The following is a 56,717-nucleotide window of genomic DNA, read 5'->3' as shown; positions in this document are numbered from 1 at the left end:
CTTGAGTGGATAAATAAATTTACTCGCATTCTATAATTCAGGTTTTTGAATTTTATTGGGTTTTTTCTCTTTGTACGTTTTTAATTACACACAACGTCTCGCACTCCAGCTGTGCTGATATTCAGCATCCTGCTCTGGCTCGCCGATTTTTGAATCTGAAGAAAGTTGCGTCCGGTTTAACGCTTAATAATCTGCGAAAAAAATGAAAGAAAAACGACGTGAGATTGTTAATGACAGCCTGCGGGCGTTGCATGCGCTGGCAGATCTGATGCCCCAGCTTCACGCCCATTGTTCGCTGAGTGAGATGCTTGAGACGATCAACCGGGCCTTCGGGGCAAGCCTGGCCTGGATTAGCGTTGATACTGACGGGCTACAGCGCGTGGTCTGTGCCGGTGAAGTGACCTGTCACTCATTTGAGGTGGCCGATTTTCTTGCCGGTACCCTGCTGGAGAAGCATCACCGTGCGTGGCGGGTCGTCTACTGGAAAGAGAATATCGGCCGCGCATTATTCTCCGCTCATCATCCTGGCTATTCGCAATTGCAAAGCGGGGTGTTATGTAAGCTTTCAACCCATAACGGACAAGGCAGCGGCTATTTCTTTCTGGCGTTTGCTGAGCCGTTATATTCTCTGGCCATCCTGAAAAGTATTGTTGCGGTGCTGGTCGAAAAATTAAAAGACTATTTTTCAGAAATTATCGTTCGTGAAAAAACAGCGCAGGAAATGCAGCGTGTGGTGACCCAATATAAAACCCTGTTTGAACGAGCGCCTGTTTTAATGAACTCATTCGATAAATTTAACCGCTGCGTGCTGTGGAATGCTGAGTGTGAAAAAGTGTTTGGCTGGACAATGGCGGAGATCAGCGCCCATGCCGATCCGCTCTCACTGTTTTACCCCGACCCGGAAGAGCGGCGACGGGTCAGGGAGTCGGTAAATGTCTCGCCGCTAAAGGATATGTACGAGTGGCATCCACTGCGTAAAGACGGTACGCCGTTGACGGTTTTGTGGTCAAACATTCTGCTGCCGGACAGCTCAGTCCTGAATATCGGGCTTGATATTACCGAGCGTAAAAAAGCCGAACAGCAACTGGAAGTGAAAGCCACCACGGACGATCTTACCGGGTGTTTTAACCGTTCAACCATTTTACAGCAGCTGGAATCCGCGCTGGCGGCAAATGCCAGGCAGGATGCTGACAGCCATTTTTGCGTGCTCATGTTTGACCTTGATTTTTTCAAACAGATCAACGATCGGTGGGGGCATCAGGTGGGCGATCGGGCGCTTATCCACTTTTGCCAGGCTATCCGTGAGTTAAGCCCCGAGAACGCTGCGCTTGGCCGTGTGGGCGGCGAGGAGTTTTTACTCCTGCTGGCACGAACCGACGGCAACGCGGGCGCCCTTTTTTCGGCGAGGCTACGTACTGCCCTCAAAACCAACCCGCTCGTGGTGGGAGAGAAAAAGCTGGTGCTGTCATTCAGCGCCGGGGCGGTGGAGGTCTGCCAGGGCCAACGCGATACTTCAGGATTACTGATGCGTGCCGATAAAGCATTATATGACGCCAAGCGTACGGGTCGGGGGAAAACGGTGGTGGCTGCTGATTATTTATAAATCAAAAAACAAAATACGCGCGAGTAAATAGCATAAAATGTCATGTTGCCGTTGTTGTTTTTTCACACTGCCAGAAGTTTGGCTTAATCAACGATCCTCTGTTGTGTTATCTTAAAACCTCCCGTACCCGCTGGATAATTATTTTCCTTAATTGAAACGGAACGAATACTTACAGTTTAGCTTACGGGAAAATATTATCGTCATAACGAAAATTAAGATTTTTAATACTAAAAGTCAGTTGCTAACTTCGCATGATTCATGCAACGTAATCACCTGTTAAACAAAGCATCCGGCCTTCATTACTACAGGCGTACAACATGCAGGGATATAGGGCGGGAAATGAATCGTAGCGCGCGGCGCAAGATGCTCAGGGTGGTAGGGATCATCATGGTAGTTATGCTGCCGGTGATGCTTGCGCTATGGTTTGCCCAGATAAGAGCCGTGTCGGAAACAAGCGCCCAGCTACGTACCTTTGCTGAACTGGCGTTAGACAAAACAGAACTGGTAATTCAACAGGTTGATCTGGCCCGCGACGAGGCTGAAAAATATCAGGGTGAACGTTGTACACCAGAACATCGCCAATATATGTTGAACGTTGTTCGCGGTCGTCTGTTTGTTGCGGATTTAATTTATGCAGAAGGTCAGAATTTTCTTTGTTCGACCGTTTTTACACCCGCCAATCCTTATCTGATATCCACTGCTAATTACACACGTAAACCTGACGTTGCTATCTATTATTATCGCGATACGCCATTTTTTACTGGCTATAAAATGACATATATGCAGCGCGGAAATTATGTTGTGGTGGTTAATCCGCTTTCCTACAGCGAAGTAATGTCGACAGATCATTCCCTTTCGTGGGGGGTATACGACACGGTAACGAATGCATTCTTTTCCGTCAGTCAGCGCGCGAATGTTTCTTTATTAAGTTCGATGATTCGGGATAAGGAATCGGTATTTCAAAAAGATAACCGTTTTTATACGGTCGTCAAATCCCCAAAACGGCCTATTGCCGCTATCGTGTCGACGTCGAATAAACGTTTTTATGAAATGCTTTATCACCAGGCGACGTTGACGCTACCGCTCGGGATGATCTGCAGCATAATTATTTTGCTGGTGTGGTCTCGCACCCATCGTGAACTCAATTCTCCCGGGCGGTTACTGCAGCGAGCGCTCAATAAACGCCAGCTTTGTGTCCACTATCAGCCGATTATTGATATCAAGAACAACCAGTGCGTGGGAGCCGAGGCGTTATTACGCTGGCCTGGCTTTAACGGGCCGGTCATGAGCCCGGCTGAATTTATTCCGCTGGCAGAAAAAGAGGGCATGAGCGAGCGAATTACGGATTATGTTGTCGAAGAGGTATTCAGCGATCTGGGCACATTCCTGGCAACACATCCGCATCTCTATATTTCGATTAACCTGTCGGCCACGGATTTCCACTCTTCACGGCTGATCGCCATGATTTCGGACAAGGCCCGACACTACGCCGTGCGTGCGCAGCAAATTAAAATCGAAGTCACGGAGCGCGGTTTTATTGATGTCCCTAAAACCACTCCGGTTATTCAGGCGTTCCGTCAGGCGGGTTACGAAGTGGCGATTGATGATTTTGGAACGGGTTACTCTAACCTGCACAACCTTTATTCGCTGAATGTCGATATTCTGAAAATCGACAAATCCTTTATCGACACCCTAACAACCAACAGCACCAGCCACCTTATCGCCGAGCATATTATTGAGATGGCACAAAGCCTGCGGCTTAAAACCATTGCGGAAGGGGTGGAAACGGCAGAACAGGTGAGCTGGTTGTTGAAACGTGGCGTTCAGTTCTGTCAGGGATGGCACTTCGCGAAAGCGATGCCGCCCCAGGAGTTTATGACCTGGCAGCAGCAACCTTTGCATTGAGAGTCATTAATTCAACTGGTGGCGATAGTCGCTCGGTGTACGGTCAAACTCGCGGCGAAACACGCGGGAAAAGGTTTGTTGCGACACATAACCCAGATCCATCGCGATATCAAAAATGGGCCGCTGCGTTGAGCGTAAGGCCTGCGCCGCCAGCAGCAGTCTGCGCTGACGAATGTACTCACCCAGCGTCTGGTGCATAACGGTACGGAACATTCTCTGTAAATACCATTTCGAATAGCCGGATTTTTTAGCGACCACATCAATGTTCAACGGTTGGTCGATATGTTCATCAATCCATTCAATAAGTGTCTGAATAATTTGCTGATGCGACATAAGGTTGCCCCTCTGTAGATACAACTGCCCTGGTTGATTCGTCGTTTTCTCTGCGGGCGAGTATAATTCCTCAAGTTAACTTGAGGTAAAGAGGTTTTATGGAAAAGAGATTGCCGCGAATTAAAGCGTTGTTAACCCCCGGCGAAGTGGCGAAGCGAAGCGGTGTTGCGGTGTCGGCGCTCCACTTCTATGAAAGCAAAGGGTTAATTAAAAGCATCCGAAACGCCGGAAACCAGCGACGCTACACGCGTGACGTGCTCCGTTATGTCGCGATTATCAAAATTGCCCAACGAATCGGAATCCCCCTGGCCACCATCGGCGATGCGTTCGGCGTGCTGCCGGAAGGGCACTCTCTCAGCCCGAAAGAGTGGAAAGAGCTTTCCTCTCAGTGGCGTGAAGAGCTGGATCGCCGCATTCACACGCTGGTAGCGCTGCGTGATGAACTGGACGGATGTATTGGCTGCGGCTGTTTGTCGCGCAGTGATTGTCCGTTGCGTAACCCGGGCGACAGGCTGGGTGAGCAGGGGACAGGGGCGCGGTTGCTGGAGGAAGACTGAGATCCGGCAGAAAACCGCACCTCATAAAGAACTAAAGCGCCACAAAAGGGCGCTTTAGTTTTTCCCGGTCTTTGTCTTTCACTCTATCCCGCTGGTTCACGGGAGGGTTTCCCCCGACATCAGCACCCCTCATGTCGAGCGTGTTGGGGAGGTTCCGGATTGTGCTGACACTTTAATTCTATGCAAGACCCGTCTTTTCGCCAGTCGGTCAGGCCATTTTTTAGGCGAATTTTTTTCGCGGTGTTGTTCGATTTTCTATAGTTAAAAAGTATGAATAAAAGGAGAACACAATGCTCACGGTACACCACCTGAACCAGTCCCGCTCACACCGTGTGATCTGGGCGCTGGAAGAACTTTCCCTGCCCTATGAGATTGTTCGTTACCAGCGCGAAAAGAGCATGCTGGCGCCTGAGTCGCTCAAAAAAGTGCACCCGTTGGGCAAATCGCCGGTTATTGAAGATAACGGCCTGATCCTCGCCGAGTCGGGGGCCATCCTCGAATATCTTCAGGAAACCTACGATCCTGAGTCGCGGCTTAAGCCTCTGGATCCTGCGCATAAGGTGCAGTACCGCTTCTGGTTGCACTATGCCGAAGGTTCGCTAATGCCGCTGCTGTTGATGAAGCTGGTTTTCAGTAGCCTCGGTAAGCCGCCCGTGCCGTTTGGCATCCGCACGTTGGGTAAAGCGCTGGGGCAGGGAGTGCAAAAAGCGTATCTCAACCGCCAGCTTGAAACCCATGCACGCTTTATTGAGTCGCATCTTGCCGAAAACAGCTGGTTTGCCGGCGACGCGCTCAGCATGGCGGATATGCAGATGAGCTTCCCGATTTTTGCCCTGCTGGCGCGCGGTGGTATTGATAACCTCCCGCATACCCAGGCCTGGAAGAAAAAAGTGGAGAGCAGCCCTGGCTGGCAAAAAACGCTGGAGCAAGGTGGCCCGTTATCGATTCCGGGTGGGGAGTGAAATGTAAACAAATTGCGCACAGACGATAACGTTTGCGCATCCTCTGTTTATTTCTTCAGCGTCATAAGGGAATTTTAGCGAAAAACGATAAAGTTCAGTTGAAAAGGGCGGGGATTAGGCTAGATAATCGTTTGCCTTAATTTGACCACCCGTTTGTAAGCGCGGAGCTAAACGTTTGCTTTTTCTGTGACGCCCCTTTCGTCGCAAATGCAAAACACGGATTTGACGTTTAGCTGGCAGTGGCGTCTCCACCATGCTTACGGACTTTCTATAAAAACTCTCAGGGGATGTTTTCTATGTCTACGCCATCTGCGCGTACTGGCGGTTCGCTTGACGCCATCTTTAAAATTTCGGCTCGCGGCAGCACCGTGCGTCAGGAAATCGTTGCCGGTCTGACCACGTTTCTGGCGATGGTTTACTCCGTCATTGTCGTTCCGGGTATGCTGGGTAAAGCGGGCTTCCCACCGGCGGCCGTCTTTGTTGCTACCTGTCTCGTGGCGGGCGTTGGCTCCATCGTGATGGGCCTGTGGGCGAACCTGCCGCTGGCGATCGGTTGTGCAATCTCGTTGACCGCCTTTACCGCTTTCAGCCTGGTTCTGGGTCAGCACATCAGCGTACCGGTTGCGCTCGGTGCCGTGTTCCTGATGGGTGTACTGTTTACCGTTATCTCCGCCACCGGCATCCGTAGCTGGATTTTGCGCAACCTGCCTCACGGCGTGGCGCATGGCACCGGCATTGGTATCGGGCTGTTCCTGCTGCTGATTGCCGCAAACGGCGTCGGCCTGGTGATCAAGAACCCGCTGGACGGTCTGCCGGTGGCGTTGGGGCACTTCGCGAGCTTCCCGGTCATTATGTCCCTGATCGGTCTGGCGGTAATTATTGGTCTGGAAAAACTGAAAGTCCCGGGCGGCATTTTGCTGACCATTATCGGGGTGTCCATTGTTGGCCTGATTTTCGATCCTAACGTTCACTTCTCCGGGATTTTCGCCATGCCGTCGCTGAGCGATGACAAAGGAAACTCTTTGATTGGCAGTCTGGATATCATGGGGGCGTTGAACCCGGTGATCCTGCCAAGCGTGCTGGCGCTGGTGATGACCGCGGTGTTTGATGCAACGGGTACCATCCGTGCTGTCGCGGGTCAGGCGAACCTGCTGGATAAAGACGGTCAGATTATCGATGGCGGCAAAGCGCTGACCACCGACTCCCTGAGCAGCGTCTTCTCGGGTCTGGTGGGCGCGGCTCCGGCTGCGGTGTATATCGAGTCCGCTGCGGGTACGGCGGCAGGCGGTAAAACCGGCCTGACGGCCATTACCGTTGGCGTGCTGTTCCTGCTGATCCTGTTCCTCTCTCCACTCTCCTACCTGGTGCCGGCCTACGCGACCGCACCTGCGCTGATGTACGTTGGTCTGCTGATGCTGAGCAACGTGGCGAAAATCGATTTTGCTGATTTTGTGGATGCGATGTCAGGCCTTATCACGGCGGTCTTTATCGTGCTGACCTGTAATATCGTGACCGGCATCATGATCGGTTTCGCGTCGCTGGTGATTGGGCGTCTGGTCTCCGGCGAGTGGCGCAAGCTGAACATCGGCACCGTTGTGATTGCCGTCGCGCTGGTGGCGTTCTACGCGGGCGGCTGGGCAATCTAAGTTGTCCATTGATGCGAAAACGGGTAGCTCAGGCCGCCCGTTTTTATTTTCAGGACTCATCCCGTTGTCTTTTGCGTTACTCTGGGGAAGATAGAATAACAGGCACGACGCCTTAGGTTTGGCTTTTAAGAAACACAGCAAACAGGGAACGCATGGAAATCTTCTTCACAATACTCATCATGACTCTTGTGGTCTCGCTATCCGGGGTAGTCACACGCGTACTGCCCTTTCAGGTCCCCCTGCCATTAATGCAAATTGCCATCGGCGCGCTGCTGGCGTGGCCGACGTTTGGCCTGCACGTGGAGTTCGACCCCGAACTGTTCCTCGTGCTGTTTATTCCGCCGCTGCTGTTTGCCGATGGCTGGAAAACGCCCACGCGTGAATTCCTTGAGCACGGGCGAGAGATATTAGGTCTGGCGCTGGCGCTCGTGGTGGTCACGGTGGTCGGGATTGGCTTCCTGATCTACTGGGCGGTACCGGGCATTCCGTTAATTCCGGCCTTTGCGCTGGCCGCGGTGCTGTCACCAACCGATGCCGTGGCGTTGTCCGGCATTGTCGGTGAAGGCCGTATTCCGAAGAAAATCATGGGGATTTTACAGGGTGAGGCGCTGATGAATGACGCCTCTGGCCTGGTTGCCCTGAAATTTGCCGTGGCCGTCGCGATGGGCACGATGATCTTTACCGTAGGCGGCGCGACCCTGGAATTCTTCAAGGTGGCGATTGGCGGTATCCTGGCCGGGTTTGTGGTGAGCTGGCTGTATGGTCGTTCGCTGCGCTTCCTCAGCCGCTGGGGCGGCGATGAACCGGCGACACAGATTGTGCTGCTGTTCCTTCTGCCGTTTGCCTCTTACCTGATTGCCGAACATATCGGCGTGTCGGGCATTCTGGCGGCGGTGGCGGCAGGGATGACCATCACCCGCTCCGGCGTAATGCGCCGTGCGCCGCTGGCCATGCGCCTGCGTGCAAACAGCACCTGGGCGATGCTGGAATTTGTCTTTAACGGGATGGTGTTCCTGCTCCTGGGCCTGCAGTTGCCGGGCATCATGGAATCCTCGCTGGTGGCGGCCGAGGCCGACCCGAACGTCGAAACGTGGATGTTGTTCACCGATATCGTGCTGATCTACATGGCGCTGATGCTGGTGCGTTTCGGCTGGCTGTGGACGATGAAAAAATTCAGCATGCGCTTCCTGACGAAAAAACCGATGGAGTTCGGCTCGTGGACCACGCGGGAGCTGCTGATTGCTTCTTTTGCTGGCGTTCGCGGGGCGATTACGCTTGCCGGTGTGCTGTCCATTCCGCTGCTGCTGCCCACGGGCGATGTCTTCCCGGCGCGCTATGAACTGGTGTTCCTGGCGGCAGGGGTGATTCTGTTCTCGCTGTTTGTCGGCGTGATAATGCTGCCTCTTCTGCTGCAGCATATTGAGACGGGTGACTCGACTCAGCAGCATAAAGAGGAGCGTATTGCCCGCGCGGCGACCGCCGAAGTGGCGATTGTGGCCATTCAGAAGATGGAAGAACGTCTTGCGGCGGACACGGAAGAGAACATCGACAACCAGCTGCTGACCGAAGTGAGCTCGCGCGTGATTGGTAACCTGCGTCGTCGTGCCGATGGCCGCAACGATGTGGAAAGTTCGCTGCAGGAGGAGAACCTGGAGCGCCGGTTCCGTCTGGCGGCGCTGCGCTCAGAGCGTGCGGAGCTGTACCACCTGCGCGCCACGCGGCAAATCAGCAATGAGACGCTGCAAAAACTGCTGCACGATCTGGATTTGCTGGAAGCCTTGCTGATAGAGAATCAGTAGTCCGTGCGGGCTGATGCCCTCACCCTGACCCTCTCCGCCCGGAGAGGGTCAGGGGACCCAAAATCCTTCACAGCATTTCAGCCACGCCTGCGCGCTGTGCGATAAATAAACCCCTTCGCGCCAAATCATCCCTAACTGCCAGTGCAAATCGCTTTCCAGCGGGATCCAGCGCAGGGTGTTTTTATCGAGCCGTTCGCAAATCGGCTGCGGCAATATCGCAATGCCGACGCCAGCCTGCACCATCGCGGCCAGGAAATCCCACTGCCCGCTGCGCACCGCAATGCGCGGCTTCACGTTGTGTTGATTAAACAGCGCCATTAGCTGGCGGCTGAGGGCGAAATCTTCGTTGTAAATCAGCAGCGGGTGTTCGCCGAGCCGTTCGGGTTTCACCGTGTCGACCTTCAGCCAGTCACCAGAGCGGGGTACCAGCACGCACAGCGGGTGGCTAAAGAGCGGCAGCGTCGCCAGACCGCTCTCTTCCTCCACAGGGAGGGCGGTCATGGCGACATCCAGCTCGCCGTTGGTGACCGCCTGTTGAACCGTTAAGCCGCCAAACTCGGAAATTTTCAATTCAACGCCGGGATAACGCTGGCGAAACAGGCTGATGGGGCCAGCCATCATCATCCCAACCATCGGCGGGATGCCGAGGCGCAGCAGCCCTTTTGTCAGGTGATTGATATCGCCAAGCTCCGCTTCCAGCTGGCGGAACTCCGCCAGGATCGCCAGCCCGCGTTCAAAGACGACCCGCCCGGTATCGGTCAGCAGCAGCTTGCGTCCGTCGCGGATAAGCAGGGTGCAGTTCAGTTCATCTTCGAGGTTTTTCAGCATCTTGCTGATGGTGGGTTGGGTGACAAACAACTTCTCCGCTGCGCGGGTAAAACTTTGCTGACGAACCACTTCGACAAAATAGCGCAGCGTTCTTATGTCCATGATTATTCCTCGGAACTATACCTTTGATGATTTTAATTCATTTCAGTCCATTACGTGCGCTCACTATACTGGCGCCTCGTCTCATTTTTGAGGAAAACCCCCATGGCCGTGGCGTTAAGCCGTGTTACGCCTGCCGTTGTGCAACGACTTCAGGTACCGGTTCAGGTACTGCTTTATGCGGGACTGTTTGTTTTCGCTGAATATCTTGTCAACTGGTTGCATCTGCCGCTGCCTGCCAACCTGGTCGGAATGGTACTGATGCTGACGCTTATCCTCTGCCGCGTTATCCCCCTCAACTTGGTACGCGCCGGCGCGCGCTGGCTGCTGGCGGAGATGCTGCTGTTCTTTGTGCCTGCCGTGGTCGCGGTGGTGAACTATGCGCAACTGCTGAGGGTAGATGGCTGGCGCATCTTCGCGGTCATTGCGCTGAGCACGCTGATGGTGCTGGGGGCCACCGCCTGGGTGGTTGATAAAGTGTATCGGTTTGAAATCAGCAGGCAAAAGCATGACTAACTTCCCGATAAGCGTGTTGTGCCTGATTGCCACCCTGGCGATCTACTTTGCCAATAAACGCCTGTATCGCCGTTTTCACGCGCTGCCGCTGATGCCGCTGGTCTTTACGCCGATCATGCTGGTCCTGATGCTGGTCTTCGGGCATATCTCCTGGCAGAACTACATTGGGGAATCCCACTGGCTGCTGTGGCTACTGGGGCCTGCGACCATTGCCTTTGCGGTACCGGTGTATGACAACCTGGCGATCATCAAACGCCACTGGATGTCGCTCAGCGCTGGCGTGATCACGGCCACGGTGGTGGCGGTCTGCAGTTCCGTCTGGCTGGCCCGGCTGTTTACGCTGCCCGATGAAATTCAGCGCAGCCTGGCCGTCCGTTCGGTCACCACCCCGTTTGCGCTGGCCGCGGCCAAGCCGCTCGGCGGACAGCCGGATCTGGTCGCGTTATTTGTGGTCGTGACGGGTGTCTTCGGGATGGCGGTTGGCGACATGCTTTTTTTGCGGCTGTCGATCCGTGAAGGAATGGCGAAAGGGGCGGGATTTGGCGCGGCATCGCACGGTGCGGGAACGGCACGTTCGTATGAACTCGGGCAGCAGGAAGGGGTGGTGGCAAGCCTGGTGATGATGCTCTCGGGCGTGGTGATGGTATTGATTGCACCGCTGGTGGCGTGGGTGATGTTCTGATTTCCCCGGCCAGTAAGGCCGGGGAGACGAGGTTAGTGCGCGCGGCCTTGCTCGACGCCCAGACCCGTTTGTGAGCGGATAAACTGGGCGCGGAATTTCTCACGCTCCAGGTTACCTTCCGGCGAGTTATCGGTCGCGGAGAAGACCCAGATACCAATAAACGCCACGGCAATGGAGAACAGCGCCGGGTATTCATACGGGAAGATAGCGCTTTCGTGACCGAGGATCTGTACCCAAATCGTCGGGCCAAGGACCATCAGAATCACTGCCGTCAAAAGCCCCAGCCAGCCGCCAATCATCGCCCCACGGGTGGTCAGTTTTGACCAGTACATGGAGAGCAGGATGATAGGGAAGTTACAGCTTGCCGCAATGGAGAAGGCCAGCCCCACCATAAAGGCGATGTTCTGCTTCTCGAACAAAATCCCCAGCAGAATAGCGACCACGCCCAGCACCAGCACGGTGATTTTCGAGACTTTCAGCTCATCACGTTCGCTTGCACCTTTGCGGATAACGTTGGCATAGAGGTCGTGCGATACCGCAGACGCGCCCGCCAGCGTCAGCCCGGCAACCACCGCGAGGATGGTGGCGAAGGCCACGGCCGAGATAAAGCCAAGGAACAGGTTACCGCCTACCGCGTCGGCCAGATGCACTGCCGCCATGTTGTTACCGCCAATCAGCCCGCCCGCCGCGTCTTTAAACGCCGGATTCGCCCCCACCAGCATGATGGCGCCAAAACCAATGATAAAGGTCAGGATGTAGAAGTAACCCATAAAGCCCGTGGCGTAGAAGACGCTTTTGCGCGCTTCACGCGCATCGCTCACGGTGAAGAAACGCATCAGGATGTGTGGCAAGCCGGCCGTACCAAACATCAGACCCAGACCGAGCGAAAGCGCAGAAATAGGGTCTTTCACCAGCCCGCCAGGGCTCATGATCGCTTCCCCTTTCGGGTGTACCGCCATCGCTTCAGTGAACAGATTATTGAAGCTGAACCCGACGTGTTTCATGACCATAAAGGCCATAAAGCTGGCGCCGAACAGCAGCAGGACCGCTTTGATGATTTGCACCCAGGTCGTGGCCAGCATGCCGCCGAACAGGACGTACATCACCATCAGCACACCCACCAGCACCACCGCGATGTGGTAGTTCAGGCCGAACAACAGTTCGATCAATTTACCCGCGCCGACCATCTGCGCAATCAGATACAGCGCGACCACCACCAGCGAGCCGCAGGCGGAGAGGGTACGAATCGGCCCCTGCTTCAGCCGGTAGGAGGCCACGTCTGCGAAGGTATAGCGGCCCAGGTTGCGCAAGCGTTCTGCGATCAGGAACAAAATAATCGGCCAGCCCACAAGGAAGCCGAGGGAGTAAATCAGACCATCGTAGCCGGAGGTGTATACCAGCGCGGAGATACCGAGGAAGGAGGCGGCGGACATAAAATCGCCTGCAATTGCCAGCCCGTTCTGAAAACCGGTAATGTTGCCGCCTGCGGTGTAGTAATCATTACGGGAGCGCACGCGTTTCGAGGCCCAGTACGTGATGTACAGCGTCAGCAGCACGAAAATCAGGAACATGATAATCGCCTGCCAGTTGGTTGGCTGGCGCTGTACCTCGCCGGTGATGGCATCAGCGGCGTTGGCGGCAAAGGGAAGTGTGGCGGCAAGCGCCGTCAGGACTCTCTTCATGATGCTTTTACCTCTGCCAGGACTGCTCTGTTAAGACGATCGAATTCGCCATTGGCGCGCCAGACGTACACGCCGGTCAGCACAAACGAAATGATTATCACGCCAATCCCAATCGGAATTCCGCGCGTGACGCTGGTGCCCGCGTGCAGCGGCGTACCGAGCCAGTGTGGGGCAAAGGCAATCAGCAGAATAAAGCCGACGTAAATAATCAGCATGATGATGGAAAGTAAGAAGGCAAACCGTTGCCGTTTATCCACGAGCTCCCTGTAGTGCGCACTATTCTCTATCTGCTGACAAATATCGTTATTCATCAGAGGTCTCCAGAAGTATTTATAGGGGAGGTTTTTTTATTCCCTCTCCCGGGGGGAGAGGGGAGATCGCGTTACGATGGCATTGCGATGGACTGCTTCTCTTCGAGCAGTTTTTCCACCACGCCAGGATCGGCAAGCGTTGAGGTATCACCGAGGTTGCTGGTGTCACCGGCTGCGATTTTGCGCAATATGCGGCGCATAATTTTGCCTGAGCGGGTTTTCGGCAGAGAGTCGGTCCAGTGCAGCACGTCCGGCGTGGCAAGCGGGCCAATCTCTTTACGTACCCAGTTGCGCACCTCGGCATACAGCTCTGGGGACGGCTCTTCGCCATGATTCAGCGTGACGTAGGCGTAAATCGCCTGGCCTTTAATGTTGTGTGGGATCCCGACGACGGCGGCTTCGGCGATCTTCGGATGAGATACCAGCGCGGATTCAATCTCCGCGGTACCCAGACGGTGGCCGGAGACGTTCAGCACGTCGTCCACGCGCCCGGTTATCCAGTAATAACCGTCCTCGTCACGCCGGGCGCCGTCACCGCTAAAGTACATATTTTTAAAGGTCGAGAAGTAGGTCTGCTCAAAGCGCTCGTGGTCGCCGAACAGGGTACGCGCCTGGCCCGGCCAGGAATCGGTGATCACCAGATTGCCTTCGGTGGCCCCGTCCAGCGGATTACCTTCGTTATCCACCAGCGCAGGTTGTACGCCGAAGAACGGTTGAGTTGCTGAACCGGCTTTTAACTGCGTCGCACCCGGCATAGGGGTGATCATAAAGCCGCCGGTTTCGGTCTGCCACCAGGTGTCCATCACCGGGCATTTTTCGTTGCCGATTTTCTTCCAGTACCACTCCCAGGCTTCCGGGTTGATGGGCTCGCCAACGGAACCGAGGATGCGCAGCGAAGAGCGGTCAGTGCCTTCAATGGCCTTATCGCCTTCCGCCATTAATGCGCGGATCGCCGTTGGGGCGGTATAGAGAATATTGACCTTGTGTTTGTCGACCACCTGACACATGCGTGCCGGCGTTGGCCAGTTCGGTACGCCTTCAAACATCAGCGTAGTGGCACCACAGGCCAGCGGGCCGTAAAGCAGGTAGCTGTGACCGGTGACCCAGCCTACGTCGGCAGTACACCAATAAATGTCGCCCGGATGGTAGTCGAATACGTACTTGAAGGTGGTAGCGGCATAGACCAGATAGCCGCCGGTGGTGTGCAGCACGCCTTTCGGTTTGCCGGTTGAGCCGGAGGTGTAAAGAATAAACAGCGGATCTTCCGCGTTCATCTCTTCCGGCTGATGCTGGTCGCTGGCTTTTTCAATCAGATCGCTCCACCACAGGTCGCGTCCTTCGTTCCAGTCGATCTTGCCGCCGGTACGCTTGAGGACGATGACGTTGCTGACGGTTTTCACGTTCGGATTTTTCAGCGCTTCATCGACGTTTTTCTTCAGGGGAATGCCACGGCCAGCGCGCACGCCTTCATCGGCCGTGATCACCAGTTTCGAGCTGGAATCGACAATACGTCCGGCTACCGCTTCCGGTGAGAAGCCGCCAAAAATCACCGAGTGAATCGCACCGATGCGCGCGCAGGCCAGCATGGCTACCGCCGCTTCAGGCACCATTGGCATATAGATAGCCACCACGTCGCCTTTTTTAATGCCCCTTTCCAGCAGAACGTTGGCAAAGCGGCACACGTCGCGGTGCAGTTCTTTATAAGTAATGTGTTTGCTTTGAGAGGCGTCGTCACCCTCCCAGATAATGGCCGTTTCATTACCGCGTTCGGCAAGGTGGCGGTCAAGACAGTTTGCTGCCAGGTTCAGCGTGCCGTCTTCGTACCATTTTATGGAGACGTTGCCGGGCGCAAAGGAGGTGTTCTTCACCTTCTGATAAGGTTTAATCCAGTCAAGAATATGGCCCTGCTCACCCCAGAAGACGTCCGGGCTGGAGACGGATTGCTGATACTTCTCGTGGTACTGCTCCGGGTTTATCAGGCAACGGTCCGCAATGTTTGCGGGAATGTCGTGTTTATGTACTTGGCTCATGGCTTTTTTTCTCCTTGTAAGATGTTAATAATATGTCGCAAAAACGTTAATAGTAGGGGCTTTACAAGCTTTGTTTATTATTTGGGCTACAGATCACGCATTGTTTGAAGAGTATGAAAAATGAGCGAATGAAACTTTGAAGGAAAATAATTCACCGTGCCGATTATTCACAAATTCCATTAAAAAAGCCTTTTTATAACAAAAAGTTATTGATGGGAATTGTGACAAATTCACGTCATGACTGCTTTTTGCAGCGAAATGTGCCGTTCTTTAAGGCTTGCGCAACATGCCGCGCAAATGATACTCATACGCCGCGTTAAAAAATCCCATAAACCAACGCAACACAATTCATACCCTTTCAGTATGTATCCATATTCATGCAGTTTATGTGAATAGGGCGCTTCATTGAGGAAGTCAGTTTCTATGAAAAACGTTAAAGTCAGCCTGGCCTGGCAAATCTTGCTAGCCCTTGTGCTGGGTATCCTGCTGGGTAGCTACCTGCATTATCACAGCGACAGCCGCGAGTGGCTGATTGCGAACCTGCTCTCCCCGGCAGGGGATATCTTTATTCATCTGATCAAGATGATTGTCGTACCGATTGTTATCTCAACGCTGGTCGTCGGCATTGCCGGTGTGGGGGATGCAAAACAGTTAGGCCGTATCGGCGCGAAGACAATTCTTTATTTCGAAGTGATCACGACGATTGCCATCATTCTGGGCATCACACTGGCGAACGTGTTCCAGCCAGGATCCGGGATCGATATGTCGCAGCTGGCGACGGTGGATATTTCGAAATATCAAAGCACTACCGCTGAAGTACAGAGCCACGCGCATGGCCTGATGGGAACCATCCTTTCGCTGGTGCCGACCAACATCGTGGCTTCCATGGCGAAGGGCGAGATGCTGCCGATCATCTTCTTTTCGGTGTTGTTTGGTCTGGGTCTTTCCTCCCTGCCTGCCACGCACCGTGAACCGCTGGTCACCGTGTTCCGCTCAATTTCTGAAACCATGTTCAAAGTGACTCACATGGTGATGCGCTACGCGCCGGTTGGGGTGTTTGCGCTTATCGCGGTAACCGTGGCGAACTTCGGTTTCGCCTCCCTGTGGCCGCTGGCGAAGCTGGTGATTCTGGTTCACTTCGCCATCCTGTTCTTCGCGCTGGTGGTGCTGGGAATTGTGGCGCGCCTGTGTGGGCTGAGCATCTGGATCCTGATCCGTATTCTCAAAGATGAGTTGATTCTCGCGTACTCCACGGCAAGCTCTGAAAGCGTACTGCCGCGTATTATCGAGAAGATGGAGGCCTACGGCGCGCCGGCATCGATTACCAGCTTTGTGGTGCCAACCGGCTACTCCTTTAACCTGGACGGCTCAACGCTGTACCAGAGTATTGCGGCTATCTTTATTGCTCAGCTGTACGGCATTGACCTGTCTCTGTGGCAGGAGATCGTGCTGGTGCTGACCCTCATGGTGACCTCAAAAGGCATCGCAGGCGTACCTGGCGTCTCCTTTGTCGTGCTGCTGGCAACCCTGGGCAGCGTAGGGATCCCGCTGGAAGGTCTGGCGTTTATCGCCGGTGTCGACCGTATCCTCGACATGGCGCGTACGGCGCTGAACGTGGTGGGTAACGCCCTGGCGGTGCTGGTTATCGCTAAGTGGGAGCACAAATTCGACCGTAAAAAAGCGCTGGCGTATGAACGCGAAGTGCTGGGTCGTTTTGATAAGACCGCAGACCAGTAAAATAAAAAGGCCGGGGTTAACCCGGCCTTTTCGCATTCCCTCTCTGTCCAAAAGAGAGGGCCGTGTAAGAGGCTTTACTCCCCACTCAACGCGTCAAATTCTTCACATCCCGTATCAAACCCTTCGGTACAGCTCAGGTTCAGCCAGTAGAGCGCTTTCTGCTTATTCGGCGTTATAAAGCCTTTCTCGCCCTGCTGGAACAGCATTCCGGCCCAGTACTCCGCGTAACCCGTACGCGAAAGGGAGGAGCTGCGTTTGAACCACGACGCGGCTTTGACGTCGTCCTGCGCCACCTCAACGCCGTTAGCATAAATCATCCCCAGCAGCATTTGCGCATCCACCGCGGAGTCGTTGTCGATATCTTCGGTTGCCGTTTGCAGCAGTGCGATGGCCTGTGGGTAGTCAGTTTTCCCTGCCTGGGTGTTGACCAGCACGCGCGCCAGCATAATTGCGCCGCGTTTACTGCCGGCGATAGTGGCCTGCTGCGCCAGCGCTTTGGCCTGCGCGTAATCGCCCTGTGTAAACTGGATTTGCGATAACAACGCCATGGCGTCGACATCGCCCCCTTTTGCTGCTTTCTCTGCCCACTGCGCGGCCTGCTTGCTGTCGCCGGAACTGAAGTAGGTATCGGCAAGGTAATACTGGGCGCGGGCGTCACCCGCTTCCGCCTGTTGCTTGTACTGGCTGCCAATCTCATCCGCGTGGACGAGTGACGTAAAAAATAACAACATCAGAAAAATTGATTTCATGGATTCTTATCATCTGGGTACACGCCGCGCAGTATAATCGTCGTCGCAGAAGAAAAAAACGGGCGCGGTAAAGGTGAATGAACATTTCCCGGTGCCCGCCGCGTTTCGTCTCAGAATAATGCTTGTGAAAGAGAGCATTAGACGCTCGCGGGGGAGATTCTCTCACTGAATTAAAATACAAAGCCGGGTATTTATTTCGGTGCTAATGACATTATTGCTGCGGGGCAGCGTGCACAATATATATTGATAATATAAATAGCTTATTAAGAAATAAAAAAGGGGTGAATAAGTCACCCCCTTTTATTCATCGATTAATTAACGGCATTAACCCAACGCGCTTTCACGCAGTCTGGCTTTCAGCTTGCTATATTCGTCAATCACATACTGTTCCGCGGCGTGCTGGTCAGCAATCGGCTCCACGCGTACGGCGCAGTACTTATACTCCGGCGTTTTGGTTATCGGGCTTAAGTTCTCCGTCACCAGTTCGTTGCAGGCACCAATCCACCACTGGTAGGTCATATAGACCGCCCCTTTGTTAGGTCGGTCGCTGACCTGCGCACGGGTAATGATGCGTCCTTTACGCGAGTGCACCCAGATCAGGGCTTCATCTTCAATGCCCAGACGCTCTGCGTCAGCGGTGTTGATCTGCGCATAGCCCGGTTCATCCGCCAGTGCCGCCAGCGCAGCGCAGTTACCGGTCATTGAGCGACAGGAGTAGTGGCCCACTTCACGCACGGTAGAGAGCACCATCGGATACTCATCGGTGAGTTTATCGATTGGCGCGACCCAGTCGCAGGTGAAGAACTGCGCCAGTCCGTTCGGGGTGTCGAACTTCTCTTTAAAGAGATACGACGTGCCCTGATCGGCCTCTGACTCATCGCGGCACGGCCACTGGATATACCCCAGTTCACCCATTTTCTCATAGGTGGCACCGGTGAAGTCCGGACACAGTTTGCGCAACTCGTCCCAGATTTCCTGGGTGTTGTTGTAGTGCATCGGATAACCCATGCGGGTGGCGATTTCGCTGATGATCTGCCAGTCGGTTTTCAGATCCCACTTCGGCTCCACCGCTTTGAAGAAGCGCTGGAAGCCGCGGTCTGCCGCCGTGTAAACACCTTCATGCTCGCCCCATGACGTTGACGGTAAAATCACATCCGCCGCCGCCGCGGTTTTGGTCATAAAGATGTCCTGGACAATCACCAGTTCGAGATCCTCAAAGCCTTTACGCACCGCTGACAGCTCGGCGTCGGTCTGCAGCGGATCTTCACCCATAATGTAGGCAGCCCGCACTTCACCGTGCGCCGCACGGTGCGGCAGCTCGCTGATGCGATACCCGGTATGTTCCGGCAGGCTCTCCACGCCCCAGGCCTTCGCGAATTTCTCACGATTTTCCGGGAACTTAACGTACTGATAGCCCGGATAGGTATCCGGCAGTGCGCCCATGTCACACGCACCCTGCACGTTATTCTGACCACGTACCGGGTTCACGCCCACATGCGGTTTGCCCAGATTTCCGGTCAGCATCGCGAGGCTTGTCAGGGAGCGTACGGTTTCCACGCCCTGATAGAACTGGGTTACGCCCATGCCCCACAAAATGGCCGCGGTTTTCGCCCCGGCGTACATCCGCGCTGCCTGGCGGATCTCTTGCGCGCTTACGCCGGTTATCGCTTCGACGGACTCCGGCGTGTAGCCTTCGACAATTTTCCGATACTCGTCAAACCCTTCCGTACGGGTCGCGACGAACGCCTGGTCGTAGAGATTCTCCTCAATAATGACGTGGCCCATCGCATTCAACAGCGCGATATTCGAGCCGTTTTTCAGTGCAATGTGCATATCCGCAATACGTGCCGTTTCAATTTTGCGCGGATCGCAGACGATGATTTTCGCCCCATTCTGTTTGGCGCGAATAACGTGGTTCGCGACGATAGGGTGAGAATCCGCCGGGTTATAGCCAAAAATAAACACGAGATCGGTGTTATCTATCTCGTTGATCGCGTTACTCATAGCGCCGTTACCGACCGACTGGTGCAGACCTGCAACCGATGGGCCGTGTCAGACGCGAGCGCAGCAGTCGACGTTATTGGTACCAATAACGGCGCGCGCGAATTTTTGCATTACATAGTTGGTTTCATTACCAGTACCGCGTGAAGAGCCGGTAGTCTGGATCGCATCCGGGCCATACTTGGCTTTGATGGCGCTCAGGCGCGTGGCGACATAATCCAGCGCCTCGCTCCAGGAGACGGCTTCCAGCTTGCCACCGCGCTCGCGGCGGATCATAGGGGTTTTCAGGCGTGGGGTAAGGATTTGGGTATCGTTAATAAAATCCCAGCCGTAGTAGCCTTTCAGGCACAGCGTGCCCTGGTTGGTTTTCCCCTGGGCGGCCTCCGCCCGGACGATTTTGCCGTTATCGACCACCAGGTTGATCTTGCAACCCGAGGCACAATAAGGGCAAACCGTGACGACTTTTTTCATCAGTCTGCTCCAGTTAATCAATGCTTACGCCCCACTATGCAGCTTCTATGCCATGTTTTTATTGTGGGTATCAGCAGACTTTACGGCCAACAGAGGGGCAAAACCCTGACGAAAAACAGCCAATCGTCAAAATTGACGTGTCGAATGGGCAGTGGATGTGACATGGGTTGTAATTCCGTCATGTAAAAGTCAAATTGGCTGGAGCCGACGGCAGAATAGTTCAGACTTAACATAATCCCCTGATGGAAGCATGCGATGAAACCGGCGATTCTGGTGGTTGATGACGATACCGCAGTTTGCGAGCTGCTGCAGGATGTGCTGAGTGAGCACGTCTTTAGCGTGCTCGTCTGCCATAACGGCCAGGACGCGCTGAGTCTGGTTCAGCATGAGCCACACATCGCCCTTGTCCTGCTGGATATGATGCTGCCGGATATCAACGGCCTGCAGGTATTACTGCACCTGCAAAAGCAACGTCCGGAGCTGCCGGTGGTGATGCTGACCGGGCTGGGCAGTGAGTCAGACGTGGTGGTGGGGCTGGAGATGGGGGCCGACGATTATATTGGCAAACCGTTTAACCCGCGCGTGGTGGTTGCCCGGGTTAAAGCCGTGCTTCGCCGGACCGGGGCGCTGGCCGCAGACACCCCGGTGCCACGCGTGGCGGGCGTGACGTTCAATGGCTGGACGCTGGATACCTCCCGCTGTGAACTCAGCGATCCGCAACGTAATCCCGTACCGTTGACCCAGGGAGAATATGGTCTGCTGCTGGCGCTCACCCAGAACGCCCGGCGGGTGCTCAGCCGGGAACAACTACTCGAGCTGACGCACAGCGAAAGTGCCGAGGTGTTCGACCGCACAATCGATGTGTTGATCATGCGCCTGCGCCGTAAAATCGAAGCCAACCCGCATCAGCCCGCACTCATTAAAACCGTCCGTGGGCTGGGCTACGTCTTTGCTGCCGATGTGTCTCACAGCGAGAAAGCGGCTTAAATATTCTCTTTAATAAACAGCTGCAACTCGGCCAGCGTTTTTGCCCCATCAATGGCGTTCGCAGCCAGCAGGCTTGCCCGCGCGCAGGCATGGGCCAGATAAATACTCTCGACCAGCGGCAACGCTTCATGGCAGCCGTATAAGAAGCCTGCGCAGAAGGCATCACCCGCCCCGACGCTGCCGATAATCTCTTCCCGCTCCAGCAACCAGGAGGGGATCCAGCGCCCTTCATCGTCCGGTGTTAACCCCCACGCCCCTTCCGGACAGTGGATCACCACCCGCTGACGCACGCCAGCCGCCAGAAGCTGTGAGGCGGCTTCCGCGATATGGGCAATGTGCGGAGCATCGTTCTCGTCGCGCATCTCCAGCCCGCTAAACTCGCCGGCTTCCAGTTCGTTGATGACCAGATAATCAAGATGGCGCAGGGCAGGGAGGACCAGCGGCTGATAGCGCGGGTCACCCTTTCGCGAGACCAGGTCGAGCGAGGTTTCATACCCCTGATCGCGCATCTGGGCCAGCAGCCGTGCGCTGCGGGTGCCGTACTCGTCATCGGGCATATCCAGGCTGTCGAGCAGTAACAGGTAGCCGAGATGGAAAATCTTCATCGCGCCGTCGAGGCGGTTGAAGGCGGGCAGATCCAGAAGACGGTTGGCGCCCGGGGAGTGGAAAAAAGTGCGCTGCCCGCTGGGGTCGGTCATAACCTGCGACATAGAGGTTGGCGCAAAGGTCGTGCGCTGCACCCGCTGGCGGTTGACGTGATACTGGTCGAGCATCGCCAGGATGTAATCGCCGTCGCTATCTTCGCCAATCAGGCCGACGGCCTGCAGCGGCAGGCCAACGTGCATTTTGGCCAGCGTCAGCAGGACGTTCAGCGGCGCACCGCCGGTTGAACGTTCGCTGTGGGTAATCTCCGCCAGCCAGCCGCGCTCCGGCCATTGCACAATCTGGTGGACGTGATCCACCAGCATATTGCCGGCGGCGATAATCCCTTTACGTTCCATTATGCCTGCCCCGCGCTGCCAAAGATGCGCATTTGCGCGGCGACCGTATCGGTAATCGCCTCCTCTATGCCCAGCAACAGTTCTGCAAATTCATCGTACAGAGGCTGACGTTTTGCCATCCGTTGCTCAACGGCGGAGAGCGCGGCCTGTGACATGCCGGTATAAAAGTTGATTTTATGGATCCCCAGTTCGATGGCGCGACGAAAATCGGCATCGCTGATGCCGGAGCCGCCGTGTAAGACCAACGGCAGGCCGGTCTGCTGGCGAATGGCGTCCAGACGAGGGAAATCGAGTTTCGGCTCGCCTTTGTATTTACCGTGCGCGTTGCCAATGGCGACCGCCAGCGCATCAATGCCGGTGGCATCGACAAACTCGCGCGCCCGCAGCGGGTCCGTAAACAACGCTTCATCCGCATGGCCATACAACGCGCCACCTTCGTCACCGCCTACCGCACCCAACTCCGCTTCTACCGATACGCCAACCGCGTGGCACATCTTCACCACCTCCCGCGTCTGGCGAATGTTTTCTTCGTAGCTCAGGGTGGAGCCATCAAACATCACGGAGCTGAAGCCTACGCGCAGCGCACGTACCACCGCCTCGAAATGCAGGCCGTGATCGAGGTTGAGCACCACCGGAATATCATGACGGGCGGCTTCAAACCTGACCGCTTCGACCAGCGACTCCAGGGAGACATACTTAAAGTGGACTTCCGCAATATTAATGATAAACGGCGAGCGTTCCTGTTTCGCGGCAGCAAACAGCGCGCGCAAAAAATGGGAGTCGAGAACGTTAAACGCGCCGAGCGCGTAGCGGTGTTTCCTGGCGTGCTCAAGACCGTCGGCAAGAGAAATCAATGGCATTATTTACTCCTTATTTCCGAAACAGGTTGTACTCGTTGCACAACACCAGCACCGCCGGTTCGTCTTCTTCGATATTGTTATAGCGGGCAATGGGCTGTAAAAAATGGTTATCGTGTTCATCGTCATTCACCGATGACACTTCCCCCACCAGTACGTCGCCAAAACCGCGTTCACCCCAGAAACTGTGGTACAGACCGGGGGTGAGGCAGATGCTGTCCCCGGGTTGCAGGCGTAACTGACTGCCGGGTGCGTGGGTCTGCAGACAGCCGTCGAGGGTAACGGTCACGTCGGTATTTTCAGGTTCTTGATGTGCATCGGCATTCCATAACTCGACGATCAGGTTTCCGCCGCCACGGTTGATGATGTCTTCCCGTTTACGCCAGTGAAAATGCATGGGCGTCACCTGACCATCCCGGACGTGCATGATTTTTTCGGCATAGCACTTTTCATAGGGCACGCCGTTCGGTGAGCCATTGCGCAGGGTAAAGAGCGTTAGCCCCTGTGCGGCAAAATGGTCGCCGCCGAATGCCGTTACGTCCCAGCCAAGCCTGAGATCAAACACTTCCTGCCAGGCGGCCGGATCAAGCTGCTGCCATTTCGTCGGCGGAAAACTGGCAAAGGGAGGGAGATGCACGTCGTGCATGGAGAAGAACTGCCGCGTGTGGCCAAGGATTTCATTGATTTCGGAGCGTTTCATGGGGCCCCCTGGACGCTATGTCAGGCCTCACCCCAACTCTCCCGCGAAGAGAAGATCAGGGTGAGGGCATCAAACCGCACTACATCACTTCACTGTCCACCCTTTATAGGATCCGACGTTCTTTTTATCGATCATCGTCACCGGGATCAGCACAGGCTCTTTAGGCGCAGGTTTGCCCTGCAGAATGTCATAGCCGATCTCAACCGCTTTTGCCGCCATTACCTGCGGATCCTGAGCCGGCGTCGCGACAAACAGGGAGTTCTCACGCTTAAGCGCTTCCTCGCCGTCCGGGCTACCGTCTACGCCAACGATAAAGAATTCATTGCGTTGGGCCTGTTTTGCCGCCAGATCGGCACCGATCGCCGTCGGATCGTTAATCGCGAACACGCCGTCGATCTTCGGATTGGCCGCCAGCAGTGAGGTCATCACTTCCAGACCGCCTTCACGGCTACCTTTGGCGTTCTGGTTATCAGAGAGCACCTTGATATCCGGATGTTTTTTGAACTCGGTCTGGCAGCCTTCGACGCGGTTTTGCACCGCGGACACTGGCGGCCCGTTGATGATGACCACGTTGCCTTTGCCTTTCAGGCGATCAGTAATGTATTTACAGGCCATTTCCCCCGCCTGGGTGTTATCGGAGGTGATGGTGGCATCCGCCCCCTCCGCCGCGACGTCAACCGCGACAACCACGATCCCGGCCTCTTTCGCGCGTTTAACCGCCGGGCCGATCCCTTTGGAATCCGCAGCGTTAAGGATGATCATGTCCACTTTGGCCGCAATAAAGTTGTCTATCTGCGCCACCTGCTGGCCGAGATCGTAACCGCTGGAGACCAGCGTCACTTTGACGTTATCCCCCGCCAGTTTGCGCGCTTCCAGCTCGGCACCTTTGGTGATCTGCACGAAGAATGGGTTGGCCAGATCGCCCACCGTCACGCCGATGGACTTCAGATCTTTCGCCTGCGCAAACGGCGTTGCGGCAAGCAGCGCGCCAGCACAGAGCGCGGTCACTAACGGTTTCAAACGCATCTTCTCTTCCTCGCTTGTAGGGTATTGTTGTTATGCACTTTGATGGTGTCGGGTACGGTATTTGTCGATCAGCACCGCTATGATGATCACCGCCCCTTTGATCACCAGTTGCCAGAAGTAGGAGACGCCCATCAGCGTCATGCCGTTGTTAAGCGTGGCGATGATCAGCGCCCCCACCAGCGTGCCGGTGATCGTGCCGATCCCGCCAACAAAGCTGGTACCGCCGAGGATCACCGCCGCAATCGCATCCAGCTCGTAGCCCATGCCCAGGTTGCCGTTGGCGCTGTAGAGACGCGAGGCACTCATCACGCCGCCCAGGCCCGAGAGCAGCCCGCTCATGCCGTACACAAACAACAGCACCAGCCAGACCTTAATGCCTGTCAGACGCGCCGCCTGCATGTTGCCGCCAACCGCATAAATGTGAACGCCAAGCGTGGTGCGACGCAGAATAAACCAGCACAGCACAATGACCGCCAGCGCGATCACCACCAGCCACGGAATGGGTCCAAGGTAGTTATTGCCGATCCACTCAAAGTTAATGTTGGAGTTAATGACGGTCGTACCGTCCGCCAGCAGATAAGCCGCACCGCGCAGTGCCGTATAGGTACCGAGCGTCACGATAAACGGCGGCAGCCCGGCAAAAGCCACCAGCGCGCCGTTGAACAAACCCAGCACCAGGCCGAGCATGAGCGCTGCCGGAATAGAAAGCATGGCGAACTCAGGTATTAACGACACCACCATCGCCGCCACGGCCGTGGTGCCCAGAATGGAGCCGACGGAGAGGTCGATCCCGCCGGTCAGAATGATGAAGGTCATCCCTGCGGCCAGTACGATGTTGATCGACGCCTGGCGGGTGATATTGAGCAGATTACTTTCGGTAAAGAAGTTAGGCGCGATAAAACCAAATACCGCCACAATCAGGATCAAGATGGGCAAAATGCCGACCGTCTGCATCAGATCGCTCATCAGCATTTTTTTGGCAGAGGCGGACTTCGCCACCTGCTGCGGATGGGTTGAATTTGTCATAGTTGCACCGCCTGATGATGAGAGTCGTTCACGCCGGTCGCCAGCGTCATGATGTTTTCCTGAGAAATTTCTGCTCCGTGAAGTTCACCTGCAATGCTGCCTTCACGCATGACATAGACGCGGTCGCTCATGCCGACGATTTCCGGCAGCTCGCTGGAGATCATCAGGATCGCCACGCCTTTGCGCGCCATCTGGTTCATGATGCGGTAGATTTCACTTTTCGCCCCGACGTCGACGCCGCGCGTCGGTTCGTCCAGAATCAGAATGCGTGGGCCGATGGCCACCCAGCGGGAGATAAGCAGCTTTTGCTGATTGCCCCCGGACAGGCCACCCGCGCGGACCTGTGAATGCGGCACGCGGATGTTAAGCAGGGCGATCGCATCGTCAGAAATGGTCTGTGCTTTTTTGCGGTTCAGCATGCCGAAGGTGGCGTCGCGCTCCAGCGTCGCCATGGTGATGTTCTCCTGTGCGGCCAGCTCGAGGAACAGCCCTTGTTCTTTGCGGTTCTCGGTGAGAAAACCGATCCCGTTGTCGATGGCGGCACGCGGGGAGTGGATCACCACCGGTTCGCCGTCGACCTCAATCATGCCGCCCGTGGCTTTGCGCGCGCCGAAGATCAGCTGCGCCAGTTCGGAACGTCCGGCGCCCACCAGACCTGCCAGCCCGACAATTTCTCCGGAACGCACCTGCAGACTGCAGGGGAGCACTTTCTTGCCGTCGGTAAGGTGATGCACATTAAGACGCGGGCTGCCGAGCGGGATATCGCGCTCTTTGTTAAACAGATCGCTTAGCGGACGGCCGACCATCATCTTCACCAGCTCAGAGGCGTTCAGTTTGTCGCGCGTCAGGCTACCGACGTACTGCCCGTCACGCAGCACGCTGACGCGATCGGAGAGTTCATACACTTCCGCCATGCGGTGGCTGATATAGATAATCGCCATTCCTTCCTCTCGCAGGCGCAGTATCAGCTCGAACAGGCGATGGGTTTCACGTGAGGAGAGGGCGGCGGTGGGTTCATCCATCACCAGAATGCGGCTGTTGCGGTGCAGCGCGCGGGCAATTTCAACCTGCTGCTGCTCGGCGATGGTTAGCCTCATTACCAGGTCGGTCGCCTTGAAGTGCGCGCCCAGACGGTCAATCACCGCCTGCGCCTGTGCGGCCATCTCTTTGCGCTGTACCAGCCCGGCGCGCGACAGCTCGCTGCCCAGGAAAATGTTTTCAGCGACGGTCAGATTGGGGGCAAGCTGCATCTCCTGATAAATGAGGGTGATACCCGCGGCCAGCGCATCCTTTGGCCCTTTGATGTGAAACGGCTGTCCGTCAATCAGGATCTCGCCGCTGGTGGCGGTATAGGCCCCCGCGAGGATCTTCATCAGGGTACTCTTTCCTGCGCCGTTTTCCCCCATCAGCGCGTGGATCTCACCGGGGTACACCGTCAAATCCACACCCTTGAGCGCGTGGAAATGGCCAAACGTTTTGGCAATGTTGCGCATCTCCAGTACCGGGGTTCTGCTCATGGCGGATCTCCTTGAATGTCGATATCCGCACTTCATCACAGGTTGGTAAATGCAAAATGTCAGAAGCCGTTCATATTTGTCATAGTTATGAATAGTTAACTTACATCACAATTCCCCGCTTTTTCCCTCTCAGCAGGAGAGGGCCAGGGTGAGGGCATCACATTGCACTGGAGCTTACCGTATGCCATCACACCGTCCGCCCTTCTTTGCCAGCGCCCGTGGTCGCCTGCTGATTTTTAATCTGCTGGTGGTGGCGGTGACGCTGATGGTCAGCGGCGTGGCGGTGCTCGGCTTTCGTCATGCCAGCCAGATCCAGGAACAGGTGCAGCAGCAGACGCTGGATGACATGACCGGCAGCATGAACCTCGCCCGCGATACCGCCAATGTGGCAACGGCGGCGGTGCGGCTCTCGCAAGTTGTAGGCGCGCTGGAATACAAGGGCGAAGCCGAGCGCCTGAAGCAGACGCAGAGGGCGCTGCGTCACTCGCTGGAACAGCTTGCCGATGCGCCACTGGCGCAACAGGAGCCCGCGCTGGTGGCGCGAATTATTCAGAGAAGTAATGAGTTACAGCAGAGCGTGACGGGCATGCTGGAGCGCGGGCAGCGGCGTCATCTGGAGCGTAATGCGCTTCTCAGCGCGCTCTATCAAAGCCAGAGCTATTTGCGCCATCTGCAGGACATCAACCGCCGTTACGCCAGCAACGTCCCGGATGCGCAACAGCTTATGGAAATGGACAGGCTAATCATCGCCGCTATTGAAACGCCCTCGCCGCGCGCCACGGTTCAGCAGCTGGATGCCGTGACGGCAACGCTGCCCCGGAGCGTGACGCAGCCCGTGGTGAACGCTATCCTGCCCGATTTTAATGCCGAGCTTCACAAGCTTGTTCCGCTCTCGACGCAGCTGGAGGAGAGCGATCTGGCGATCAGCTGGTATATGTTCCACATCAAGGCGCTGGTGGCGATATTAAACAGCGACATCAATCAGTACGTTGAACAGGTGGCGCAGGCCTCCCGGCTGCGCACTGCCCAGAGTCACCAGGAGCTGCGCTCCATCAGCGTATTTATCAGCGTGTTCGCCGTGCTGGCGCTGATCATCACCGGGTGCGCCTGTTGGTATATCTACCGTAATCTGGCCTCCAACCTGACGGCCATCTCCCGGGCGATGTCGCGCCTTGCCCACGGCGAGCAGGATGTTTCCGTCCCCGGGCTGCAGCGTCGTGATGAGCTGGGTGAGCTGGCGCGAGCGTTTAACGTTTTTGCCCGCAACACCGCCTCGCTTGTCCACACCACCCGCCTGCTGAAAGAAAAAACCACGCAGATGGAGATCGACCGCATCGAGCGTCAGGGGCTGGAAGAGGCGTTGGTGCACAGCCAGAAGATGAAGGCCGTCGGGCAGCTGACGGGCGGTCTGGCGCATGACTTTAACAACCTGCTGGCGGTGATCATTGGCAGTCTGGAACTCACCGATCCTGACTCACATGACGCCCCGCGTATCACCCGGGCACTCAAGGCCGCCGAGCGTGGTGCGGTGCTGACCCAGCGCCTGCTGGCGTTTTCCCGCAAGCAATCCCTGACCCCGCACGCGGTAGAGATGAAACCGCTGCTCGAGAACCTGCGGGAGTTGATGTACCACTCGCTGCCGGCCACCCTGACGCTGGAAATTGAAGCGCAATCACCGGCGTGGCCGGCGTGGATAGACGTCAGCCAGCTGGAAAACGCCATTATTAACATGGTGATGAACGCCCGTGATGCGATGGAGGGACAGACGGGGGTTATTAAGATCCGCACGTGGAATCAGCGTGTGACCCGCAGTGACGGACGCAGGCAGGATATGGTGGCGCTGGAGGTTATTGACCGGGGAAGTGGAATGTCGCAGGAGGTCAAATCCCGGGTCTTCGAACCGTTCTTCACGACCAAGCAAACCGGGAGCGGTAGCGGATTAGGCCTGTCGATGGTCTACGGTTTTGTACGCCAGTCCGGTGGGCGCGTGGAGATTGAAAGCGCGCCGGGGCAGGGGACCACCGTGCGGCTGCATCTGCCACGCTCGACGCTGCCTGTTCGTTCTGCTGATGAGACCCAGGCCGCCGCGGCTGCCGTTGAAAATGAACGCCTGGTACTGGTGCTGGAAGATGAAGCCGATGTCCGCCAGACCCTGTGCGAGCAGCTGCATAAGCTGGGCTATCTGACGATTGAAGCGGACAACGGCGAACAGGCCCTGAAGATGCTGGACGCGTCACCGGATATTGGCATGTTTATTAGCGATTTAATGCTGCCCGGCAACCTCAGCGGTGCCGAGGTGATCAACCATGTGCGCAGCCATTATCCGCAGCTTCCGGTGTTGCTGATCAGCGGCCAGGATCTGCGTCCGACGCATAACCCGCAACTGCCGGACGTGGCGTTACTGCGTAAGCCTTTTACCCGTGTACAGCTGGCGCAGGCGTTGCGCAAGGTGATGACAGGAACTGGCTGAGAGCCAGGGTCGCCGCCCCCTGAGCACCGTTAAAGGATGACGATGATGCTGTAATGAAACGGACTGCCTCATACGGCAGCGGACGGCGCAGATGCTGTTTAATTCTGGCAATCAGCGCGTCGCGTGGAAAATCGACCATATCCATCACGCCGCCGCCGAGGATCACCGCATCCGGGTCGAAGAGATTTACGCTGGTGGCAATGGCTCGGGCTGCATGATTTAAGAGCTGTATGACAAAGGGGTCATGACACGCTGAGGTAAAAATCTCGCCAATCGCGTAATCACGGGGCTGTTGTTCATACCACTGTTTCAGGGCAATACCGGAACAGACGGTCTCCAGACATCCTGTGTTACCACAACCGCAATGTCGTGACATATCGCCCTGCGGAATATGTCCAAGCTCGCCCGCGACCCCGTGTGCACCTGTCCAGGGTGCGCCGTTCAGCCAGATGGCGAACCCCATGCCGGTACCGAGATAGGCTGCCAGAACCTGCTGTTGCTGCAAGTTGTGCTGCATAACATCAAAAGAGAGCTGGAGGTTAACGTCACGGTAGAATTCGACCGGGCATCCCAGCGCGTCCGCCAGTTTACCCGCCAGGTCCCGTTGGTCTGTTGCCTGTAATGGCAGGTTTGGTGTCGAGATAATGGTGCGTTTGTCTTTGCCGACCAGCGCAGGAAAACCCATCACCAGACCCCGACAGCGAACCTGATAGTGGCGAAGCCTTGCAACGATCATTTCTGCGACGCCGCACATGACGCCTGAACGGATAATGTCTGCCGTACGGTGTTTTTCACAGTGCAGCACGGCCCCCTCGGCTGTAAGCAGGCAAAAACGGATATGGGTAGCGCCCATATCCACTCCGGCGACGACATCAGGCTGTTTTTGCATGAGGAAGGGCCTCGTTCTTTGCCGACAGAATCTGTCCGGCCATCAGTTGCCATGCGTCGTCGATATTCTCTGCGTGGTTGAACAGCCCTGACGTCCCGACGATAAAGACATCAGCCCCGGCGGCCATCAGTTTTTTGTAGGTGGACTGATTGCAGGAGCCATCGATCTCAATCTCATAGCGCAGCCCTTCACGTTCGCGCCAGGCTTTCAGCTCGGCAATTTTTTCGAGCATTTCCGGAATGAAAGGCTGCCCGGCAAAGCCAGGATCGACGGTCATGACCGTAATTTTGTCCGCCTTGTGAATGTAATATTTCATCGCTTCAACGGGCGTTTCAGGGTTGAGGATCAGACCGACTCTCATGCCATGACGGCGAATTTCGTCAATCAGACGGAAGGCCTGACCGTTAATCGTTTCCGGATGCAGGGTGATGAAATCCGCTCCGGCCTGTGCCAGTTGACTAATGTAGTCCTGGGGGCGCGTCACCATCAGATGGCAGTCCAGCGGTTTGGTGGCGAGCTTCTTCACCTGGCTGACAAAGAACGGTGATAGTGTCAAATTGGGCACAAAGTGACCGTCCATGATATCGATATGGAAGTAGTCCGCGTGCTGGTCTATGAATTCGATCTGCTCTTTGAATTTCAGCAGGTCCATACACATCAGGGAGGGGGAAATTTTCATCGTCAATTCCTTACTTACTGATCAATCTATCGAGGGCGACAGCGGCGATAATCAACCCGCCCATCACCACCAGCTGGTAGTAGGTTTGTACTTGTAAAATATTGAGTCCGTTATTGATGGTGCCGATGATGAGCCCCCCAATCACGACAGAGAAGATGCGCCCTTTACCGCCAAAGAAGCTGGTTCCGCCGATAATGGCGCTGGCAATGGCGTAGGTTTCAAAGCCCATCCCAGCCAGCGGCTCTGCTGCCCCCAGTCGTGCCGTTGACACCACGCCTGCCAGCCCTGCACACACACCGGAGATAATGAAAACCACCAGGATATGAAACTTCACGTCAATACCGGAGTAGAACGCCGAGTTCTTGTTACCGCCCAGCGCGTAGATGTTGCGTCCCAGCCGCATACGGGTGGTGAGGAACCAGAGGATCACCGCCACTACCAGCGAGAAGATCACCGGCACGGGAACACCTAAGAGATTGGCGGCAAAAAAGTTTACAAAGTCGAACGAGAAGCCGTATACCGAGTTGGCATCCGAAATCACCAGCGTAATGCCGCGAAAAATGGCGTTAGTGCCCAGGGTGATAATGAACGGATGCAGCCCGGTCCAGTTGACCAGACAGCCGTTGATCGCGCCTAACGCACCGCCAACCAGCACGCCGCCAATGAGCGCTGCCAGGAACGGGTCGACGCCGGCCAGCATGAGCTTGGCGGTCACCATCCCGGACAGCGCCAGAATCGCCCCGACGGACAGATCGATACCTGCCACCAGAATGGCAAAGAACTCGCCCATCCCGATCAGCACCGTCACCGAACTCTGGACAAAAATTTGAGTGATGTTATTGGTGGTCAGGAAGTATTCCGACGACAGCGTGCCAAAGATGGCAACGATGATCGCGAGGATGAAAAAGGTGCCGTACTTGTCCCAGAACAGCGCGAAATTAAACGGTTTTTTTTCGTCCATATCGCGTTTCACTCTTGTGGTAATGCCCATGCCATAATCTCCTCTTCGCCCATGTCGTCGCGATTGGTCAGGATTTGCGTCAGTCGCCCTTCGCAGAACACGGCGATGCGGTCGCAGACGGCGATAATTTCAGGTAGCTCGGATGACACCATCAGGATGACCTTGCCCTCGTCAGCTAACTGGCGCATCACCTTGTAGATTTCGGCCTTTGCGCCGACGTCGATGCCGCGGGTAGGTTCATCAAAAATGATGACGTCCGGGTTGCAGCACAGCCATTTGGAAATCAGCACCTTCTGCTGGTTTCCGCCGGAGAGCTCAGTGATGTTTTGCTCCACGCTATGGCACTTTAACGCCAGCAGCTGGCGCTGCGTTTCAGCAGTTTTGCGCTCTTCATGTTCGCGAAACAGGCCCATGGCACCTTTGTAGCCGCCATTTTTCAGGCTTTGGCTGACCGCCATGTTCTGAGCAATAGAGAAGTTGGGGAAGAAGCCGTTTTCCCGACGACTTTCAGTGATGTAGGCCATCCCTTTTTTCAACGCATCCAACGGCGAGTGTGGGGAGATGGTTTTACCGTTGAGACGGATTTCACCGCTAGCGCGTTTATCCACCCCGAAGAGGCAGTCCATCAGCTCGGTGCGGCCTGAGCCGACGAGTCCTGCAAAGCCAAAGATTTCACCGCGATTCACACTGAACGAGATATCACGTACTTTTTTCTTGTCCCGGCTGGTGACGTTTTTCACTTCGAACACGGTATCGCGTTCGAGGTTGCCGGTACTTTCTTTCATCGCGTTAAAGCGGTTTTGCAACTCGCGGCCCACCATCAGGCGCACAATATCGTCGTTTGTGACATCACTCACCATGCCCGTGCAGACGCTGCTTCCATCTTTCATCACGGTAAAGCGGTCGCAAATGCGGCGGATTTCTGCGAGCTTATGCGAGATATACACAATTGCTGTGCCCTCTTTACGTAATTGATTCATGATCAGGAAAAGATAATCCACCTCTTTATTGGTTAAAGACGATGTGGGCTCATCCATAATGATCGCTTTAGCGTTGAGCATTAATGTTTTTGCAATTTCCAGCATTTGCTTGTGGCTGATGGATAAATTCGCCACCTTTTCATCTAAATCGACTTTCAATCCCACGCGTAAAAGCATCATTGCGCCGCGAATACGCATCTCTTTCCAGTCGATGATATTGACGCCACAGACTTTTTTCGTCAGATGACGGCCAATATATAAATTCTCCAGAACGGTTAATTCATCGATAACGCTAAGCTCCTGGTAAATTATGCCAATGCCCAACTGTGCTGCCAGTTTATGATCGAGCTTGTCGTAATTTACCTCGTTGATAGTAATAGTTCCTTTGGTCGGTTCATGTATTCCCGACAATACTTTCATTAAGGTTGATTTACCGGCGCCATTCTCCCCTAATAACGCATGAATCTCGTGGGGATAAATAGTTAAATCAACCGACGTTAATGCGTGAACCGGACCAAAGGATTTGCCGATCCCCGCCATTGAGATATATGGCGTGACCATGTTTACTCCTTATGTTTTCCCTCTCATCCTGCGGGAGAGAGCTGGGGTGTGGGCTTCTGACCGCACCGGATATCAGTTATTTCGTCACCAGAACCGAATCAACCAGTTTGAATTCAGGCGTTTTTTCTAGGGGGATCACGTTGCCGGTTTTCGCCGCATCCACCATCAACTTCAGGCCCGTAGCACCAATATCCGCTGGGTTCTGCGCGACGGTGGCGGTCATTTGTCCGGCATCGACCATCTTACGTGCTTCAGGAATGCCATCCGTGCCAACGACCAGTACTTTTCCTGTTTTACCGGCGTTTGCCACCGCCTGTGCCACGCCCATTGCCATGGTATCGTTTGCACAGTAGAAGGCTTTCAAATTCGGGTTGCGTTGCAAAACGTTGGTGGCGACATCCAGGGCTTTAATGCGATCCCAGTCGGCGGGTTGGCTGGCAACGAGCTTGATTTGACTTGCTTTTTTGAAGGTTTCTGTAGCGCCATTGCGGCGTGCCTCTCCCGATGCATTTCCGGCTTTCCCTTCAATAATCGCGACTTCACCGCCCTGCACACCGAGTTTATCAATGATAAAGCCTGCGCCTTTTGCCCCAACGGCTACGTTATCCGTCGTGACAAAACCTTCAACGTTACCGCCGGCTTTTTTCAGGTTATCCATATCGATTTTTTCATCGAGGTTGACCAGAAAAATGCCTTTCTGCCAGGCGCGTGAGACGGGCATCACCAGGTTGACCGAGGAGAGTGGGGCAAAGGCAATGCCTTTGTATTTCTTATTACTCAAGTCTTCAAAAAGCTGCAGTTGAGACTGAAAATCCCCCTCTGACGGCGAAGCAAAAATATCAACACTTACCCCCAGGGTTTTTGCTTCATCTTCGATCCCTTTCTTCATATCCACCCAGAATGGATTGTTCAATGTTTTTAATACTACTGCATATTCTGCGGCAGCAAATGCGCTGGTAGATAACATTAAGCCCATAGCGGCGCCGCTGAAATATTTCAGATATTTATTCATAGCAGTGTTCTCAATGTAGGGTATATTTTGTTGATCCCGCTAATACGGGATCAACATTTTATAGTTACTTCAGGGCGCCAGGGGAGAAGAAATCCACAATAGCACCGGTTTTTTGCATATTAAGTGTGGCCTGTTGAATATTCTGTTGTGCAACGGATACAAATAAAGCATCTAATAGTGTGAGTTGTAATATACGCGCGGAGGCGTTACGCCCTAATAAAGGGGTCTCTGGTGCTGGCGAACAAATAATATAATCAGCGAGTTTGGCAATGGGTGAATGATAGCTATGGGTAATGCAGATAATCTTCGCACCGTTCTTTTTCGCTAACTCTACTGCAGCTTTCACATCGCTGGTGCGTCCTGAGTGTGTTACCACCAGCACTACGTCTCCCTCTTTCAGCAGCGATGCTGACATCATCATGATATGGGCGTCCTGATAGGACTGGCAGCGCACGCCGATACGTAAAAACTTGTGCTGGATGTCGGCACAAATGGCGTTAGAGCCGCCGACGCCGTACAGATCGCGCTGGTTAGCCTGAGCGAAGAAACGTGCTGCGCGATGAATTTCATCCACATTAACAATCGACTGGCCTTCCATAATGGTGCGAAGCGTAATGTTGAACACTTTATTAACCACATCCTGTGGTGCTTCATCAAAGGCGAGTTCAGCGGGGAGCACCTGCTCGGATTGAGAGAAGTAGTCCACAAGCGCTGCGCGCAGAGTACGAAAACCGCTAAACCCGAGCAGCTTGGCCACTTTGACGATCATCGCTTCCGAGACCAGCAGTGTTTCGGCAACATCTTTAATTGCCGGCGCACCGCTCAGGTTACCTGGCTGAAGCAGCCAGTCGACGATACGGCTCTCGTTGTCGGTCATCCCTTCCTGTTTCATACGCAGGTAAGGTGCCAGACCGATGCCATTAGGCAGCTCTTTTTCAAATTCTGACTGACTCATCGCTCTCTGTTGTCCTTAAAAATGAAGACGACACTATATCATCACAACCTTCCCGGGAAATATGTTGCCAACTTCACAGTATTTATAAATTCATAAAGTTTTATTGGTTGTGAAGTTTTGGGCTGTGCGTTATTGCTTCATTCGTTGTAAATCAATTACTTAATTTCTTTGACATTGAGTGGACTAAGACTTACAGGCAAACTTAACCATCAGGTCAGGGTTGAAATGCGATCCTCAGGGGTGTAGAACACGCTCAGAACGCGATGGTTTTGTGGTTTTATTGCACAACTAACCGGTCTTAAATCACAAAATACATCGTGTTCGTAAAGTTTACTCACTGAGAGGCAAATCATGAAAAGGATTGCGTTTGGTTGCGATCACGTTGGCTTCATACTGAAAGAGGACATACTGGCCCATCTGCGTGGGCGTGGCGTAGAGGTGGTTGATAAGGGCACCTGGTCGCCCGAACGCACCGATTACCCGCATTATGCCAGCGCTGTTGCGACGTCCCTGCTCGACGGTGAGGTTGATGGCGGCATCTTAATTTGTGGTACCGGCGTTGGGATCTCTATTACGGCCAACAAATACCCCGGCATTCGTGCAGTGGTATGTAGTGAGCCTTATTCTGCGCAGCTTTCAAGGCAGCATAACAACACCAATATCCTGGCATTTGGCTCACGTGTTGTTGGCCTTGAGCTGGCAAAAATGATTGTCGATGCCTGGCTCAATGCAGAATTTGAGGGCGGGAGACATCAGGTGAGAGTGGAAGCGATAGGGGTGATTGAACAGGCGCAGAAATGAGATTCCTCCGCTACCCCAGCCAGCTGTTGTTCATTACCGTAAGGCCAGTCCACCTGCGAGTCTGGTCTTATGAAACGTTACTCTACCGCTCTGTTATTTGGTCTGCTGTCACTTACCAGCCAACTGGCTCACGCCGATGTTATTGATGAAGCCATTGGCAATATTCAGCAGGCGATAAACGATGCCTATAACCCCAGCAGCAGTCGCAATAGCGATGATGACGACGATCGCTACGATCGCAGCCGCCAGACCGACAGCCGTCAGTATGACGATCGCCGCAGGCAACTGGAGGATCGCCGTCGCCGTCTGGATGAGCGTCAACGCCAGCTGGATGATGACAGACGTCAGTTAGAAGAAGATGAACGCCGGTTAGAAGACGATTACGATCGCTGATACGCGCGGTTTAGCATCCATACGCCTCGCCCTCTCATTCAGAGAGGGAGTGACCTAATCCAGCAACAACGTCATTCCGTCATATCCCGCCTCGAACCCGTCGGGTAGCGGGTTATCCATCATCCATACGTCGAACTGATGACTGATATGGGTCAGGATCACCTGCGGACAGCCGATGATCTCATTTAAGGCAATAACCGTATTCAGATCGCAATGGTTGCGCGGCGTTTCGTCACGCGGTTCGTGGCTGCAGTCGATGATCATCGCCTGCGGCCGGTTATTGAGCAGGAATTTTACCGTTTTATCGGGTAATCCGGCGGTGTCGGAGAGCCAGGCCACGCGACTGTGGGCGGACTCCAGCAGGTAGCCAAAGGTGATTTTCGAGTGATTCAGCGGCAGCGGCGTGACCCGCAGGCCCTGCAGTTCAAACATCACAAACGGCTCTACCGTATGGCTGAAATCCAGAATCCCCGGGTGTTTAAACAGGTCGTCACACCCCGACTCGTCTGGCGGACCGTACACCGGAACAGGGGCACCGACGCCCCAGCGCAGGGGGAACAGCCCCTGGACGTGATCCATATGGTAGTGGGTCAGTAAAAACTGCTGAAAGCTGCCTGCCGGCCAGTCGTCCATCAGGTGCGGGATACCGGCGTCCAGCAGCGTTACCGCATCGTTGAATTTGACTACCGCGCTACAGGGGCGACGGCGATGGTTATCCTGCAGACGCGCCCGGCGACACGCGGCGCAGTCGCAGCCAAACACCGGCACCAGCTGAGCACTACCGGTTCCCGTTAACGTAATCGTCAGACTCATCGTGCACCTCTACAATAGTTTGGTGAAACGAAAATGGCTCTGCGTATACCCTTCACGAGCATAAAAACGGTGAGCGTCCAGGCGCTTCACGCTGGTGGATAGCTCTGTCAGTTCAGCGCCCGCCTGCCGCGCCACGTTCTCCGCCCAGGCCAACAGCTGGCTGCCCACCCTGAGACCGCGCGCCTGTGGCATGACCACCAGCTCCTGGATCTCGCCAATCCATCTGGCGTGGTGCAGGTGAAACTGCATATGCAGTCCAATCATGCCCACCACCTGGCCGTTTAGTTCAGCCAGCTGGTAGCGCATATTGTGGTCCTGCAGATTGGCAAGATACCCGGCGTGGAACGCCTGATGATCAAACTCACTCTGCTTGAGTTCGCAAATCAGCGCGTAAACAATCTGCGCATCGTCGGCAGTGGCGGGGCGAAGCTGGCAGTCAGGCATGCTGTTTCTCCTTCTGACGGATAAGCGTTAAAAAGTTATCGACTGACTGTAGCAAACTTCCGTCGTTATTGAGGATATGACAGTTCGATGGGGTATAGCGCGCCGCACGTTCAAGCCGCTGCTCGATCTCTTTGGCGTTTTCACGACCCCGGCTCTGCAACCGGCTGCGCAGCACATCAGGCGAGACCTGCAGACAGACCGGCAACAGCGCTGCTTCATAGCGAGCGCGCGCTTGTTGAAGGTGTGCGCGTGAGCCGTTGACCAGCACGTCGAACCCGGCGTGCAGCCACAGGTCTGTCTCGATGCCTATCCCGTAGTAATAACCGTTGGCGTGCCAGCTAAGCGCCAGCAGATTTTGCCCGGCGCGCGTGAAAAATTCCGGCTCGCTCAGGGCGATATGGTTCTCACTCCCGGCATTCGCCGCACGGGTGATATAGCGGTGCGCAACCAGAAGCTGGGGATGTTCCCGCTGCCGTAACGCGGACAGCAGGCTGTCCTTACCAGAGCCTGACGGCCCCATTAGCCAGATTAGTCTTCCCATCAGAACACCCGTTTCCCCTGACGCCAGACGTGGTCGATATGGATGTGCTCGCCCTTACGGTGAACCAGCACCAGATCCGCCCGTTTACCTTCAGCTATCTCTCCACGATCGTGAAGATTGAGTGCCGTTGCCGGGTTTTTCGTTACCAGACGAATCGCCTGCGGCAGCGTAAAGCGATTGTTTTCGTCAGCCGCGACCCGGAAGGCGGCGTCCAGCAGGCTGGCGGGGTAGTAGTCGGACGAGAGGATATCCAGCAGACCTAGCGACGCGAGCGCGCTTGCCGCCACGTTGCCGGAGTGTGAGCCGCCGCGCACGATATTCGGCGCCCCCATCAGGACGTTCATGCCATGGGTGCGGGAGGCTTCTGCTGCTTCAAACGTGGTGGGAAATTCAGCGATTACGCTGCCAAGCTGGTGTGATTCGCGCACATGTTCATGCGTCGCATCATCATGGCTGGCTAAGGCAATGTTGCGATCCCGACACATGGCGGCAATGGAGAGTCGGTTTGGTTGAGACCACTGCGCCGCAAGCTGTCGCTGTTCCTCTTCATAACGCGCCATTTCCTCGTTGGTCAGCGCGTATTTTCCCTGATAGTACTCGCGGTATTTCTCTATTCTGGCGAACTGACGCTGCCCCGGCGAGTGGTCCATCAACGAGACCAGTGAGACCGGCTCGCGGTCCACCAGCTTTTCAAACAGCGGCAGAGTGGTGTGATGCGGGAGTTCACACCGCAGGTGCAAACGATGCTCGGCGCGGTTAAGGCCGCGTTTTTGCGTCTCTTCCACGGCGTTGATCATCTTCTCAAGGTTTTCCAGACGGTCGCCGCCGTCGCGCACGTCGCCAATCGCTACGGCGTCCAGCACGGTAGTGATGCCGCTGGCGACCATCAGCGCGTCATGGCTGCTCATCGCGGAATGAGCTGGCCAGTCGACTTTCGGACGCGGGGTAAAGAATTTATCCAGATTATCGGTGTGCAGTTCGATAAGGCCCGGCAGCAGCCAGCCCCCTTCACCGTCCATCGCTTCCGGGGCGCGGCTCTGGGTTTCCGCAAAGGCGCGGATCTCTCCGGCCTGGATCTCAATCGAGCCATCAACGACTTCATTTTCCAGCACCAGCTTTACGTTATTCACGATCATGCGAGCGTCCCCATCGGGTGCAGCCTGTCTGCGACGCGGGAGCGAACGGTGTCGTCGTGGAAGATCCCCACGATCGCCGCGCCGCGTGCTTTGGCCTGTTCGATCAGTTCAACCACCGCCGCGCTGTTCTTACTGTCGAGCGAGGCAGTGGGTTCATCAAGCAGTAAAATCGGGTAGTCGACGATAAACCCGCGGGCGATGTTCACCCGCTGCTGCTCGCCACCGGAAAAGGTCGACGGGGCAAGGTGCCAGAGGTGTTCCGGCACGTTCAGGCGCGTGAGCAGGCCGGCGGCTTTCGCGGCACAGGTCTCGCGCGGAACGCCCAGGTCCAGCAGCGGCTGCATGACCACGTCCAGGGCGGAGATCCGTGGGATCACCCGCAAAAACTGGCTGACCCAGCCGATCGTCGAGCGGCGCACGTCCAGCACCTTACGCGCCGGCGCTTGCACCAGATCGACCCATTCATTGCCATGACGAATATAGATATGGCCTTCGTCCGGCAGATAGTTGGCGTACAGGGAGCGCAGCAGCGTCGATTTGCCGCTGCCGGAATGGCCGTGCAACACCACGCATTCACCCTTGCTAACGTCCAGAGAGGCGCTGTGCAGGACCGGCAGGCGCACGCCGTTTTGCTGGTGGAGCACAAAGGTCTTACTGACATTTTCTACGCGGATCATGGGGGCCTCTTAATTCTGCAATACCGATGACACCAGCAGCTGGGTGTACGGATGGTGGGGATCGTCGAGTACGCGGTCGGTCAGCCCACTTTCCACCACCTGACCCTGCTTCATCACCAGAAGACGGTCCGCCAGCAGGCGGGCAACGCCTAAATCATGGGTGACAATCACCACGGCCAGGTTCAGTTCCACCACCAGGCCGCGCAGCAGGTCGAGCAGACGCGCCTGAACGGAGACGTCCAGCCCACCGGTGGGTTCATCCATAAACACCAGCTTAGGGTGAGTGACGAGATTGCGGGCAATCTGCAGGCGCTGCTGCATACCGCCGGAGAAGGTGGTGGGCAGGTCATCAATGCGCGAGGTGGGGATCTCCACATCGCTCAGCCATTGCTGTGCCGTGGCGCGGATGTTGCCGTAATGGCGTGCGCCGGTGGCCATCAGCCTTTCACCGATATTGCCTCCGGCCGAGACCTGCCGGCGCAGGCCGTCCATGGGATGTTGATGCACCACGCCCCATTCGGTGCGCAGCAGGCGACGGCGTTCGGCCTCGCTCATGCCGTACAGCGACCGGCCCTCATATAAAATGTCGCCCTTTTGCGGCGTCAGTCGTGCAGAGATAGATTTCAGCAGGGTGGTTTTGCCCGAGCCGGACTCGCCGACAATGCCCAGCACCTCGCCCGGCCACAGCTCAAACGAGACGCCGCTGAAGCCTTTGCCCGGCGCGTAAAGGTGGGTCAGGTTGTTAACCGAAAGCAGCGGTTTCATTGGCTTTTCGCCTCGCTCTGTTGGCGGCAGAAGTCGGTGTCGGAGCAGACAAACATCCGTTTGCCCGTGTCATCCAGCACCACTTCGTCCAGATAGCTGTGTTTTGAGCCGCAAATGGCGCACGGCTCGTCCCACTCCTGCACCGTAAACGGGTGGTCGTCGAAATCGAGACTCTCCACGCGGGTGTAAGGCGGTACGGCGTAGATGCGTTTTTCACGCCCGGCACCAAACAGCTGCAGGGCAGGCATCATGTCCATCTTCGGGTTGTCGAATTTGGGGATGGGGGACGGGTCCATCACGTAGCGTCCATTGACCTTGACCGGATAGGCGTAGGTTGTGGCGATATGGCCGAAGCGGGCGATATCCTCATACAACTTTACCTGCATGACGCCGTACTCTTCCAGGGCGTGCATGGTGCGGGTTTCCGTTTCACGCGGCTCGATAAAGCGCAGGGGCTCCGGAATAGGCACCTGAAAAATCAAAATCTGATCTTCCGTCAGCGGCGTTTCCGGAATGCGGTGACGGGTCTGGATCAGCGTCGCATCTTCGGTTTTTTCGGTGGTATTGACGCCCGTCACGCGTTGAAAGAACTGGCGAATCGACACGGCGTTGGTGGTGTCATCAGCCCCCTGGTCGATGACCTTCAGCACGTCCGACTCGCCGATGACGCTGGCGGTCAGCTGAATGCCGCCGGTACCCCAGCCGTAAGGCATGGGCATTTCGCGGCCGCCGAACGGCACCTGATAACCGGGGATAGCCACCGCTTTCAAAATGGCGCGGCGGATCATGCGTTTGGTTTGTTCATCCAGATAAGCAAAGTTGTAGCCGCTTAAGTTAGTCATGTGCGCGCTCCCGTTGCAGGCGTTTCAGCAGTTCCAGTTCGGCCTGGAAATCGACGTAGTGCGGCAGCTTGAGGTGGGAAACGAAGCCCGCGGCCTCGACGTTATCCGCATGGGCCAGCACGAACTCCTCGTCCTGCGCCGGGCCGGAGACCGCTTCGCCGTAGTCCGGTGCCTGCAGGGCACGGTCGACCAGCGCCATCGCCATCGCCTTGCGCTCACTCATGCCGAACACCAGCCCGTAACCGCGGGTAAAATGCGGGGCCTCGTTCTCGGGAGCGACAAATCCATTCACCATTTCGCATTCGGTCATGAGCAGTTCGCCGACGTTCACCGCAAAACCCAGCTCTTCGGGCACGATCTCGACGTTAAGGAAGCCGCTACGAATCTCCGCCGCGAACGGATGGTTGCGGCCGTAGCCACGCTGGGTGGAGTAGGCCAGCGCCAGTAAATACCCCTCGTCGCCGCGCATCAGTTGCTGCAGGCGCGACGAGCGTGAACAGGGGTAAACCGGCGGCGTGCGGGTGATGTCGTCAGGTTGCGCGCCAGTATCGTCTTCGGCCTTCGCCAGACCCTGTTTCGCCAGCAGGCTAAAAACGTGCGGGGAGGGAACCTGCTCTGCATCCGAGGTGCTCAACTGGGGCGTTTCGCCGTTCGCCAGCAGGGTGAAATCCAGCAGACGGTGGGTGTAGTCATAGGTGGGCCCAAGCAGCTGGCCACCGGGGATGTCTTTATAGACCGCCGAAATACGACGTTCCAGACGCATTTCTGCCGTATTGATCGGTTCGCTCACCGCCAGTTTCGCCAGCGTGGTGCGATAAGCACGCAGCAGGAAGATGGCTTCGACATTGTCGCCGCTGGCCTGTTTCAGCGCCAGCGCCGCCAGTTCGCGGTCAGCGACGCCGCCTTCAGTCATTACCCGGTCGACGGCCAGATTGAGCTGCTGCTCAATCTGGGTGACGCTGAGCTCGGGAAGCGCGTCATCACCCCGTCGTCTGTGCGCCTGCAAGGCATGGGCGGCGGCGATAGCCTTTTCGCCCCCTTTGACGGCAACGTACATCAGCACACCTCCACATGAGTGGTACGAGGGATGGCCAGCAGGCGTTCTCCGCAGGTGAGGATCAGGTCAATACAGAGTGGGAACGGATGCGGGCGTTCGGTCAGTTCATGAATGATGCACTCCGGCAGCTGTGGTGCGACCATGCGCTCTTCGGCAATACCCGCCCCCGTGAGGCGCAGCATGCGGCCACCGCTCAGGCTTGATACCTGCAAAATCAGCGTGGCGCTGGTCTCCGGTGCCACCGCGCTTCCTTCGCTCAGGGCATTAAGCTGCTCGTGGCTGATTTGCTCGTCGGCCACGGCAAACACCGCCTGCCGGGGTTGTTCAACCAGCGGGGCGTTGGTGTGAAAGCGCAGGTTCTGGCTGGCGATATCATTCGATAACGCGCCAGAGAGCCACACCGGGGTGTCGTTGTCGGCGAGCGTCAGCAGTACGCTGGTGGTCGCCAGATTCAGCGGCAGCCAGCCCTGGGAGAGCTGATGCAGCGAGACGATGACGCCCGGCTCGCTCATGGCTTTCAGCAGGCGACGAAAACTTTGTTGGGCATCCTGGACGGCCAGGGTAAAAGCGGGTTGAAGCGTCATGCGTTATCTCCGCGAACGAGCGTAAAGAAGTCGACCCGACTGGTGTTTATCTGGGCCTGGCGGGCGGCAATCAGTGCGGCACGGTCGGCTTCCAGCGGGGCAATAAGGGTTTCCATCAGGGTCTGGAAATGAGGTTGTTCCTGTAACAGGGCGTCAATCACCGCGCAGCGTTCGGCGTGTGGTTTGTCGCGCCCGAGCACGTAGCTGTAGCCCAGCGTGCCGCTGTTCAGGCGGATCACTGCGCGGGTGAGGGTGGCATCGCCGGCGAAGAAGCGCTCACCGGTACCGCCCATACGCGCCTGGATCTGCACCAGACCGATTTCCGGCGCGCGGATGAGGTCATATTCCGGCGTCAGATTCAGCGCCTGCATGCGGTCCGAAAGCGCAGCGGGCTGGCTGTGCGCCAGGATGCCCATCCAGCGCTGGCGGGTGGAGGTATCGAAATGCATTCAGTGCTCCATGGTGAATTCGATCATGTCGGCGCGGGTCAGGCTGACGGAGTATTCCGTCGCGTCGATCTCGCCGTCACGGTGGTTGAGGGTGCGAACGCAGAGCAGCGGAGCCATGTTGGGGATCTCCAGCACTTTGCTCTCTTTGGCCTGCGCGCGGCGGGCGCTGATGCGCGTCTGGGTACGTTTAAGCGCGATGCCCGTGGCATCCTGAAGAAAATCATGCAGCGAGCCGCTGGAGAAATTTTGCAGCACCGGCCACAGCGCCAGGTCGGCGAAGTAGTGGTCTATCTGGCACACCGCCACGCCGTTGACCCGACGCAGGGTACGCAGGTGGATGACATTGTCGCCCTCCTGAATGCCCAGCGCGTCCGCGACGTGGCTTGAGGCCGGGCGCAGCACCGACAGCAGTTTTTCGCTGGTCGGGTGGCTGCCCTGATCCAGCAGGTTCTGGCTAAAACGCGCCTGCGCATTGAGCGGATAGTCAAACGGACGCATCAACACCAGCACGCCGATGCCCTGACGGCGCTGCACCCAGCCGCGCTCGACCAGCTGATCAATGGCGCGGCGCAGCGTGTGTCGGTTCACTTCATAGCGGTCGGCAAGCTGCTGCTCGGCAGGCAGGTAGTCTCCGCAGCGGTAGTGGGTGCGAAGTTCCACCTCGAGCTTTGCCGCTATCTCTTGCCAGCGGGTAGGGTAACTGGTCGGATGTCTGGATAAGTGCATACAAATCAAAGCCTCGCTTCTCAGATGAAGTGCTTACGCAAACGTTGAGACATAAAATCCAGCAGGCTGACGGTGATGATAATGAGCACCATCAGGGCGCAGGTTTGCTGGAACTGGAACCCGCGAATCGCTTCCCACAGCGTGACGCCAATACCGCCTGCGCCCACCATGCCGACGACAGTGGCGGAACGAACGTTGGATTCGAAACGGTACAGGGAGTAGGAGATCAGCAGCGGCATCACCTGGGGCAGTACGCCGAAGAGAATCTCTTCAATTTTGTTGGCGCCCGTTGCGCGGATCCCTTCGACCGGGCCCGGCTCGATAGCTTCCACCGCCTCGGAGAGCAGCTTGGAGAGCACGCCGGTGGTATGAATAAACAGCGCCATCACCCCGGCGAACGGACCCAGGCCGACGGCCACCACGAACAGCATGGCAAAGACCATTTCGTTGATGGCGCGGCAGGCGTCCATCAGGCGACGCATCGGCTGGTAAATCCACCACGGAACGATGTTCTCGGCGCTCATCAGGCCGAACGGAACAGAAAGGATGACGGCCAGGACGGTGCCCCAGACGGCGATTTGCAGAGTGACCGCCATTTCACTGAGGTAATCCTGCCACTGGCTGAAATCAGGCGGGAAGAAGTCGGCGGCAAAAGTGGCCATATTGCCGGCATCTTTAAACAGCAGCAGCGGATCCATTTCCGCGCCCTGCCAGGAGATAACGAGCACCGCAAGCAAAATGGCCCAGCTAAAAAGCGAGAACCAGCTGCGTTTCGGCGGTGGGAGGGTGATGGTTTGCATGTGTGCCCCTTTGGTCTGAATGCCCTCTCCCACCGGGAGAGGGCGGTAAGCGTTATTGCACCGCTTTATTCACGCTGCTCATGGCGCCGAGCGCCGCGGTCAGGCGGTCAAGGTCTTCGAGCTGAGCCTGAATCGCAGCCACTTTGCTGCTCTTCTCCTCCTCCTTCAGGCCCTTGTTGTCCTTCACGCCCTGCATCTCTTTAAACAGCGCCAGCTGGCGAATCGGGACCAGCTGCAGGTCGCTTGACGGGCGGAAAGGTGCCCAGCCCAGGCGTTCCAGAACCGTTTTTTCTTCCGGCGTTTTGCCGTAATTCATAAAGAAGTCGTACACCTTGTCTTTGGTGGTCTCAGACAGGTTTTTGCGCCAGACGATGGGGTCGCCCGGGATCAGAGGGGATTTCCAGATAACCTTCAGCGCTTTCAGCTTGTCCGGTGCCGAGGTTTTCAGCTTGTCGAGGTTCTCGGTGTTGTTCGTGGCGACATCCACCTGCTTATTGGCCACGGCCAGCGCGTTGGTTTCATGGCTGGCGTTCACGGTGCGCTTAAATTCGCTGGCAGAGGCGTTGTTTTTAGCAAAGACGTAATAGCCCGGCACGAGGAAACCAGAGGTGGAGTTGGGATCGCCGTTACCAAACGTCAGCTCTTTACGTTTGGCGAGCATGTCGTTCAGGTTGTTGATGGGGCTGTCTTTATTGACGATCAGCACGCTCCAGTAACCCGGAGAACCATCCGCGGCAACGGTCTGGGCAAAGACCTGGCCGTTCGCGCGATCCACCGCTTCCATGGCGGAGAGGTTGCCGTACCAGGCGATGTCGACTTTGTTAAAGCGCATCCCCTGGATGATGCCCGCATAGTCCGGGGCGAAGAAGGCGTTCACTTTGATCCCCAGTTTGGTTTCCATATCTTTCAGGAACGGTTCCCACTGAGGTTTCAGGTTCTGCTGTGATTCCGTCGAAATAATGCCAAAGTTCAGCGCTTTTTCCTGCTCCTGGGCGTACGCAGGGCTTAACAGAGTGCTTATGCTGAACATGCTGGTAAACGCCAGCGCGGCAACGGCTTTGTAGCTCATGTACTTTCCTCGGATCGGTTTTAATTAAGCAGCCTGCGCGTTCTCTTCGACGCGGTTAATGCTGCGGTAGAGATGGTCGAAACGGTCGTTATCAAACTGATGGCTTGGGCCATCAAAGAACACATGCCCCTGACGCAACGCGACGATGCGCTCGCAATAGCGCAGGGCGTAGTCCACCTGGTGCAGCGTCACCACTACGGTGATGCCGTCGTTGAGGTTGATGTCGCGCAGGGTTTCCATCACGATGCGAGCCGATTCCGGGTCCAGCGAGGCGATGGGTTTATCGGCAAGAATGATTTGCGCTTTTTGCATCAGGGCACGGGCGATAGCCACGCGCTGCTGCTGTCCACCGGAAAGTGTGGAGACGCGCTGGTGGGCGAAATGCGCCATTCCGACGCGGGTCAGCGCCTGCAACGCTTCCTGCTTTTGAGAGGGGGAGAACCAGCGCAGACAGGTACGCCAGAACGGGGTGCTGCCGAGCGCGCCAATCAGCACGTTCTCCAGTACCGTCAGGCGATTGACCAGGTTGAACTGCTGGAAGATATAGCCCGTCTGGGCGCGGCTTTTGCGGATATCCCGCGCCAGGCGTCCTGCACGCTGCACGGTGTTGCCCAGCAGCTCGACGTGGCTTTCTGAGGTCTTATCACAGGTGATAAGGCCGCTTAAATGACGCATAAGGGTGGATTTACCAGAGCCGGATGGCCCCAGGAGCGCCACCATTTCGCCCTGCTGGACGGTCAGATCAACGGCATGCAGGGCCTTGTTGTGATGAAAGGTCTTGCTCAGTTTCTCGACGCGGATAACAGTTTGCATATGCTGGGCCTCACAATAAATGTGGCCTCATGCTGGCGCATCAATATGACATTTGGGTTAAGTCTCGGTTGCGGGAGTTTGAAGAGTTGAGGGGAGTTTGATGACAGGCGGGGGCAGACTGCCCACCGCCAGAAGATCACTGCTGTTGCTTAACGACGTTAATCATCCACGGCACGCCATATTTGTCGGTGACTTTACCGAAACCGTGCGCCCAGAAGGTCTCCTGCCAGGCCATTTCGATATGGCCGTCCGCGGCCAGATTGTCGAACCAGCGTTTGCCTTCCGCCACGTCCTGGGTGTCCAGCACCAGCGTGAACCCGGCATACTGCGCTTTGCTGCCGGGCGGCTGCCCATCACTCATCATGATATCGCTGCCCGCAATGCGAACATTGGAGTGGGCGATCGCCGAATCCGGAAACTGCATGCCAGACGGACAGCCTTCTTCGCTGCTGTCGCCTTTTGGCATTTCACCGAAGGTGATTTTATAGAGGAGCTCTGCGCCGACGGCGTGCTGATAAAAGGCGGAGGCCTCGGCACAGTTACCGGCGAAAGAGATGTAGGGACTTAACGGCATAATCTATACCTCACGTAAGAAGAGCCCGTTAAGTGTAGTTCTCGCCAGCCCGGTAAGCGAAGCGCCACCGGGCGGGTAAATCAGTTCTTTTTCACAAATTCTGATTTCAGTTTCATCGGGCCAAAGCCGTCAATTTTGCAGTCAATATTATGGTCGCCTTCTACCAGACGGATATTCTTCACCTTAGTGCCGATCTTCAGCATGGAAGAGCTGCCTTTAACCTTCAAATCTTTAATCACGGTGACGCTGTCGCCATCAGCCAGCAGATTACCGTTCGCATCTTTTACAACAAGCGTATCAGTATCGTGCGACGGCTCGGCGTCATTCCATTCGTGAGCGCATTCCGGGCAGATGAACATGCCATTATCTTCATAGGTGTATTCAGAATTGCATTTCGGGCAGTGTGGGAATTGCATAAGGGTATCCTCAAAAAGTGCGTAACACGCTGGAAAGTGCCAGCAAAATGACGGCTGGGTGCCGAAAAAGGGGGCAAGTATAACGCAAATCCACACCGTTGTCGGTGATACTCTATTTAAAAAAAAAGCAAAAAGCGTGTCGCCAGTGACATTTCCTGTCAGTCAGTTAAGCGATGCTTACGGCATTAACACGGTGGAAAGAAATGGCAGTAAATATATCGAATATTTTATTGCAGCAAATTGCTACGCACCTCCATTTCGGATAAGGTGAAGCGACACATTGTTATTTATCTCCTGACTTCCCGTCATCCATATCTTATGGCGGTGACGCATTACCTCTCTTTTTAGGTGGGTAAATAATGATGATATATCCTGAAGTTTCTTAAAAATGGGCCAGGCTTTTATCTTTTGGCTGTCATGCCAGAGGGGAAGCTTTACACGCCATGCAAGGATAGCGATTTATTTCTGATTATCTTCAATCAGTTATATTTCGGTGAACATGTTTTCCACACGTGATCATATAAGCCTGAACAACATAATTAAAACCAGTGGCTTAATAAAAGTAATAAATTTGCGTTAAGGAAAGGCTTTTATCATGCACACACAGACCATTTTTGAATTAAGCCAGGAAGCAGAGCGTTTGTTACAGCTCGCCCTGCAAAATCTTGATACGTTGAAATCAATGCCGACGGCGAAGCTGGAAAGCACCGCCGCAGCCATTACGGGTGAAAAGAACAACGTCTTACCTTTGCATTTTAGTGCGCGGGGTGTCGAAGCCCAGCAGGCTATGCTGAATAATGAATTACGGAAAATAACCCGTCTGGAAATGGTGCTGGCAATTGTGGGCACCATGAAAGCGGGGAAATCGACCACCATTAATGCCATTGTCGGAACCGAAGTGTTACCGAACCGCAACCGACCGATGACGGCGCTCCCGACATTGATCCGTCATACGCCGGGTCAGAAAGAGCCGGTGCTCCATTTTGCTCACGTCTCTCCTATCGATGAATTAATCCTCCTGTTACAGAAAAAGCTCTGCGATTACGATCGCGGGAAGCTGGCGCAGCGTCTGGAAATTGATAAGGACATGATTACGCTGCTGGAAAGAATTGAAAAAGGTGAGGCTTTCGAGAAGCATCACCTTGGTGCGCAGCCGATATTTCATTGTCTGAAAAGCCTTAACGACCTGGTGAGGCTCTCACAGGCGTTGGGCGTCGAGTTTCCGTTCTCTGAATATGCGGCCATCGAACACATTCCGGTGATTGAAGTGGAGTTCGTGCATCTCGCGGGTCTGGATGCCCACCTTGGGCAACTGACGCTGCTTGATACCCCCGGGCCGAATGAGGCCGGGCAACCGCATCTGCAAAAAATGCTGAGCGAGCAGTTATCCCGCGCGTCGGCGGTGCTGGCGGTGATGGATTACACCCAGCTCAAATCGATTTCCGATCAAGAGGTCCGGCAGGCCATTTCAGTCGCCGGTAAATCGGTTCCGCTGTATGCGCTGGTCAATAAATTCGATCAGAAAGATCGTAACAGCGACGATGAAGAACAGGTTAAAGCGATGATCTCCGGCACCTTAATGAAAGGGAATATTTCGCCGGGGCAAATTTATCCCGTTTCGTCGATGTGGGCGTATCTGGCGAACCGCGCCCGTTATGAGATGACTACCCACGGTCAGCTACCGGATCACAAGGAGCAGCGCTGGGTTCAGGATTTTGCCGAAGCCGCGCTGGGACGCCGCTGGCGTACGGAGGATTTGGACGACATCGACCATATTCGTCATGCTGCCGATTTGCTGTGGGAAGATTCGTTATTTGAACAGCCGATCCGCAAGCTTATTTATGCCGCCTATGCCAATGCATCGCTCTTCGCTCTGCGTTCGGCGTCGCATAAGCTGCTTAACTACGCCCAAAACGCCCGAGAGTACCTCGACTTCCGCTACCAGGGGCTGACGGTCGCTTTTGAGGCGCTGGAATTGAATATTGCGCGCCTGGAAGAGGACATGGCCCTGCTGCATACGCGTCAACGCGTGGTGAGCGACGAAGTGAAGCATGAAGTGGAGCAGGCGCTTAACGCCACCGCTGACTTTATGATGTCGCAGAATACTTCACTCCAGCAGGCGATTAGCCATGTGTTTAGCGCTCGCTCTGTTCTCGACCTGGCTGGCATCGAACCGCGGGATCTTCGCCGTGACGAGCCGCAGGCGCTGAAACAGCTGGTACTGGATGATGAAGGGCAGGCGCAAATTGCGCTGAGTAAAATCCGCTCCTCCTGCGAGCTGATCATGCTGGATGCGCAGACGAAGATCGGCCGGGAGCTGGCGTTGCGCTTCGATCAACTGGAGTCGACGCTGGCGCGCTCGCTGAATGAAGCCATGCGGCCAATCGAAACGCGTATTAAAGAACAACTCAGCCATGCGGGTTTTCGCGCGCGGATAAGCTTCCCGGCGTTTCAGGCGCATCAACTTAACTTCAACACCCGGGCGTTGTTTAACGATGCGATTGCGCAGGATCACCGCCCGGCAGGCCAGCCAGCGGGCGCGGCGAGCATGCGTGAAACCGTCTCTCGCTGGCTGAATAACCCGGGCTGGGGCTGGGAAGATTATGTTGTCGCACGAACACGCTATGTCATTGATATTGAACAGCTGCATGAAAAATTCAAGCAGCATATCGATCAGTTCTGTGAACAAATTCGTAAAGCTTTGACCGCCCAGGTCGATGTCTCTGTTACGGCGGGGATGGCAACGTTCTTTGCGGAATTTTCGTTATGCCTGACCGGGTTACAGGAAAGTTTGCGTGATAGCCTCGCAGTACGTCAGCAAAATGAGCATTCGACCCGAGCGCTCAGCCAGCTGTTAAAGCAAAGTATCACGACTGCGACGTGGATACAGGAAGATACCCGACTGTTACGCGATGATATTCAAACCCTATTCGCGGCAGAACAACCATGACAACACAACTACTGGACGGCCCCGGGCGAACGCTGGAGTGTATTCATCCAAAATTTATGGTCGATCTGGTTCAGGGGGTAGACGCGGCGCGTCATCCCCACCCGGGACCACAACAGCTGCAGTTTCGTGAGCGTTTGACCCAGGAGATCATGACGCATACCCGGCTACGGCCCTGGGCGATGGCGGGTATGCTTAATGAAAACGCGGCGCTGCGCCTGGGGCTGGCGGAAAAGCTGGCCGGTATGCTTGACCCCGGGCACCTTGCGCTAACACTGATGGCAGACAAATTGATTGCGCTGCGTCAGCAGACTAACCCGCGGGCCCAGCAATCGCCCGGCCTGATTCAGCAGTACGCTGAGCTTTCCGCTCATTTTACGCAACGAGCCGCCTATAAAGAGAAGGCGCTCTCCCAGCGAGGGCTGACGGTGCAGGCGGGTGAGCACAGCGAACAAATTTTTACCCGCTGGCGAGCCGGTCACTACGATGGCTGGTCGCTGGCCGGGCGTTGCTACGTCGTCCTGGAAGAGCTGCGCTGGGGTGCATTTGGTGATGCCTGTCGCCTGGCGAATGAAGATGTGGCGGCGATGCTCAAGGATAACTTACGCAGTATGGCGGCAAACTATCTTGCGCAGGGCATCAACGCTTCTCCTTCCACCCGCCATTTCTACCATCAGTGGCTGACAACGCCCGCGTCGCCGGGACTGATAGATCATAAAGACATGCTCGGCTGGCTGGGCGACTGGTGTCAGGCGGATAACCATCCGGTGAGCTGGTCGGTGACGCAAAGCTGGCACACTGTCGCGCTGGGTATGCCGAGGCTGTGCTCGGCAAAACGGCTTGTGGATGGGATGGTGGAAGAGATTTTTGGTGGCTGAAATCCCCCTCTCACCGGGAGGGGGAGCACCGGTTAGTGGTGTGTTTCAACAGGCTTAGGCTCTGTCTGAACCTCAGCAACATGTCCGACACGTTTTGCGTACAGTGCGGTGATGATGGGAACCAGAATCGCGGTCACAATCACGCTGGCTGCAACCAGTGCCGTCGCGGACGCGGCCACCGGTTCAAAAGCCGGGTTAATCTGCGCAATGATCACCGGGTTGGCCACGGCTGCACCTGCGGCTGAAGAGGCGGCGATCCCCGCCGTTCCGTTTCCTCCCCCAATGAGCCGGTCGGCAATAATCAGCGGAATACCGGTGATGATGATCACCGCCACGCCCAGCACGATACCCAGCAGACCCGTATCGAGGATGACATTCAGGTTGATGGTGTTACCCAGCGCAAAACCGAAGAACGGGATCAGCACCGGCGTGGCTTTGCTGAAGAAATCACGCAGATCGTGATCCAGGTTACCCAGAGCAAAACCGATCAGGAAGGGCAGGATCGCGCCGATAAAGTGGTGGGGTTCAAAGGACGCCAGGCCAGCAGAGCCCAGAATCAGCATGGTCATCAGCGGACCGGACTCCAGAGACATCAGGACAAATGCACCTGACTCTTCTTTGGTGCCGTACTGGTTCATCAGGCTGGCATACAAACCGCCGTTGGTCATATCCATCGCAGAGACAATTGCCAGAACCGATAATCCGGCGAAGAATCCGGTCTGAATTCCATTCTCCGGAATGAACATCGCACAGATCATTGCCACTACCCAGGCCACGGCAATTTTCGTAATCACCAGCGTGCCGGATTTCCGTAATACGGTGCCTGTTGCCCGTAAATTAATTGAGGCGCCGATACAAAAGAACCAGACGGCCAGAATGGGAACGGTGCCCGTAATCATCCCTTTTGTGAACCCGCCAAAATAAGCGCCGGTTTCAGGAGCCAGGGTATTCAGGATAGCGCCCAGTACAAGTGGAACCAGCATCATACCGCCCGGTATGCGTTCAATCGTGGCTTTAATCTTCATAGATAACCCTCAAATCGTATCCCGCATGGCGGGCGGCAAAAACTAAAAAATAAATCAATAAATTCAATGAATTGAATTTATTTTGGTTCGATGGTGTCATTACCCATGCAATAAAACTAAAAAAGCGGTCCCGGTAAACGCGGTGCCACAGCACCGGGAACGTGGTATTCGGAATTATCATGCGATCATTGGAATGATGATTCAATGAAAATAAAACAGTGTTTTAGTTATCTGCATCACATATTGACGTAAACGTTTTAAACGCGCGTCGGAGGGTTAGAATTTATGTAAATCTGATGTGAAGTAATGGGGTTTCATTTTCCGTTGTCCGGGAAATAATGATGTGTGTGAGGATGTGTTTTTATGGCGATTGAGAACGTGTAGATTTGCGCTAATTGACAAAAACTGCAGTCAGCTGACGTAACATAAATATATGTGTGAAGTTGATCACAAATATAAACACTGGTAGGGTAAAAAGGTCATTAACTGCCCAGGCAGGCGTCAACAGGTTCGGTTGTATCGACGTAAAACGTCAATGTAAGTAAACCTGCTACGCTTGAATAAGGCGATTCGCATGGAGCGGATCCCATGGTTCACAGATCGCATACGGGACTGTGAAACGGACAGGGCCGAGTCTACGAGGATAGCTATGCTCAGAAGGAAAAAAATCAAACCCATCACGCTTCGCGACGTCACCATTATTGATGACGCCAAACTGCGCAAAGCGATCACCGCCGCCTCGCTGGGTAATGCGATGGAATGGTTCGATTTTGGTGTTTACGGCTTTGTGGCCTATGCGTTAGGTAAAGTGTTCTTCCCCGGCGCCGACCCCAGTCTGCAGATGATTGCCGCGCTGGGTACGTTCTCCGTCCCCTTCCTGATTCGCCCGCTGGGTGGTCTGTTCTTCGGTATGCTTGGCGATAAATATGGTCGCCAGAAGATCCTTGCTATCACCATTGTCATTATGTCGATCAGTACGTTCTGTATCGGCCTGATACCGTCCTATGCCAGCATCGGCATCTGGGCTCCGATTCTGCTGCTGCTTTGTAAGATGGCCCAGGGCTTCTCCGTAGGCGGTGAGTATACGGGTGCCTCTATCTTTGTCGCAGAGTATTCCCCGGACCGTAAGCGCGGCTTTATGGGAAGCTGGCTGGACTTCGGCTCGATTGCCGGGTTTGTCCTGGGTGCGGGCGTGGTGGTGCTGATTTCTACCGTCGTCGGTGAAGAGAACTTCCTCTCCTGGGGCTGGCGTATTCCGTTCTTCCTGGCGCTGCCATTAGGGATTATCGGTCTTTACCTGCGTCATGCTCTTGAAGAAACGCCGGCGTTCCAGCAGCACGTTGAGAAGCTGGAGCAGGGCGACCGCGAAGGACTGCAGGATGGCCCGAAAGTCTCCTTTAAAGAGATTGCGACGAAGCACTGGCGCAGCCTGCTGACCTGTATTGGTCTGGTCATCTCCACGAACGTGACCTACTACATGCTGTTGACCTACATGCCGAGCTATCTGTCGCATAACCTGCACTATTCAGAAGACCACGGTGTGCTGATTATCATCGCCATCATGGTGGGTATGCTGTTTGTGCAGCCGATTATGGGGCTGTTGAGCGACCGCTTTGGCCGTCGACCGTTCATTATTCTGGGGAGTGTCGCGCTGTTTGCCCTGGCAATCCCGGCCTTTATTCTGATTAACAGTAATGTGCTGGGTCTGATTTTTGCCGGTCTGCTGATGCTGGCGGTGATCCTTAACTGCTTTATCGGGGTGATGGCGTCGACGCTGCCTGCGATGTTCCCGACACACATTCGGTACAGTGCGCTGGCGGCTGCCTTTAACATCTCGGTGCTGATTGCCGGTCTGACCCCGACGCTTGCCGCCTCGCTGGTGGAAAGTACGCAGAACCTGATGATGCCGGCTTATTACCTGATGGTTATCGCGGTGATTGGTTTGATTACCGGTATTACCATGAAGGAGACGGCGAATCGTCCTCTTAAAGGGGCCACGCCTGCGGCGTCTGATATCCAGGAAGCGAAAGAGATCCTGCGCGAACACTACGATAATGTAGAGCAGAAGATTGAAGATATTGATGCAGAGATTGAAGAGCTGCAGCAAAAACGCTCCCGCCTGGTGGACCAGCATCCACGAATCAACGAGTAATAAAAAACCCGCCGCTGGCGGGTTTTCTTTTATTAGCAGCCTGCGGCGATGTAATCGCCATTGGCGCTGATGGGGAGTACCGTCAGGAACAGCACGGTCGCGAACAGGATCAGGACTATCCCTCCGGCTATTTTAAAGACCGGAACCAGCCAGCTGAGTGAAGCCCCGCCGCCAAACCAGGCCACCGTCCGCTCTCGGGCATAACGTACCGCCAGTGAGAGGCCCATAATCGACAACGCCGTTCCCAGCGACATGGTCATGACCGCGGCCATCCCCCAGGTAACAATACCCAGCGCATTTGAAAACATCAGGATCATGATCGCCCCGCTGCACGGACGCGCACCAATCGCCAGTATGACGCCCAACCGGGTTTTCCAGTCGCCTTGCGCCAGGTCTGCACCTACACCGTGATGACCACAACCACAGTGTTCATTATGTTGATGAAGGGGCGTGATGGCTGAGATAGCCATCCGGCGAGGCCGCAGGCTTTTCAGCGCCTGGTAAATGACAAATACACCAAATGCACCGATGAGCACCGCACTTATCTTCTCGACGTACCAGCGGCTGGTACTGATATCCCCCGATGCGAGGTTAAACCCTACCGCCAGAATAAAGACAAAGAGAATGGCGCTGACGCCCTGCATCAGGCTGCCAAGAAAAGGAACGACCCGGGCGGCCCGTTCGCTTTCTTTATTTGTCGTGAGGTAGGTCGTCACAATGAATTTCCCATGCCCCGGCCCGATGGCATGCAACACGCCATAGAAGAAGGCGCCGGTTAATAGCCATAACCCGCCGCTGTACTGGTGGTTGTTAAGCTGGAGCAGGTACATCACCAGATAACGGTGCAGGGTAATTTGCGTGGCAAGGCACCACTGAAGAAAGGTGTTCCAGTGCGTATGCAGGGTAAACCCGGCTAAGAGGATCGCCAGCAACATGATGCCTGCTGTAGGAAGACGCCAGTCACGCGTCAGTTGTTGTGTGGTCATGGGGTGGCCTGGTGGGGGAATATTTGTCGCTAGTATAGTTGATCTTGCCTGTTAATCCGTAGGATCGCACAGAGATCCCGCCTCAATTGTGGATAAGTCTGTGCGTAAAAGGGTATAAAGCGGGGTTTTGCTGGGGAATACAGCAGTCAGTCATCTTTTTGCAACTTTTAGGTTGCGGCCTGCAGAGAACTCCCTATAATGCGCCTCCATCGACACGGCAGATGTGAATCACTTCACAGTTAACCCGGTCGGTTGAAGAGAAAAAATCCTGAACTTCAGGGTTGACTCTGAAAGAGG

53 protein-coding genes are annotated in these 56,717 nt (G+C 55.5%); 16 read left to right on the top strand and 37 right to left on the bottom strand.

Annotated features, from left to right (window positions below; translation table 11 throughout):
• Nucleotides 1-202: 202 nt before the first annotated feature.
• Together ACMVME_RS20180 and ACMVME_RS20175 are read left to right on the top strand one after the other, a co-directional pair.
• Nucleotides 203-1,603 (top strand): sensor domain-containing diguanylate cyclase, encoded by a 1,401-nt coding sequence (locus ACMVME_RS20180; protein WP_044857504.1) that lies wholly within the window; start codon nucleotides 203-205, stop codon nucleotides 1,601-1,603.
• 339 nt (nucleotides 1,604-1,942) lie between these two features.
• Complete coding sequence (locus ACMVME_RS20175) at nucleotides 1,943-3,508, top strand: EAL domain-containing protein (protein ID WP_025206387.1); 1,566 nt, start codon at nucleotides 1,943-1,945, stop codon at nucleotides 3,506-3,508.
• Nucleotides 3,509-3,514: 6 nt separating this feature from the next.
• On the opposite strand, the gene soxS is transcribed toward ACMVME_RS20175, so the two are convergent.
• The gene (gene soxS, locus ACMVME_RS20170) at nucleotides 3,515-3,841 is read right to left on the bottom strand and encodes a superoxide response transcriptional regulator SoxS (RefSeq protein ID WP_013095071.1); all 327 of its coding nucleotides are present in this window, start codon (nucleotides 3,839-3,841) and stop codon (nucleotides 3,515-3,517) included.
• Between the two features lie 98 nt (nucleotides 3,842-3,939).
• Here soxS and soxR point away from each other — a divergent pair, with 98 nt between their 5' ends.
• From soxR to ACMVME_RS20150, 4 genes are all read left to right on the top strand, one after another.
• On the top strand, nucleotides 3,940-4,398 hold the full coding sequence (gene soxR / locus ACMVME_RS20165; RefSeq protein ID WP_014168225.1) for a redox-sensitive transcriptional activator SoxR: 459 nt from the start codon (nucleotides 3,940-3,942) through the stop codon (nucleotides 4,396-4,398).
• A gap of 290 nt (nucleotides 4,399-4,688) precedes the next feature.
• A complete protein-coding gene (locus ACMVME_RS20160) occupies nucleotides 4,689-5,360 on the top strand; it encodes a glutathione S-transferase family protein (RefSeq protein WP_014168226.1) in 672 nt (223 codons plus the stop codon).
• 296 nt (nucleotides 5,361-5,656) lie between these two features.
• Complete coding sequence (gene ghxP, locus ACMVME_RS20155; protein WP_041162379.1) at nucleotides 5,657-7,006, top strand: guanine/hypoxanthine transporter GhxP; 1,350 nt, start codon at nucleotides 5,657-5,659, stop codon at nucleotides 7,004-7,006.
• A gap of 152 nt (nucleotides 7,007-7,158) precedes the next feature.
• The gene (locus tag ACMVME_RS20150; protein WP_014168228.1) at nucleotides 7,159-8,805 is read left to right on the top strand and encodes a Na+/H+ antiporter; all 1,647 of its coding nucleotides are present in this window, start codon (nucleotides 7,159-7,161) and stop codon (nucleotides 8,803-8,805) included.
• 48 nt (nucleotides 8,806-8,853) lie between these two features.
• Here the strand turns inward: ACMVME_RS20150 and ACMVME_RS20145 are convergent, their stop codons facing one another.
• Nucleotides 8,854-9,735: a LysR family transcriptional regulator gene (locus ACMVME_RS20145; RefSeq protein ID WP_025206385.1), complete on the bottom strand. Its 882-nt coding sequence runs from the start codon at nucleotides 9,733-9,735 to the stop codon at nucleotides 8,854-8,856.
• Nucleotides 9,736-9,837: 102 nt separating this feature from the next.
• Here ACMVME_RS20145 and ACMVME_RS20140 point away from each other — a divergent pair, with 102 nt between their 5' ends.
• Nucleotides 9,838-10,248 carry a CidA/LrgA family protein gene (locus ACMVME_RS20140; protein ID WP_414743491.1) on the top strand — a complete coding sequence of 137 codons (411 nt, stop codon included), beginning with the start codon at nucleotides 9,838-9,840 and terminating at the stop codon, nucleotides 10,246-10,248.
• Nucleotides 10,241-10,930, top strand: a complete 690-nt coding sequence (locus ACMVME_RS20135) for an LrgB family protein (protein WP_068795428.1) — start codon at nucleotides 10,241-10,243, stop codon at nucleotides 10,928-10,930. Before ACMVME_RS20140 ends, ACMVME_RS20135 begins: the two co-directional genes overlap by 8 nt.
• 32 nt (nucleotides 10,931-10,962) lie before the next feature.
• Here the strand turns inward: ACMVME_RS20135 and actP are convergent, their stop codons facing one another.
• The 3 genes from actP to acs all read right to left on the bottom strand — a co-directional run bounded on the left by actP (nucleotide 10,963) and on the right by acs (nucleotide 14,953).
• On the bottom strand, nucleotides 10,963-12,612 hold the full coding sequence (actP, locus tag ACMVME_RS20130; protein WP_014168232.1) for a cation/acetate symporter ActP: 1,650 nt from the start codon (nucleotides 12,610-12,612) through the stop codon (nucleotides 10,963-10,965).
• Entirely contained in the window at nucleotides 12,609-12,923 is a 315-nt protein-coding gene (locus ACMVME_RS20125; protein ID WP_014168233.1) for a DUF485 domain-containing protein, read from the bottom strand. The genes actP and ACMVME_RS20125 overlap by 4 nt, the downstream gene beginning before the upstream one ends.
• 71 nt (nucleotides 12,924-12,994) lie before the next feature.
• On the bottom strand, nucleotides 12,995-14,953 hold the full coding sequence (gene acs / locus ACMVME_RS20120) for an acetate--CoA ligase (RefSeq protein ID WP_020882831.1): 1,959 nt from the start codon (nucleotides 14,951-14,953) through the stop codon (nucleotides 12,995-12,997).
• A gap of 423 nt (nucleotides 14,954-15,376) precedes the next feature.
• On the opposite strand from acs, the gene gltP reads away from it, so the two are divergent.
• A complete protein-coding gene (gene gltP / locus ACMVME_RS20115) occupies nucleotides 15,377-16,690 on the top strand; it encodes a glutamate/aspartate:proton symporter GltP (protein ID WP_013095082.1) in 1,314 nt (437 codons plus the stop codon).
• Nucleotides 16,691-16,764: 74 nt separating this feature from the next.
• On the opposite strand, the gene ACMVME_RS20110 is transcribed toward gltP, so the two are convergent.
• Together ACMVME_RS20110 and fdhF are read right to left on the bottom strand one after the other, a co-directional pair.
• Nucleotides 16,765-17,439 carry a tetratricopeptide repeat protein gene (locus tag ACMVME_RS20110; RefSeq protein WP_014168236.1) on the bottom strand — a complete coding sequence of 225 codons (675 nt, stop codon included), beginning with the start codon at nucleotides 17,437-17,439 and terminating at the stop codon, nucleotides 16,765-16,767.
• A 324-nt stretch (nucleotides 17,440-17,763) separates the two neighbouring features.
• A complete protein-coding gene (fdhF, locus tag ACMVME_RS20105; protein WP_078774721.1) occupies nucleotides 17,764-19,911 on the bottom strand; it encodes a formate dehydrogenase subunit alpha in 2,148 nt (715 codons plus the stop codon).
• Nucleotides 19,912-20,166: 255 nt separating this feature from the next.
• Here fdhF and ACMVME_RS20100 point away from each other — a divergent pair, with 255 nt between their 5' ends.
• Nucleotides 20,167-20,898, top strand: a complete 732-nt coding sequence (locus ACMVME_RS20100; protein WP_014168239.1) for a response regulator — start codon at nucleotides 20,167-20,169, stop codon at nucleotides 20,896-20,898.
• On the opposite strand, the gene ACMVME_RS20095 is transcribed toward ACMVME_RS20100, so the two are convergent.
• The 6 genes from ACMVME_RS20095 to ACMVME_RS20070 all read right to left on the bottom strand — a co-directional run bounded on the left by ACMVME_RS20095 (nucleotide 20,895) and on the right by ACMVME_RS20070 (nucleotide 27,025).
• Nucleotides 20,895-21,902, bottom strand: a complete 1,008-nt coding sequence (locus tag ACMVME_RS20095; protein ID WP_139108130.1) for a carbohydrate kinase family protein — start codon at nucleotides 21,900-21,902, stop codon at nucleotides 20,895-20,897. The genes ACMVME_RS20100 and ACMVME_RS20095 overlap by 4 nt on opposite strands.
• Nucleotides 21,899-22,759, bottom strand: a complete 861-nt coding sequence (locus ACMVME_RS20090; RefSeq protein ID WP_025206378.1) for a ketose 1,6-bisphosphate aldolase — start codon at nucleotides 22,757-22,759, stop codon at nucleotides 21,899-21,901. The genes ACMVME_RS20095 and ACMVME_RS20090 overlap by 4 nt, the downstream gene beginning before the upstream one ends.
• A gap of 10 nt (nucleotides 22,760-22,769) precedes the next feature.
• A complete protein-coding gene (locus ACMVME_RS20085) occupies nucleotides 22,770-23,456 on the bottom strand; it encodes a D-lyxose/D-mannose family sugar isomerase (protein WP_059306578.1) in 687 nt (228 codons plus the stop codon).
• Between the two features lie 84 nt (nucleotides 23,457-23,540).
• Entirely contained in the window at nucleotides 23,541-24,482 is a 942-nt protein-coding gene (locus ACMVME_RS20080) for an ABC transporter substrate-binding protein (protein ID WP_014168243.1), read from the bottom strand.
• Between the two features lie 30 nt (nucleotides 24,483-24,512).
• Entirely contained in the window at nucleotides 24,513-25,508 is a 996-nt protein-coding gene (locus ACMVME_RS20075) for an ABC transporter permease subunit (RefSeq protein ID WP_014168244.1), read from the bottom strand.
• The gene (locus ACMVME_RS20070) at nucleotides 25,505-27,025 is read right to left on the bottom strand and encodes a sugar ABC transporter ATP-binding protein (protein WP_020882824.1); all 1,521 of its coding nucleotides are present in this window, start codon (nucleotides 27,023-27,025) and stop codon (nucleotides 25,505-25,507) included. Before ACMVME_RS20070 ends, ACMVME_RS20075 begins: the two co-directional genes overlap by 4 nt.
• 181 nt (nucleotides 27,026-27,206) lie before the next feature.
• On the opposite strand from ACMVME_RS20070, the gene ACMVME_RS20065 reads away from it, so the two are divergent.
• Nucleotides 27,207-29,495, top strand: coding sequence for a hybrid sensor histidine kinase/response regulator (locus ACMVME_RS20065; RefSeq protein WP_068795430.1), 2,289 nt, complete (start codon nucleotides 27,207-27,209; stop codon nucleotides 29,493-29,495).
• Here ACMVME_RS20065 and alsK read toward each other — a convergent pair.
• The 6 genes from alsK to ACMVME_RS20035 form a co-directional block, all read right to left on the bottom strand.
• Nucleotides 29,440-30,384: an allose kinase gene (gene alsK / locus ACMVME_RS20060; protein ID WP_068795431.1), complete on the bottom strand. Its 945-nt coding sequence runs from the start codon at nucleotides 30,382-30,384 to the stop codon at nucleotides 29,440-29,442. The genes ACMVME_RS20065 and alsK overlap by 56 nt on opposite strands.
• Nucleotides 30,368-31,063: a D-allulose 6-phosphate 3-epimerase gene (gene alsE, locus ACMVME_RS20055; protein ID WP_020882821.1), complete on the bottom strand. Its 696-nt coding sequence runs from the start codon at nucleotides 31,061-31,063 to the stop codon at nucleotides 30,368-30,370. Before alsE ends, alsK begins: the two co-directional genes overlap by 17 nt.
• A gap of 10 nt (nucleotides 31,064-31,073) precedes the next feature.
• Complete coding sequence (gene alsC / locus ACMVME_RS20050) at nucleotides 31,074-32,054, bottom strand: D-allose ABC transporter permease (protein WP_044857668.1); 981 nt, start codon at nucleotides 32,052-32,054, stop codon at nucleotides 31,074-31,076.
• The gene (gene alsA / locus ACMVME_RS20045; RefSeq protein ID WP_014168250.1) at nucleotides 32,033-33,565 is read right to left on the bottom strand and encodes a D-allose ABC transporter ATP-binding protein AlsA; all 1,533 of its coding nucleotides are present in this window, start codon (nucleotides 33,563-33,565) and stop codon (nucleotides 32,033-32,035) included. Before alsA ends, alsC begins: the two co-directional genes overlap by 22 nt.
• Nucleotides 33,566-33,641: 76 nt before the next feature.
• On the bottom strand, nucleotides 33,642-34,577 hold the full coding sequence (gene alsB, locus ACMVME_RS20040) for a D-allose transporter substrate-binding protein (RefSeq protein ID WP_014168251.1): 936 nt from the start codon (nucleotides 34,575-34,577) through the stop codon (nucleotides 33,642-33,644).
• A gap of 64 nt (nucleotides 34,578-34,641) precedes the next feature.
• Nucleotides 34,642-35,532 carry a MurR/RpiR family transcriptional regulator gene (locus tag ACMVME_RS20035; protein WP_014168252.1) on the bottom strand — a complete coding sequence of 297 codons (891 nt, stop codon included), beginning with the start codon at nucleotides 35,530-35,532 and terminating at the stop codon, nucleotides 34,642-34,644.
• 351 nt (nucleotides 35,533-35,883) lie between these two features.
• Between ACMVME_RS20035 and rpiB the strand changes: the two genes are divergently transcribed.
• Both rpiB and yjdP read left to right on the top strand, forming a co-directional pair.
• On the top strand, nucleotides 35,884-36,333 hold the full coding sequence (gene rpiB, locus ACMVME_RS20030; protein WP_032681899.1) for a bifunctional allose-6-phosphate isomerase/ribose-5-phosphate isomerase RpiB: 450 nt from the start codon (nucleotides 35,884-35,886) through the stop codon (nucleotides 36,331-36,333).
• Between the two features lie 69 nt (nucleotides 36,334-36,402).
• Complete coding sequence (gene yjdP / locus ACMVME_RS20025; protein ID WP_068795432.1) at nucleotides 36,403-36,726, top strand: DDRRRQL repeat protein YjdP; 324 nt, start codon at nucleotides 36,403-36,405, stop codon at nucleotides 36,724-36,726.
• A 54-nt stretch (nucleotides 36,727-36,780) separates the two neighbouring features.
• Here the strand turns inward: yjdP and phnP are convergent, their stop codons facing one another.
• From phnP to ACMVME_RS19945, 16 genes are all read right to left on the bottom strand, one after another.
• Nucleotides 36,781-37,539: a phosphonate metabolism protein PhnP gene (gene phnP / locus ACMVME_RS20020; protein WP_068795433.1), complete on the bottom strand. Its 759-nt coding sequence runs from the start codon at nucleotides 37,537-37,539 to the stop codon at nucleotides 36,781-36,783.
• Nucleotides 37,540-37,548: 9 nt separating this feature from the next.
• A complete protein-coding gene (phnO, locus tag ACMVME_RS20015) occupies nucleotides 37,549-37,983 on the bottom strand; it encodes an aminoalkylphosphonate N-acetyltransferase (RefSeq protein ID WP_014168256.1) in 435 nt (144 codons plus the stop codon).
• Complete coding sequence (gene phnN, locus ACMVME_RS20010; RefSeq protein WP_040018699.1) at nucleotides 37,976-38,527, bottom strand: ribose 1,5-bisphosphokinase; 552 nt, start codon at nucleotides 38,525-38,527, stop codon at nucleotides 37,976-37,978. Before phnN ends, phnO begins: the two co-directional genes overlap by 8 nt.
• Nucleotides 38,524-39,660: an alpha-D-ribose 1-methylphosphonate 5-triphosphate diphosphatase gene (phnM, locus tag ACMVME_RS20005; protein ID WP_014168258.1), complete on the bottom strand. Its 1,137-nt coding sequence runs from the start codon at nucleotides 39,658-39,660 to the stop codon at nucleotides 38,524-38,526. The genes phnN and phnM overlap by 4 nt, the downstream gene beginning before the upstream one ends.
• Nucleotides 39,657-40,337, bottom strand: coding sequence for a phosphonate C-P lyase system protein PhnL (phnL, locus tag ACMVME_RS20000; RefSeq protein ID WP_014168259.1), 681 nt, complete (start codon nucleotides 40,335-40,337; stop codon nucleotides 39,657-39,659). The genes phnM and phnL overlap by 4 nt, the downstream gene beginning before the upstream one ends.
• A gap of 9 nt (nucleotides 40,338-40,346) precedes the next feature.
• Nucleotides 40,347-41,102, bottom strand: coding sequence for a phosphonate C-P lyase system protein PhnK (phnK, locus tag ACMVME_RS19995; RefSeq protein ID WP_014168260.1), 756 nt, complete (start codon nucleotides 41,100-41,102; stop codon nucleotides 40,347-40,349).
• A complete protein-coding gene (gene phnJ / locus ACMVME_RS19990; RefSeq protein WP_014168261.1) occupies nucleotides 41,099-41,944 on the bottom strand; it encodes an alpha-D-ribose 1-methylphosphonate 5-phosphate C-P-lyase PhnJ in 846 nt (281 codons plus the stop codon). The genes phnK and phnJ overlap by 4 nt, the downstream gene beginning before the upstream one ends.
• Nucleotides 41,937-43,001: a carbon-phosphorus lyase complex subunit PhnI gene (locus ACMVME_RS19985; protein WP_025206371.1), complete on the bottom strand. Its 1,065-nt coding sequence runs from the start codon at nucleotides 42,999-43,001 to the stop codon at nucleotides 41,937-41,939. Before ACMVME_RS19985 ends, phnJ begins: the two co-directional genes overlap by 8 nt.
• Nucleotides 43,001-43,585 carry a phosphonate C-P lyase system protein PhnH gene (gene phnH, locus ACMVME_RS19980; RefSeq protein WP_068795434.1) on the bottom strand — a complete coding sequence of 195 codons (585 nt, stop codon included), beginning with the start codon at nucleotides 43,583-43,585 and terminating at the stop codon, nucleotides 43,001-43,003. The genes ACMVME_RS19985 and phnH overlap by 1 nt, the downstream gene beginning before the upstream one ends.
• A complete protein-coding gene (gene phnG / locus ACMVME_RS19975) occupies nucleotides 43,582-44,034 on the bottom strand; it encodes a phosphonate C-P lyase system protein PhnG (protein WP_068795435.1) in 453 nt (150 codons plus the stop codon). Before phnG ends, phnH begins: the two co-directional genes overlap by 4 nt.
• Nucleotides 44,035-44,760 carry a phosphonate metabolism transcriptional regulator PhnF gene (gene phnF / locus ACMVME_RS19970; protein ID WP_068795436.1) on the bottom strand — a complete coding sequence of 242 codons (726 nt, stop codon included), beginning with the start codon at nucleotides 44,758-44,760 and terminating at the stop codon, nucleotides 44,035-44,037.
• Between the two features lie 20 nt (nucleotides 44,761-44,780).
• Entirely contained in the window at nucleotides 44,781-45,560 is a 780-nt protein-coding gene (gene phnE, locus ACMVME_RS19965) for a phosphonate ABC transporter, permease protein PhnE (RefSeq protein ID WP_044857801.1), read from the bottom strand.
• A 52-nt stretch (nucleotides 45,561-45,612) separates the two neighbouring features.
• Complete coding sequence (phnD, locus tag ACMVME_RS19960; RefSeq protein ID WP_014168267.1) at nucleotides 45,613-46,629, bottom strand: phosphonate ABC transporter substrate-binding protein; 1,017 nt, start codon at nucleotides 46,627-46,629, stop codon at nucleotides 45,613-45,615.
• A 24-nt stretch (nucleotides 46,630-46,653) separates the two neighbouring features.
• On the bottom strand, nucleotides 46,654-47,442 hold the full coding sequence (gene phnC, locus ACMVME_RS19955; protein ID WP_414743490.1) for a phosphonate ABC transporter ATP-binding protein: 789 nt from the start codon (nucleotides 47,440-47,442) through the stop codon (nucleotides 46,654-46,656).
• 136 nt (nucleotides 47,443-47,578) lie between these two features.
• Nucleotides 47,579-48,016, bottom strand: coding sequence for a VOC family metalloprotein YjdN (yjdN, locus tag ACMVME_RS19950; protein WP_068795437.1), 438 nt, complete (start codon nucleotides 48,014-48,016; stop codon nucleotides 47,579-47,581).
• An 80-nt stretch (nucleotides 48,017-48,096) separates the two neighbouring features.
• Nucleotides 48,097-48,432 carry a zinc ribbon domain-containing protein YjdM gene (locus ACMVME_RS19945; protein WP_068795438.1) on the bottom strand — a complete coding sequence of 112 codons (336 nt, stop codon included), beginning with the start codon at nucleotides 48,430-48,432 and terminating at the stop codon, nucleotides 48,097-48,099.
• 595 nt (nucleotides 48,433-49,027) lie between these two features.
• Here ACMVME_RS19945 and crfC point away from each other — a divergent pair.
• Together crfC and ACMVME_RS19935 are read left to right on the top strand one after the other, a co-directional pair.
• A complete protein-coding gene (crfC, locus tag ACMVME_RS19940; RefSeq protein ID WP_020882809.1) occupies nucleotides 49,028-51,382 on the top strand; it encodes a clamp-binding protein CrfC in 2,355 nt (784 codons plus the stop codon).
• A complete protein-coding gene (locus ACMVME_RS19935; RefSeq protein ID WP_014168272.1) occupies nucleotides 51,379-52,257 on the top strand; it encodes a diguanylate cyclase regulator RdcB family protein in 879 nt (292 codons plus the stop codon). Before crfC ends, ACMVME_RS19935 begins: the two co-directional genes overlap by 4 nt.
• A gap of 32 nt (nucleotides 52,258-52,289) precedes the next feature.
• Here ACMVME_RS19935 and kdgT read toward each other — a convergent pair whose 3' ends face one another.
• Entirely contained in the window at nucleotides 52,290-53,282 is a 993-nt protein-coding gene (gene kdgT / locus ACMVME_RS19930; protein ID WP_068795439.1) for a 2-keto-3-deoxygluconate transporter, read from the bottom strand.
• Between the two features lie 649 nt (nucleotides 53,283-53,931).
• Here kdgT and proP point away from each other — a divergent pair.
• The gene (proP, locus tag ACMVME_RS19925) at nucleotides 53,932-55,434 is read left to right on the top strand and encodes a glycine betaine/L-proline transporter ProP (RefSeq protein WP_020882807.1); all 1,503 of its coding nucleotides are present in this window, start codon (nucleotides 53,932-53,934) and stop codon (nucleotides 55,432-55,434) included.
• A 32-nt stretch (nucleotides 55,435-55,466) separates the two neighbouring features.
• Here proP and ACMVME_RS19920 read toward each other — a convergent pair whose 3' ends face one another.
• A complete protein-coding gene (locus tag ACMVME_RS19920; protein ID WP_025206367.1) occupies nucleotides 55,467-56,420 on the bottom strand; it encodes a nickel/cobalt transporter in 954 nt (317 codons plus the stop codon).
• Nucleotides 56,421-56,717 lie beyond the last annotated feature (297 nt).

The organism is Enterobacter cloacae complex sp. 2024EL-00711, from assembly GCF_047529885.1.
GTDB classification, from domain to species: Bacteria; Pseudomonadota; Gammaproteobacteria; order Enterobacterales; family Enterobacteriaceae; genus Enterobacter; species Enterobacter ludwigii.
This window is presented reverse-complemented; position numbering and strand designations above follow the sequence as displayed.

Excerpts from the sequence above, each read along its gene's own strand:
- ACMVME_RS20100 (WP_014168239.1), top strand. The coding sequence starts at position 20,167 with ATGAAACCGGCGATTCTGGTGGTTGATGACGATACCGCAGTTTGCGAG.
- phnJ (WP_014168261.1), bottom strand. The coding sequence starts at position 41,944 with ATGACTAACTTAAGCGGCTACAACTTTGCTTATCTGGATGAACAAACC.
- acs (WP_020882831.1), bottom strand. The coding sequence starts at position 14,953 with ATGAGCCAAGTACATAAACACGACATTCCCGCAAACATTGCGGACCGT.
- phnD (WP_014168267.1), bottom strand. The coding sequence starts at position 46,629 with ATGAGCTACAAAGCCGTTGCCGCGCTGGCGTTTACCAGCATGTTCAGC.
- phnC (WP_414743490.1), bottom strand. The coding sequence starts at position 47,442 with ATGCAAACTGTTATCCGCGTCGAGAAACTGAGCAAGACCTTTCATCAC.
- soxS (WP_013095071.1), bottom strand. The coding sequence starts at position 3,841 with ATGTCGCATCAGCAAATTATTCAGACACTTATTGAATGGATTGATGAA.
- ACMVME_RS20160 (WP_014168226.1), top strand. The coding sequence starts at position 4,689 with ATGCTCACGGTACACCACCTGAACCAGTCCCGCTCACACCGTGTGATC.
- ACMVME_RS20145 (WP_025206385.1), bottom strand. The coding sequence starts at position 9,735 with ATGGACATAAGAACGCTGCGCTATTTTGTCGAAGTGGTTCGTCAGCAA.
- ACMVME_RS20090 (WP_025206378.1), bottom strand. The coding sequence starts at position 22,759 with ATGCCATTGATTTCTCTTGCCGACGGTCTTGAGCACGCCAGGAAACAC.
- ACMVME_RS20080 (WP_014168243.1), bottom strand. The coding sequence starts at position 24,482 with ATGCGTTTGAAACCGTTAGTGACCGCGCTCTGTGCTGGCGCGCTGCTT.
- phnM (WP_014168258.1), bottom strand. The coding sequence starts at position 39,660 with ATGATCGTGAATAACGTAAAGCTGGTGCTGGAAAATGAAGTCGTTGAT.
- soxR (WP_014168225.1), top strand. The coding sequence starts at position 3,940 with ATGGAAAAGAGATTGCCGCGAATTAAAGCGTTGTTAACCCCCGGCGAA.
- ACMVME_RS20085 (WP_059306578.1), bottom strand. The coding sequence starts at position 23,456 with ATGAAACGCTCCGAAATCAATGAAATCCTTGGCCACACGCGGCAGTTC.
- ACMVME_RS20180 (WP_044857504.1), top strand. The coding sequence starts at position 203 with ATGAAAGAAAAACGACGTGAGATTGTTAATGACAGCCTGCGGGCGTTG.
- alsC (WP_044857668.1), bottom strand. The coding sequence starts at position 32,054 with ATGGGCATTACCACAAGAGTGAAACGCGATATGGACGAAAAAAAACCG.
- ACMVME_RS20175 (WP_025206387.1), top strand. The coding sequence starts at position 1,943 with ATGAATCGTAGCGCGCGGCGCAAGATGCTCAGGGTGGTAGGGATCATC.
- phnE (WP_044857801.1), bottom strand. The coding sequence starts at position 45,560 with ATGCAAACCATCACCCTCCCACCGCCGAAACGCAGCTGGTTCTCGCTT.
- alsB (WP_014168251.1), bottom strand. The coding sequence starts at position 34,577 with ATGAATAAATATCTGAAATATTTCAGCGGCGCCGCTATGGGCTTAATG.
- ACMVME_RS20075 (WP_014168244.1), bottom strand. The coding sequence starts at position 25,508 with ATGACAAATTCAACCCATCCGCAGCAGGTGGCGAAGTCCGCCTCTGCC.
- yjdN (WP_068795437.1), bottom strand. The coding sequence starts at position 48,016 with ATGCCGTTAAGTCCCTACATCTCTTTCGCCGGTAACTGTGCCGAGGCC.
- alsA (WP_014168250.1), bottom strand. The coding sequence starts at position 33,565 with ATGGTCACGCCATATATCTCAATGGCGGGGATCGGCAAATCCTTTGGT.
- ACMVME_RS20135 (WP_068795428.1), top strand. The coding sequence starts at position 10,241 with ATGACTAACTTCCCGATAAGCGTGTTGTGCCTGATTGCCACCCTGGCG.
- ACMVME_RS20125 (WP_014168233.1), bottom strand. The coding sequence starts at position 12,923 with ATGAATAACGATATTTGTCAGCAGATAGAGAATAGTGCGCACTACAGG.
- ACMVME_RS19945 (WP_068795438.1), bottom strand. The coding sequence starts at position 48,432 with ATGCAATTCCCACACTGCCCGAAATGCAATTCTGAATACACCTATGAA.
- ACMVME_RS19920 (WP_025206367.1), bottom strand. The coding sequence starts at position 56,420 with ATGACCACACAACAACTGACGCGTGACTGGCGTCTTCCTACAGCAGGC.
- ACMVME_RS20070 (WP_020882824.1), bottom strand. The coding sequence starts at position 27,025 with ATGAGCAGAACCCCGGTACTGGAGATGCGCAACATTGCCAAAACGTTT.
- phnF (WP_068795436.1), bottom strand. The coding sequence starts at position 44,760 with ATGCACTTATCCAGACATCCGACCAGTTACCCTACCCGCTGGCAAGAG.
- yjdP (WP_068795432.1), top strand. The coding sequence starts at position 36,403 with ATGAAACGTTACTCTACCGCTCTGTTATTTGGTCTGCTGTCACTTACC.
- ACMVME_RS20150 (WP_014168228.1), top strand. The coding sequence starts at position 7,159 with ATGGAAATCTTCTTCACAATACTCATCATGACTCTTGTGGTCTCGCTA.
- alsE (WP_020882821.1), bottom strand. The coding sequence starts at position 31,063 with ATGAAAATTTCCCCCTCCCTGATGTGTATGGACCTGCTGAAATTCAAA.
- phnH (WP_068795434.1), bottom strand. The coding sequence starts at position 43,585 with ATGACGCTTCAACCCGCTTTTACCCTGGCCGTCCAGGATGCCCAACAA.
- ACMVME_RS20065 (WP_068795430.1), top strand. The coding sequence starts at position 27,207 with ATGCCATCACACCGTCCGCCCTTCTTTGCCAGCGCCCGTGGTCGCCTG.
- phnG (WP_068795435.1), bottom strand. The coding sequence starts at position 44,034 with ATGCATTTCGATACCTCCACCCGCCAGCGCTGGATGGGCATCCTGGCG.
- phnK (WP_014168260.1), bottom strand. The coding sequence starts at position 41,102 with ATGAAACCGCTGCTTTCGGTTAACAACCTGACCCACCTTTACGCGCCG.
- rpiB (WP_032681899.1), top strand. The coding sequence starts at position 35,884 with ATGAAAAGGATTGCGTTTGGTTGCGATCACGTTGGCTTCATACTGAAA.
- phnP (WP_068795433.1), bottom strand. The coding sequence starts at position 37,539 with ATGAGTCTGACGATTACGTTAACGGGAACCGGTAGTGCTCAGCTGGTG.
- ACMVME_RS20035 (WP_014168252.1), bottom strand. The coding sequence starts at position 35,532 with ATGAGTCAGTCAGAATTTGAAAAAGAGCTGCCTAATGGCATCGGTCTG.
- actP (WP_014168232.1), bottom strand. The coding sequence starts at position 12,612 with ATGAAGAGAGTCCTGACGGCGCTTGCCGCCACACTTCCCTTTGCCGCC.
- phnL (WP_014168259.1), bottom strand. The coding sequence starts at position 40,337 with ATGATCCGCGTAGAAAATGTCAGTAAGACCTTTGTGCTCCACCAGCAA.
- crfC (WP_020882809.1), top strand. The coding sequence starts at position 49,028 with ATGCACACACAGACCATTTTTGAATTAAGCCAGGAAGCAGAGCGTTTG.
- kdgT (WP_068795439.1), bottom strand. The coding sequence starts at position 53,282 with ATGAAGATTAAAGCCACGATTGAACGCATACCGGGCGGTATGATGCTG.
- ACMVME_RS19985 (WP_025206371.1), bottom strand. The coding sequence starts at position 43,001 with ATGTACGTTGCCGTCAAAGGGGGCGAAAAGGCTATCGCCGCCGCCCAT.
- gltP (WP_013095082.1), top strand. The coding sequence starts at position 15,377 with ATGAAAAACGTTAAAGTCAGCCTGGCCTGGCAAATCTTGCTAGCCCTT.
- ACMVME_RS20140 (WP_414743491.1), top strand. The coding sequence starts at position 9,838 with ATGGCCGTGGCGTTAAGCCGTGTTACGCCTGCCGTTGTGCAACGACTT.
- alsK (WP_068795431.1), bottom strand. The coding sequence starts at position 30,384 with ATGCAAAAACAGCCTGATGTCGTCGCCGGAGTGGATATGGGCGCTACC.
- ACMVME_RS19935 (WP_014168272.1), top strand. The coding sequence starts at position 51,379 with ATGACAACACAACTACTGGACGGCCCCGGGCGAACGCTGGAGTGTATT.
- phnO (WP_014168256.1), bottom strand. The coding sequence starts at position 37,983 with ATGCCTGACTGCCAGCTTCGCCCCGCCACTGCCGACGATGCGCAGATT.
- ghxP (WP_041162379.1), top strand. The coding sequence starts at position 5,657 with ATGTCTACGCCATCTGCGCGTACTGGCGGTTCGCTTGACGCCATCTTT.
- ACMVME_RS20110 (WP_014168236.1), bottom strand. The coding sequence starts at position 17,439 with ATGAAATCAATTTTTCTGATGTTGTTATTTTTTACGTCACTCGTCCAC.
- proP (WP_020882807.1), top strand. The coding sequence starts at position 53,932 with ATGCTCAGAAGGAAAAAAATCAAACCCATCACGCTTCGCGACGTCACC.